Origin of the sequence: Streptomyces sp. NPDC032472 (assembly GCF_040636955.1) — a bacterium.
In the GTDB taxonomy this organism is placed as follows: domain Bacteria; phylum Actinomycetota; class Actinomycetes; order Streptomycetales; family Streptomycetaceae; genus Streptomyces.
Genome location: NZ_JBEZVK010000044.1, coordinates 1,498 through 58,187, shown reverse-complemented (window position 1 = coordinate 58,187; position 56,690 = coordinate 1,498). Strand labels below are relative to the sequence as shown.

The 56,690-nt window shown below is 72.8% G+C and carries 47 protein-coding genes (1 of these 47 running past the window's edge); 26 read left to right on the top strand and 21 right to left on the bottom strand.

Going from position 1 to position 56,690, the window contains the following annotated elements; translation table 11 throughout:
- Positions 1 to 9,538, bottom strand: part of the annotated coding region (locus AB0F11_RS26405; protein ID WP_362178466.1) for an SDR family NAD(P)-dependent oxidoreductase (this coding region is incomplete at its 3' end). The annotated region extends 2,961 nt beyond the left edge of the window; 9,538 of its 12,499 annotated nt are in view.
- A 226-nt stretch (positions 9,539 to 9,764) separates the two neighbouring features.
- Between AB0F11_RS26405 and AB0F11_RS26400 the strand changes: the two genes are divergently transcribed.
- Positions 9,765 to 10,160 carry a nuclear transport factor 2 family protein gene (locus AB0F11_RS26400; protein ID WP_362178464.1) on the top strand — a complete coding sequence of 132 codons (396 nt, stop codon included), beginning with the start codon at positions 9,765 to 9,767 and terminating at the stop codon, positions 10,158 to 10,160.
- Between the two features lie 134 nt (positions 10,161 to 10,294).
- Positions 10,295 to 11,785: an aldehyde dehydrogenase family protein gene (locus tag AB0F11_RS26395; protein WP_362178462.1), complete on the top strand. Its 1,491-nt coding sequence runs from the start codon at positions 10,295 to 10,297 to the stop codon at positions 11,783 to 11,785.
- Positions 11,786 to 11,901: 116 nt separating this feature from the next.
- Here AB0F11_RS26395 and AB0F11_RS26390 read toward each other — a convergent pair whose 3' ends face one another.
- Complete coding sequence (locus tag AB0F11_RS26390; protein WP_362178459.1) at positions 11,902 to 13,155, bottom strand: cytochrome P450; 1,254 nt, start codon at positions 13,153 to 13,155, stop codon at positions 11,902 to 11,904.
- A 243-nt stretch (positions 13,156 to 13,398) separates the two neighbouring features.
- Here AB0F11_RS26390 and AB0F11_RS26385 point away from each other — a divergent pair, with 243 nt between their 5' ends.
- The 3 genes from AB0F11_RS26385 (at position 13,399) to AB0F11_RS26375 (ending at position 17,071) form a co-directional block, all read left to right on the top strand.
- The gene (locus AB0F11_RS26385) at positions 13,399 to 14,166 is read left to right on the top strand and encodes an SDR family oxidoreductase (RefSeq protein WP_362178457.1); all 768 of its coding nucleotides are present in this window, start codon (positions 13,399 to 13,401) and stop codon (positions 14,164 to 14,166) included.
- Positions 14,167 to 14,343: 177 nt separating this feature from the next.
- Positions 14,344 to 15,528, top strand: coding sequence for an acyl-CoA dehydrogenase family protein (locus AB0F11_RS26380; protein WP_362178454.1), 1,185 nt, complete (start codon positions 14,344 to 14,346; stop codon positions 15,526 to 15,528).
- Between the two features lie 58 nt (positions 15,529 to 15,586).
- A complete protein-coding gene (locus AB0F11_RS26375) occupies positions 15,587 to 17,071 on the top strand; it encodes an NAD(P)/FAD-dependent oxidoreductase (RefSeq protein ID WP_362178452.1) in 1,485 nt (494 codons plus the stop codon).
- A gap of 72 nt (positions 17,072 to 17,143) precedes the next feature.
- Here the strand turns inward: AB0F11_RS26375 and AB0F11_RS26370 are convergent, their stop codons facing one another.
- Positions 17,144 to 17,665 carry a flavin reductase family protein gene (locus tag AB0F11_RS26370; RefSeq protein WP_362178449.1) on the bottom strand — a complete coding sequence of 174 codons (522 nt, stop codon included), beginning with the start codon at positions 17,663 to 17,665 and terminating at the stop codon, positions 17,144 to 17,146.
- Between the two features lie 216 nt (positions 17,666 to 17,881).
- Here AB0F11_RS26370 and AB0F11_RS26365 point away from each other — a divergent pair, with 216 nt between their 5' ends.
- A complete protein-coding gene (locus AB0F11_RS26365; protein ID WP_362178446.1) occupies positions 17,882 to 19,471 on the top strand; it encodes an aminotransferase class III-fold pyridoxal phosphate-dependent enzyme in 1,590 nt (529 codons plus the stop codon).
- A 134-nt stretch (positions 19,472 to 19,605) separates the two neighbouring features.
- The gene (locus AB0F11_RS26360) at positions 19,606 to 19,962 is read left to right on the top strand and encodes a helix-turn-helix domain-containing protein (RefSeq protein WP_362178445.1); all 357 of its coding nucleotides are present in this window, start codon (positions 19,606 to 19,608) and stop codon (positions 19,960 to 19,962) included.
- Positions 19,963 to 20,071: 109 nt separating this feature from the next.
- Here AB0F11_RS26360 and AB0F11_RS26355 read toward each other — a convergent pair whose 3' ends face one another.
- Entirely contained in the window at positions 20,072 to 22,495 is a 2,424-nt protein-coding gene (locus AB0F11_RS26355; protein ID WP_362178442.1) for a BTAD domain-containing putative transcriptional regulator, read from the bottom strand.
- Positions 22,496 to 23,054: 559 nt separating this feature from the next.
- On the opposite strand from AB0F11_RS26355, the gene AB0F11_RS26350 reads away from it, so the two are divergent.
- The 4 genes from AB0F11_RS26350 to AB0F11_RS26335 all read left to right on the top strand — a co-directional run bounded on the left by AB0F11_RS26350 (position 23,055) and on the right by AB0F11_RS26335 (position 27,024).
- A complete protein-coding gene (locus AB0F11_RS26350; RefSeq protein ID WP_362178439.1) occupies positions 23,055 to 23,459 on the top strand; it encodes a nuclear transport factor 2 family protein in 405 nt (134 codons plus the stop codon).
- Positions 23,460 to 23,550: 91 nt separating this feature from the next.
- Positions 23,551 to 25,338, top strand: a complete 1,788-nt coding sequence (locus tag AB0F11_RS26345) for a fatty acyl-AMP ligase (protein WP_362178436.1) — start codon at positions 23,551 to 23,553, stop codon at positions 25,336 to 25,338.
- Complete coding sequence (locus AB0F11_RS26340; RefSeq protein WP_362178433.1) at positions 25,338 to 26,339, top strand: beta-ketoacyl-ACP synthase III; 1,002 nt, start codon at positions 25,338 to 25,340, stop codon at positions 26,337 to 26,339. The genes AB0F11_RS26345 and AB0F11_RS26340 overlap by 1 nt, the downstream gene beginning before the upstream one ends.
- 10 nt (positions 26,340 to 26,349) lie before the next feature.
- Complete coding sequence (locus tag AB0F11_RS26335; protein ID WP_362178430.1) at positions 26,350 to 27,024, top strand: 4'-phosphopantetheinyl transferase superfamily protein; 675 nt, start codon at positions 26,350 to 26,352, stop codon at positions 27,022 to 27,024.
- A 74-nt stretch (positions 27,025 to 27,098) separates the two neighbouring features.
- Here AB0F11_RS26335 and AB0F11_RS26330 read toward each other — a convergent pair whose 3' ends face one another.
- The 9 genes from AB0F11_RS26330 to AB0F11_RS26290 form a co-directional block, all read right to left on the bottom strand.
- Positions 27,099 to 27,569 (bottom strand): VOC family protein, encoded by a 471-nt coding sequence (locus tag AB0F11_RS26330; RefSeq protein ID WP_362178427.1) that lies wholly within the window; start codon positions 27,567 to 27,569, stop codon positions 27,099 to 27,101.
- 46 nt (positions 27,570 to 27,615) lie between these two features.
- Positions 27,616 to 28,701 carry a histidinol-phosphate transaminase gene (locus AB0F11_RS26325; RefSeq protein WP_362178424.1) on the bottom strand — a complete coding sequence of 362 codons (1,086 nt, stop codon included), beginning with the start codon at positions 28,699 to 28,701 and terminating at the stop codon, positions 27,616 to 27,618.
- Positions 28,698 to 29,078 (bottom strand): cupin domain-containing protein, encoded by a 381-nt coding sequence (locus AB0F11_RS26320; RefSeq protein ID WP_362178422.1) that lies wholly within the window; start codon positions 29,076 to 29,078, stop codon positions 28,698 to 28,700. The genes AB0F11_RS26325 and AB0F11_RS26320 overlap by 4 nt, the downstream gene beginning before the upstream one ends.
- Positions 29,075 to 30,112 carry a class I SAM-dependent methyltransferase gene (locus AB0F11_RS26315; protein WP_362178419.1) on the bottom strand — a complete coding sequence of 346 codons (1,038 nt, stop codon included), beginning with the start codon at positions 30,110 to 30,112 and terminating at the stop codon, positions 29,075 to 29,077. Before AB0F11_RS26315 ends, AB0F11_RS26320 begins: the two co-directional genes overlap by 4 nt.
- A gap of 82 nt (positions 30,113 to 30,194) precedes the next feature.
- On the bottom strand, positions 30,195 to 31,412 hold the full coding sequence (locus AB0F11_RS26310) for an FAD-binding oxidoreductase (RefSeq protein ID WP_362178417.1): 1,218 nt from the start codon (positions 31,410 to 31,412) through the stop codon (positions 30,195 to 30,197).
- Complete coding sequence (locus AB0F11_RS26305) at positions 31,315 to 32,280, bottom strand: hypothetical protein (protein WP_362178414.1); 966 nt, start codon at positions 32,278 to 32,280, stop codon at positions 31,315 to 31,317. The genes AB0F11_RS26310 and AB0F11_RS26305 overlap by 98 nt, the downstream gene beginning before the upstream one ends.
- 270 nt (positions 32,281 to 32,550) lie before the next feature.
- Complete coding sequence (locus tag AB0F11_RS26300) at positions 32,551 to 33,660, bottom strand: FAD-binding oxidoreductase (protein WP_362178411.1); 1,110 nt, start codon at positions 33,658 to 33,660, stop codon at positions 32,551 to 32,553.
- Between the two features lie 192 nt (positions 33,661 to 33,852).
- A complete protein-coding gene (locus tag AB0F11_RS26295; protein ID WP_362178409.1) occupies positions 33,853 to 34,197 on the bottom strand; it encodes a VOC family protein in 345 nt (114 codons plus the stop codon).
- Positions 34,194 to 34,364, bottom strand: coding sequence for a ribbon-helix-helix domain-containing protein (locus AB0F11_RS26290; protein WP_361907015.1), 171 nt, complete (start codon positions 34,362 to 34,364; stop codon positions 34,194 to 34,196). The genes AB0F11_RS26295 and AB0F11_RS26290 overlap by 4 nt, the downstream gene beginning before the upstream one ends.
- Before the next feature lie 80 nt (positions 34,365 to 34,444).
- Here AB0F11_RS26290 and AB0F11_RS26285 point away from each other — a divergent pair, with 80 nt between their 5' ends.
- Positions 34,445 to 36,046, top strand: coding sequence for an MFS transporter (locus AB0F11_RS26285; protein ID WP_362178406.1), 1,602 nt, complete (start codon positions 34,445 to 34,447; stop codon positions 36,044 to 36,046).
- A gap of 67 nt (positions 36,047 to 36,113) precedes the next feature.
- Here the strand turns inward: AB0F11_RS26285 and AB0F11_RS26280 are convergent, their stop codons facing one another.
- Positions 36,114 to 36,608, bottom strand: a complete 495-nt coding sequence (locus tag AB0F11_RS26280) for a hypothetical protein (protein WP_362178404.1) — start codon at positions 36,606 to 36,608, stop codon at positions 36,114 to 36,116.
- The gene (locus AB0F11_RS26275; protein WP_362178402.1) at positions 36,605 to 39,079 is read right to left on the bottom strand and encodes a molybdopterin-dependent oxidoreductase; all 2,475 of its coding nucleotides are present in this window, start codon (positions 39,077 to 39,079) and stop codon (positions 36,605 to 36,607) included. The genes AB0F11_RS26280 and AB0F11_RS26275 overlap by 4 nt, the downstream gene beginning before the upstream one ends.
- Positions 39,080 to 39,246: 167 nt before the next feature.
- On the opposite strand from AB0F11_RS26275, the gene AB0F11_RS26270 reads away from it, so the two are divergent.
- From AB0F11_RS26270 to AB0F11_RS26260, 3 genes are all read left to right on the top strand, one after another.
- Positions 39,247 to 39,795 (top strand): hemerythrin domain-containing protein, encoded by a 549-nt coding sequence (locus AB0F11_RS26270; RefSeq protein ID WP_362178399.1) that lies wholly within the window; start codon positions 39,247 to 39,249, stop codon positions 39,793 to 39,795.
- 65 nt (positions 39,796 to 39,860) lie between these two features.
- Positions 39,861 to 40,907, top strand: coding sequence for an SDR family oxidoreductase (locus AB0F11_RS26265; RefSeq protein WP_362178396.1), 1,047 nt, complete (start codon positions 39,861 to 39,863; stop codon positions 40,905 to 40,907).
- 359 nt (positions 40,908 to 41,266) lie between these two features.
- Entirely contained in the window at positions 41,267 to 43,702 is a 2,436-nt protein-coding gene (locus AB0F11_RS26260; RefSeq protein WP_362178393.1) for a SpoIIE family protein phosphatase, read from the top strand.
- A gap of 8 nt (positions 43,703 to 43,710) precedes the next feature.
- Here the strand turns inward: AB0F11_RS26260 and AB0F11_RS26255 are convergent, their stop codons facing one another.
- Both AB0F11_RS26255 and AB0F11_RS26250 read right to left on the bottom strand, forming a co-directional pair.
- Positions 43,711 to 44,790, bottom strand: coding sequence for an SRPBCC family protein (locus AB0F11_RS26255; protein WP_362178391.1), 1,080 nt, complete (start codon positions 44,788 to 44,790; stop codon positions 43,711 to 43,713).
- 4 nt (positions 44,791 to 44,794) lie between these two features.
- On the bottom strand, positions 44,795 to 45,964 hold the full coding sequence (locus AB0F11_RS26250; protein ID WP_362178390.1) for a histone protein: 1,170 nt from the start codon (positions 45,962 to 45,964) through the stop codon (positions 44,795 to 44,797).
- Between the two features lie 181 nt (positions 45,965 to 46,145).
- Between AB0F11_RS26250 and AB0F11_RS26245 the strand changes: the two genes are divergently transcribed.
- From AB0F11_RS26245 to AB0F11_RS26205, 9 genes are all read left to right on the top strand, one after another.
- Complete coding sequence (locus AB0F11_RS26245; RefSeq protein WP_362178387.1) at positions 46,146 to 46,517, top strand: gas vesicle protein; 372 nt, start codon at positions 46,146 to 46,148, stop codon at positions 46,515 to 46,517.
- Between the two features lie 32 nt (positions 46,518 to 46,549).
- On the top strand, positions 46,550 to 47,029 hold the full coding sequence (gene gvpJ / locus AB0F11_RS26240) for a gas vesicle protein GvpJ (protein ID WP_362178384.1): 480 nt from the start codon (positions 46,550 to 46,552) through the stop codon (positions 47,027 to 47,029).
- A gap of 3 nt (positions 47,030 to 47,032) precedes the next feature.
- A complete protein-coding gene (locus AB0F11_RS26235; protein ID WP_362178382.1) occupies positions 47,033 to 47,749 on the top strand; it encodes a GvpL/GvpF family gas vesicle protein in 717 nt (238 codons plus the stop codon).
- Positions 47,750 to 47,809: 60 nt separating this feature from the next.
- Positions 47,810 to 48,058 (top strand): gas vesicle protein GvpG, encoded by a 249-nt coding sequence (locus tag AB0F11_RS26230; RefSeq protein ID WP_362178379.1) that lies wholly within the window; start codon positions 47,810 to 47,812, stop codon positions 48,056 to 48,058.
- Positions 48,059 to 48,086: 28 nt separating this feature from the next.
- A complete protein-coding gene (locus AB0F11_RS26225; protein ID WP_362178376.1) occupies positions 48,087 to 48,548 on the top strand; it encodes a gas vesicle protein in 462 nt (153 codons plus the stop codon).
- Positions 48,545 to 49,333: a GvpL/GvpF family gas vesicle protein gene (locus AB0F11_RS26220; RefSeq protein WP_362178374.1), complete on the top strand. Its 789-nt coding sequence runs from the start codon at positions 48,545 to 48,547 to the stop codon at positions 49,331 to 49,333. The genes AB0F11_RS26225 and AB0F11_RS26220 overlap by 4 nt, the downstream gene beginning before the upstream one ends.
- Positions 49,330 to 49,548, top strand: a complete 219-nt coding sequence (locus AB0F11_RS26215) for a gas vesicle protein (protein WP_362178372.1) — start codon at positions 49,330 to 49,332, stop codon at positions 49,546 to 49,548. Before AB0F11_RS26220 ends, AB0F11_RS26215 begins: the two co-directional genes overlap by 4 nt.
- The gene (locus tag AB0F11_RS26210) at positions 49,538 to 49,927 is read left to right on the top strand and encodes a gas vesicle protein K (protein ID WP_362178369.1); all 390 of its coding nucleotides are present in this window, start codon (positions 49,538 to 49,540) and stop codon (positions 49,925 to 49,927) included. Before AB0F11_RS26215 ends, AB0F11_RS26210 begins: the two co-directional genes overlap by 11 nt.
- A 192-nt stretch (positions 49,928 to 50,119) precedes the next feature.
- Positions 50,120 to 51,220, top strand: a complete 1,101-nt coding sequence (locus tag AB0F11_RS26205) for a serine hydrolase domain-containing protein (protein ID WP_362178368.1) — start codon at positions 50,120 to 50,122, stop codon at positions 51,218 to 51,220.
- A gap of 14 nt (positions 51,221 to 51,234) precedes the next feature.
- Here AB0F11_RS26205 and AB0F11_RS26200 read toward each other — a convergent pair whose 3' ends face one another.
- Together AB0F11_RS26200 and AB0F11_RS26195 are read right to left on the bottom strand one after the other, a co-directional pair.
- Positions 51,235 to 52,245: an NAD(P)-dependent alcohol dehydrogenase gene (locus AB0F11_RS26200; protein WP_362178366.1), complete on the bottom strand. Its 1,011-nt coding sequence runs from the start codon at positions 52,243 to 52,245 to the stop codon at positions 51,235 to 51,237.
- 5 nt (positions 52,246 to 52,250) lie between these two features.
- Positions 52,251 to 52,616 (bottom strand): nuclear transport factor 2 family protein, encoded by a 366-nt coding sequence (locus tag AB0F11_RS26195; RefSeq protein WP_362178364.1) that lies wholly within the window; start codon positions 52,614 to 52,616, stop codon positions 52,251 to 52,253.
- Positions 52,617 to 52,705: 89 nt separating this feature from the next.
- On the opposite strand from AB0F11_RS26195, the gene AB0F11_RS26190 reads away from it, so the two are divergent.
- Positions 52,706 to 53,284, top strand: a complete 579-nt coding sequence (locus AB0F11_RS26190) for a TetR/AcrR family transcriptional regulator (protein ID WP_362178361.1) — start codon at positions 52,706 to 52,708, stop codon at positions 53,282 to 53,284.
- An 88-nt stretch (positions 53,285 to 53,372) separates the two neighbouring features.
- Here AB0F11_RS26190 and AB0F11_RS26185 read toward each other — a convergent pair whose 3' ends face one another.
- Both AB0F11_RS26185 and lpdA read right to left on the bottom strand, forming a co-directional pair.
- Positions 53,373 to 54,251, bottom strand: coding sequence for an SDR family NAD(P)-dependent oxidoreductase (locus AB0F11_RS26185; RefSeq protein WP_362178359.1), 879 nt, complete (start codon positions 54,249 to 54,251; stop codon positions 53,373 to 53,375).
- Positions 54,252 to 54,340: 89 nt separating this feature from the next.
- Positions 54,341 to 55,744, bottom strand: a complete 1,404-nt coding sequence (lpdA, locus tag AB0F11_RS26180) for a dihydrolipoyl dehydrogenase (protein ID WP_362178357.1) — start codon at positions 55,742 to 55,744, stop codon at positions 54,341 to 54,343.
- 463 nt (positions 55,745 to 56,207) lie between these two features.
- On the opposite strand from lpdA, the gene AB0F11_RS26175 reads away from it, so the two are divergent.
- The gene (locus tag AB0F11_RS26175; RefSeq protein WP_362178355.1) at positions 56,208 to 56,573 is read left to right on the top strand and encodes a hypothetical protein; all 366 of its coding nucleotides are present in this window, start codon (positions 56,208 to 56,210) and stop codon (positions 56,571 to 56,573) included.
- Positions 56,574 to 56,690: the final 117 nt, after the last annotated feature.

Sequence of the window (56,690 nt, the reverse complement as noted above, 5' to 3'; positions counted from 1 at the left end):
GGTCCGCCTGCGGCCATTCCCGCGGCTCGGCCAGCAGCCGTACGCCACCGGCGTCCCAGTCGATGTGCGGCGACGGCTCCTCGGCATGCAGGGTCCGCGGCATCACACCGCGCCGCATCGCCTCGACCATCTTGATGACACCGCCGACACCGGCGGCGGCCTGCGCATGCCCGATGTTCGACTTCAGCGAACCCAGCCACAGCGGCCGCTCTTCCGGCCGCTCCCTGCCGTACGTGGCCAGCAGCGCGTGCGCCTCGATCGGGTCGCCCAGGGTCGTGCCCGTGCCGTGCGCCTCGACGGCGTCGACGTCCGCGGCCGCCAGCCCCGCGTGGGCGAGGGCCTGGCGGATCACCCGCTCCTGCGAGGGACCGTTGGGCGCGGTCAGGCCGTTGGAGGCGCCGTCCTGGTTCACGGCCGAGCCGCGCAGCACCGCCAGTACCCGGTGCCCGTTGCGCCGGGCGTCCGAGAGCCGCTCCACCAGCAGCAGACCCACGCCCTCCGACCAGCCCGTGCCGTCCGCCTGCGCCGAGAAGGACTTGCACCGGCCGTCGACGGACAGACCGCGCTGGCGGGAGAACTCCACGAACACGTTCGGCCCGGACATGACGGTCACGCCGCCCGCGAGGGCGAGGTCGCATTCGCCCTGCCGCAGCGCGTTCGCCGCCAGGTGCAGGGCGACCAGGGACGAGGAGCACGCCGTGTCGACGGTCACCGCCGGGCCTTCCAGCCCGTACGTGTAGGCCAGGCGGCCCGAGACGACACTGGAGAGGTTGCCCGCGAGCAGGAAGCCCTCGAACTCGCCGGGGATCTTGGCCAGTCGGGAGGCGTAGTCGTCGTACATGGCCCCGGTGAAGACTCCGGTGTCGGAGCCGCGCAGGGTGGCGGGGTCGATGCCGGCGTTCTCGAAGGCCTCCCAGGCGGTCTGCAGCAGCAGGCGCTGCTGCGGGTCGGTCGCGACCGCCTCGCGCGGCGACATCCCGAAGAACTCGGGGTCGAACTCGTCGGCGTCGTAAAGGAATCCGCCACGCCGCGTGTACGAGGTACCGGTGCGCTCCGGATCCGGGTCGTACAGGGACTCCAGCTCCCAGCCCCGGTTCTCCGGGAAGTCACCCACCGCGTCCACGCCGTCCGCGACGAGCCGCCACAGGTCCTCCGGCGAGGCCACACCACCCGGGTAACGGCACGCCATGCCCACGATCGCGATCGGCTCGTCCGCGGCCACGGCGTCCGGCCTGCGCACCGCGGCGGGGGCCGGACCCGCGAGCTGCCCGAGCAGGTGGCCGGCGAGAGCGGCGGGCGAGGGGTGGTCGAAGACGGCCGTGGCGGGCAGCCGCAGCCCGGTGCGGGCGGTCAGGCGGTTGCGCAGTTCGACTCCGCCGAGGGAGTCCAGGCCGATGTCCTTGAACGCCCGCTCGGGCGCGACCTCGGCCCCGCCGGCGTGCCCGAGCACCTCGGCGGCCACGGCGCGGACCAGGTCCAAGGCGGCGGCCTGCCGTTCCTCGGCGGGCAGTTCGGCCATGCGCTGCGCCCAGGCGGGGTCGGTGCCGGCCGAGCCTTCGCGCGCCGTGACGGTCCGTCGGGCGGGGGACGCGGAGGCGCCGACTGCGGGACCGGCGAGGCCGCGCAGGACCGCGGGCGGCGCAGCCGTGGCGGTGCGCAGGGCGGCCGGGTCGAGCAGCGCCGGGACGAGCAGCGCCTCGCTCCCCTCGGCCAGGGCGCGGTCGAACAGCGCGAGGCCGCGGTCGGGCGCCAGGGGTGCGAAGCCGGCGCGGGCCCAGCGGGCGAGGTCGGCCGGGCCGAGGGAGCCGCCCATGCCGTGGGTGGCGTCCCACAGGCCCCAGGCGAGGGAGACGGCGGGCAGGCCCCGGGCGCGGCGGTGCGCGGCCAAGGCGTCGAGTCCGGCGTTGGCGGCGGCGTAGTTGGCCTGGCCGGGGGTGCCGATGATGCCGGAGACGGAGGAGAACAGGACGAAGGCGGCCACCGGGTGGTCGCGGGTGAGCTCGTGGAGGTGCCAGGCGGCGTCCGTCTTCGGCTGCATCACGGTGCGCAGCCGGTCCTGGTCGAGGGTCTCCACGGTCGCGTCGTCGAGCACGCCGGCGGTGTGGACGACGGCGGTCAGCGGGTGCTCGGCGGGGACGTGCGCCAGCAGGGAGGCGAGGGCTTCGCGGTCGGCGGCGTCGGCGGAGACGACGGCCACCTCGGCGCCCAGGGCGGTCAGTTCGGCGGCGAGTTCGCGGGCGCCGGGCGCGTCGGGTCCGCGCCGGCTCGCCAGCAGCAGGCGGCGTACGCCGTGGGCGGTGACCAGGTGGCGGGCGAACAGTGCGCCGAGCCCTCCGGTGCCGCCGGTGACGAGGACGGTCCCGTCGGGGTCGAGGCGCGCCGGGGCCCCGGCGGCGACGTCGGACGCGGCGGCGCGGACCAGGCGCGGCACGTGGAGCCGGCCTCCGCGGACGGCGACCTGCGGTTCGCCGAGGGCGAGTGCGGCCGTCAGGGCGGCGTCGTCGGCCGGGTCGTCCAGGTCGACCAGGGTGACCCGGCCGGGGTGCTCGGACTGCACCGACCGGATCAGGCCCCACACGGGTGCGGCGGACAGGCCGGGGACGTCCTCGCCGGGCAGGACGGCGACGGCGCGCGTGGTGGCCACGGCGAGGCGGACCTCGGCGAGCCGCTCGTCGGCCAGCCACGTCTGCACCAGCTGCAGGGTTCGTACGGTGTCCTCCGCCGTCGGCCCGGCGGCGGTGTCCGGGTCGGGCGCGGCGATCCGTACGACGGCGGCCTCGACACCCGCCGCGGCCACGGCCTCCGCAGCGGTGGGGTCGGCCGGCTCGGACCAGGTGACCGCCGTCTGCGGGGCGTCGACGGCGGGCCAGTGCAGCACGTACAGCGGGTCCTGCGCTGCGGCGGCCGTCCGGGCGAAGGCGTCCCGGGCGACCGGGCGCAGGGCCAGCGAGGCGACGGCCGCTACGGGTTCGCCGGCGGTGTCGGCGAGGGTGAGCGCGGCGGTGCCGGACGGCGCGTCCACGGCGATGCGCACCCGCAGGGCGGTGGCCCCGACGGCGTGTACGGCCAGGCCGGTCCAGGCGAAGGGCAGCCGGATCGCAGCCGGGTCGGTGCCGTCCGCAGCGTGCAGGACGAGGGGGTGGAGGGCGGCGTCGAAGAGGGCCGGGTGGAGGGCGAAGGAGGCGGCGGCCGGGTGCTGGTCCTCGGGGAGGCGTACCTCCGCGTACAGGTCGCCGTCGGCGCCGCGCCACAGGGCGTGCAGGCAACGGAAGGCCGGCCCGTACTCGTATCCGGCGGCGGCCAACCGGTCGTAGACGTCGGTGAGGGGCTCGGGGCGGGCGCCCGCGGGCGGCCAGGCGCGCAGGGAGCCGTCCGCGCTGCCGTCCGCGGCGGCGGGCGGGGCCGTCGGGGCGAAGGAGCCCGAGGCGTGCCGGGTCCACTCCTGCGGTGCCCCGTCGCCGGTTTCGGGCCGGGCGTGGAGGGCGAAGGGGCGCGCGCCGGAGGCGTCCGGCGCCCCGACCGTGACCTGCACCTGGGCGGCCCGGCGGCCGGTCAGGGCGAGGGGTGCCTCCAGGGTCAGCTCCGCCACGTACGGCGTCCCCGTACGGTCCGCGGCCGCGACGGCCAGCTCCAGGAAGGCGGTGGCGGGCAGGACCACGGTGCCCGCGATGGCGTGCCCGGCCAGCCAGGGCTGGTCGGCCAGGGACAGCCGGCCGGTGAGCACGGACTCCTCGCGTCCGGCCACGTCGAGCGCGGCGCCGAGCAGCGGGTGCCCGGAGGCGTCCAGGCCGAGGCGGCGCGGGTCGCCGTCGGGGCGGGGCGCCAGCCAGTAGTGGGTGCGCTGGAAGGCGTACGTCGGCAGCTCGACGGCGGCGGCGCCGGGGAAGAAGGCGGCGGGGTCGAGCCGGCCGCCGGCCGCGTAGGCGGTGGCGGCGCCTAGGACGAGGGTGTCCGCCTCGGGGCGGCCCTGGCGCAGCAGCGGGACGGCGGTGGCGGGCCGGTCGGTGAGGCAGCGGGCGGCGAGGGCGGTCAGGACGGCGTCGGGGCCGCATTCGACGAACACGGTGGCGCCGTCGTCGTGCAGGGCGGCCACGGCGTCGGCGAAGCGCACCGCCTCGCGGATCTGCCGGGTCCAGTGGTCCGGCGAGCGCAGCTCCTCCTCTGCGGCGGGCCTGCCGGTCAGCGTGGACACCAGCGGGATGCGCGGCGTGTGGTAGGTGAGGGCGGCGGCGGTCTCCCGGAACTCGGCCAGCACCTCGTCCATGTGCGGGGAGTGGAAGGCGTGGTTGACGGTGAGCCGGCGGTGCCGCCGGCCGCGGGCCGCCCACTCGGCGGCGAGGGCCTCCACGGCGTCGGCGTCGCCGGAGACGACCACGGCGTCCGGGGCGTTGACCGCGGCGATGGCGACCTCCCCCGCGCGGCCGTCCGCCAGCGCGGCCGCCATCTCCTCCTCGCCCGCCTCGACGGCGACCATGGCCCCGCCGGACCGGGCGGCCTGCATCAGCCGGCCGCGGGCGGCGACCAGCCGGGCCGCGTCGGCCGCCGACCACAGGCCCGCGACGTGCGCGGCGGCCAGCTCGCCGATCGAGTGGCCGGCGACGGCGTCCGCGGTCATGCCGTGGTGCTCCAGGAGCCGGTACAGGCCGACCTCGAAGGCGAACAGGGCGGGCTGGGCGTAGACGGTCCGGTGCAGCAGGGCGGCGTCCCGGTCGCCCTCGTCGGCGAACATCACCGCGCGCAGCGGACGTTCGAGGTACGGGTCCAGCTCGGCGCAGATCGCGTCGAGGGCGCGGGCGAAGACGGGGAACGCCGCGTACAGCTCGCGTCCCATGCCGGGGCGCTGCGCGCCCTGCCCGGTGAAGAGCACGGCCGTGCGTCCGGCGAGGGCGGCGCTGCCGCGCACGAGGGCCGGGTGGTCCGCGCCGGACGCGAGGGCGTCGAGCCCGGCCAGCAGGTCGTCGGTGCCGGTGCCGGTGATGACGGCCCGCTCCTCGAAAGCGGTACGGGTGGTGGCCAGGGAGAAGCCGAGATCGGCCGGGGACGGGGCGGCGACGCCCACCCGCTCGCGCAGGTGCTCGCGCAGCCGCTGCGCCTGGGCGCGCAGCGCTGCGGCGTCACGGCCGGAGAGCACCCACGGAACGGGCGGCTGCGGGGCGTCGGACACCGGCGGGACCGGGTCGGGGGCGGCTGCGGGATCGACGGCGGCGGGGTCGAGGGCCGGGTCGGGGTCGAGGGCCGGGTCGGGGTCGCCCTGCTCGATGACGACGTGCGCGTTGGTGCCGCTGATGCCGAAGGAGGAGACGGCAGCGCGGCGCGGGTGGCCGGTACGGGGCCACGGCCGGGCCTCGGTGAGCAGTTCGGCGGCGCCGGAGGACCAGTCGACGTGCGGGGTGGGGGTGTCCACGTGCAGGGTGCGCGGCAGCACGCCGTGGCGCATCGCCTGCACCATCTTCATCAGCCCGGCCACGCCGGCGGCGGCCTGGGTGTGCCCGATGTTCGACTTCAGCGAGCCGAGGAACACCGGTTCGGCGCCGTCCCGGCCCTGCCCGTACGTGGCGAGGAGCGCCTCGGCCTCGATCGGGTCGCCGAGCTTGGTGCCGGTGCCGTGGGCCTCGACCGCGTCGACGTCCGCGGCGGACAGCCCGGCGTCGGCGAGGGCCTGGCGGATCACCCGCTCCTGCGCCGGACCGTTGGGCGCTGTCAGACCGTTCGAGGCGCCGTCCTGGTTGACGGCGGTCCCGCGGATGACGCCGAGGACGCGGTGGCCGTGGCGGCGGGCGTCCGACAGCCGCTCCACCAGGAGCAGTCCGACGCCCTCGGCCCACGAGGTGCCGTCGGCGGCCGCCGCGAAGGACTTGCTGCGGCCGTCGGCGGCCAGGCCGCGCTGGCGGGAGAACTCCACGAACATGCCGGGCGCGGACATCACGGCCGCGCCGCCGGCCAGCGCCAGCGAGGACTCCCCCGTGCGCAGCGAGCGCACCGCCATGTGCAGTGCCACCAGGGACGAGGAGCAGGCCGTGTCGACGGTGACCGCTGGTCCGGTCAGGCCAAGCTGGTAGGCGATGCGGCCGGACATCACGCTGGCGGTGCTGCCGGTCAGGACGTGTCCCTCCACCCCGTGGCCGGTCTCGTCCATGCGGGGGCCGTAGTCGAGGGCGGTGCCGCCGACGAACACGCCGGTGCGGCTGCCGCGCAGGGACCGCGGGTCGAGGCCCGCGCGTTCGACCGCTTCCCAGGCGGTCTCCAGCAGCAGCCGCTGCTGCGGGTCCATGCCGAGGGCCTCGCGCGGCGAGATGCCGAAGAACGCCGCGTCGAACTCGCCCGCGTCGTGGAGGAATCCGCCGCGGTCCACGGAGCTGCCGCCGGGGCGGTCGGGGTCGGGGTGGTACAAATCCGGGTCCCAGCCGCGGTCGGTGGGGAACGCGGAGATGGCGTCCACGCCGTCGGCGACGAGCTGCCAGAGGTCCTCCGGGGAGCCGACGCCGCCCGGGTAGCGGCAGGCCATGCCGACGATCGCGATGGGTTCGGCGTCGTCGCCCGCGGCTGCGGCGGCGGTCCCCTCGCTGTCATCGGAGCCGGACGCCGTGCCCCACAGCCGTTCCAGGAGGTGGTCGACGACCGCCCCGGGGGTGGGCCGGTCGAACAGCAGCCCGGTGGGCAGGGCCAGTCCGGTCGCGGCGGACAGGGCGCCGCGCAGCTCGACCGCCATCAGCGAGTCGAAGCCGAGGTCCTTGAAGGTGGCGTCGAGGTCGAGCCGGTGGTCCGGCTCGTGCCCGAGGACCGCGGCGACGTGCGCGCGCACGGTGTCGGTCAGCGCCCGCCGGCGCTCGCCCTCGGGCAGCCCGGCCAAGCGCTGCGGAGCCCCGGCCGGTGCCGCGTCCGCCTCGGCCGCACCCTCCCGTACGGCGGCGGGAGCGGGGCCCGGCAGTGCGGCCGGGCGGTTGAGGGAGCCGTCGAACCAGTGCGGGGTGCGCTGGAAGGCGTACGTGGGCAGGTCCACTCGGTGCGCGCCGGTGCCCTCGTACGCGGCCGTGAAGTCGACCCGGCCACCGCGGACGAAGACGGTGGCGAGCGCGGCCGCCAGCGTCGCCGGCTCGGGGCGGCCCGCCCTGAGGGCCGGGACGGAGACCGCCGCGTCCGGGTCGCGCAGCGAGGCGTCGACCATGGCCGCGCACACGCCGTCGGGGCCGAGTTCGAGGTAGGTGGTGACGCCCTCGGCCTCCAGGGTCCGGGCCGCGTCCAGGAACCGCACCGGGCGCCGCACCTGCTCCACCCAGTAGTCGGGCGAGGCCACTTCGCCGGGGGCCGTGACGGCTCCGGTGACGGTGGAGACGAACGGCAGCAGCGGCTCGTGGAACTCCAGTGCCGCGACCTCCTCGCGGAACCGCGCGAGCATCGGCTCCATCAGCGGGGAGTGGAAGGCGTGCGAGACCTTCAGCCGCTTGGTCCGCCGGCCGCGCGCGGCCAGCTCGGCGACGACCTCCTCGACGGCCTGAGCGGTGCCGGAGACCACCACGGCGGTGGGGCCGTTGACGGCGGCGAGGCCCACCTCGTACTCCCGGCCGGCCAGCAGCGGGACGACCTCCTCCTCGGTGGCCTCCACGGCGGCCATGGCGCCGCCGACGGGCAGCTCCTGCATCAGCCGGCCGCGGGCCGCGACCAGCCGGGCGGCGTCGGACAGCGAGAGCACGCCCGCCACGTGGGCCGCGGCGATCTCGCCCACGGAGTGACCGGCGACGGCGTCGGGGCGCACGCCCCACGACTCCGCCAGCCGGTACAGGGCCACCTCGACGGCGAACAGGGCGGGCTGGGTGAAGCCGGTCTCGTCCAGCCCCTCCCCCGAGTCGATGACCTCGCGCAGCGGGCGGGTGAGCAGCGGGTCCAGTTCGGCGCAGACCGCGTCGAACGCGGCGGCGAAGGCCGGGTGGGCGGCGTACAGCTCCCGGCCCATGGCGGCGCGCTGGCTGCCCTGGCCGGTGAAGACGACGCCGAGGCGGCCGGGGCGGGCCCGGCCGGTCACCACGCGGGGCGAGGGCTGCCCGTCGGCGAGGGCCAGCAGGCCCTGGAGCAGTCCGGTCCGGTCCGCGGCGAGGACGACGGCGCGGTCGGTGAAGGCCGTCCGGGTCGCGGCCAGGGACCAGCCGAGGGAGTGGGGCTCCGGCGCGTCCGGGCGGGAGGCGGCCTCGTACAGGCGCGCGGCCTGGGCGCGCAGGGCCTCCTCGCCGCGCCCGGAGACCACCCACGGCAGGACGGGGGCGGGCGCCGTGACCGCCGCGGACCCCGCGGGTACGGACGCCCCGGCGGCGCCGGTCCGCGGTGCCTCGGCCACCACGACGTGGCAGTTGGTGCCGCCCATGCCGAAGGAACTGACGCCCGCGACGAGCCGGCGGTCGGGGTGCGGCCACGGCGCGGCCTCGCGCGGCACCGACAGGCCCAGTGCGGCCAGCGGGATCGCGGGGTTGGGGGTGGTGAAGTTCCGGCTGGGCGGCACCAGCCGCCGTTCCAGGCCGAGGAGGGCCTTCAGCAGGCCCACCATGCCGGCGGCGCCCTCCAGGTGGCCGACGTTGGTCTTGGCCGAGCCGATCAGCAGCGGGTCGCCCTCCTCCCGCCCGGCGCCGAGCACTGCGCCGAGGGCGGCGGCCTCGATCGGGTCGCCGACCGGGGTGCCGGTGCCGTGGGCCTCCACGTACTGCACGGTGCGCGGGTCCACCCCGGCCCGCGCGTACGCCTCGCGGATCACCTGCTCCTGGGCGGCGGCGCTGGGCACGGTGAGGCCCGGGGTCGCGCCGTCGTTGTTGACGGCGCTGCCGAGGATGACGCCGTGGATCCGGTCGCCGTCGGCGAGGGCCTGCTGAAGCGGCTTGAGGACGACCACGCCGGCGCCCTCACCGGGGACGAACCCGTTGGCGCGGGCGTCGAAGGCGAAGCTCTCGCCGTCCGAGGACAGCGCCCCGAAGCGCTCCTCGGTCAGGAGGTGCTCGGGAAGCACGTTGAGGTTCACGCCGGCCGCGATCGCGGTGTCCGCCTCGCCGCTGCGCAGGCTCTCGCAGGCCAGGTGCACGGCGACGAGCGACGAGGACTGGGCGGTGTCGACGGTCAGGCTCGGTCCGCGCAGGTCCAGGGTGTAGCTGACGCGGTTGGCGATGATCCCGCGGTTCAGGCCGGTCATCGTGTGCGGGGTGATGGCCTCGGTGCCCTGCCGGTAGAGCAGGTTGGCGTAGTCGTCGCGCAGCGCGCCGACGAACACGGCCGTACGGCTGCCGCGCAGGGTGTCGGGCACGATGCCCGCGTCCTCGAGCGCCTCCCAGGCGAGTTCGAGGACGACGCGCTGCTGCGGGTCCATGGCGGACGCCTCGCGCGGGGAGATCCCGAAAAATTCGGCGTCGAATTCACCGATGCCTTCGAGGAATCCGCCGCGGCGGCCGTGCATTCCCTCGGTGAGGGCGCTCGCGCCGTTTCGGAGCAGCTCCCAGAAGTCGTCCGGGCCGGATGCCATCGGAAGTCGGCACGACCACCCGACGACAGCGATTTCGTTCATTCCCGACTCCCTGGAGACACCGGCCCGCCGGCCTTGCACAAAAGGTGGTCTTCAGTCTGCCGAAAGGCGTCCCCCGCCCGGTAACGCACCGGTAATCCGCAGGTGCGGGCTCGAAAGGTGAGCAGGGCATGGGCCGTCGATGAGAAGGCGGTGACGGTGGGCCGTTACGTTCGGGCCGCGCTCACATACCGGCTCCTAGACCACAGAGAGTGAGAGCGATCGCGCTATGTCCAGCACCAGCACCATCGAAGAACTGGCCCGCACCGCGGAAGAGCACGGCAACCTCTACGTCGAGAGGTTCAACGCCGGCGACGTCGAGGCCCTGAGGATCATGTACACCGAGGACGCCGTCTCGGTGTGGGAGCCGGGCAACCCGCTGTCCGGAAAGGCCCGCGAGGAGGCACTGGTCGAGTTCCTCGCGCAGAAGCCGCGGATGACCGCGACCCTGCGCGAGAAGCACGTCACCGGAAACACCGCCCTGCTGGTGGTGGATTGGTCCATCGACATTCCGACCGACGAGGGCGAGGAACACCTCGAAGGAACGGGCCTCGACGTGCTGCGGCTCGGCGCGGACGGCGCCTGGCGATTCGCCATAGACAATCCGTACGGCTCCGGAAGCTGACACTTCCCACGACTGGATGGCCATGGCACGGACCGCTGTTCCCGTGCCATGGCCATCCTGCTGTACACCCCGGCGCCCCACCCCTTCCGCGCGCCCGTCCGCAATTACCGCTTTACCGCAACCAGGAGGAAGCCATGAATTCGCCCGTTCCCGGGCTGTCGTCGAGGGCCGCGGAATTCGTGCGGCGTACGCACGGGCTCTTCATCGGCGGCGCCTTCGTCCCCGCCGCCGACGGCAGGACGTTCCCGACGTACGACCCGTCGACCGGGGCGCACCTCGCGGACGCCCCGTACGCGGGCCCCGCCGACGTGGACGCGGCGGTGGCCGCGGCCCGCTCCGCCCTCGACGGGCCCTGGGGCGCGCTGCCCGCCCTCGGCCGGAGCCGGCTGCTGGTGCGCCTGGCCGAACTCCTGGAGGAGCACGCGGCCGAGCTCGCCGAGATCGAGGCGCTCGACGGCGGCAAGCCCGTCGCGATGAACGAGGCCATGGACCTGCCCGCCGCGATCGAACACTTCCGCTACTACGCCGGCTGGCCCACGAAGATCGAGGGGGAGACGATCCCCGTCCACCTGCCCGACACCCTGTGCTACACGCGCAAGGAGCCGGTCGGCGTGTGCGCCCAGATCATCCCGTGGAACTATCCGCTGATGATGGCCGCGTGGAAGCTGGCCCCCGCCCTCGCCGCGGGCTGCACGGTGGTGCTCAAGCCCGCCGAGCAGACCCCGCTGTCCGCCCTGCGCCTGGCGGAGCTGGTACGGGAGGCGGGCTTCCCGCCGGGCACCGTCAACGTGCTCACGGGGGACGGGGAGACGGGCCGCGCCCTCGTCCGGCACGAGGGCGTCGCCAAGATCGCCTTCACCGGGTCCACTCAGGTGGGCCGGGAGATCGCCGCCGGGGCCGGCGAGCGGCTCCAGCGGGTGACCCTGGAGCTGGGCGGCAAGAGCCCGAACATCGTGCTCGCGGACGCCGACATCGACGCGGCGGTGGAAGGGGCTTTCAGCGGGATCTACTTCAACAGCGGGCAGACCTGCATCGCCGCCTCCCGGCTCTACGTGCACCGCAGCCGCTACGAGGAGGTCGTCGGGCGGCTGGCCGGGGCGGCGCAGAAGGCCGAGGTCGGGCCGGCACTGGACCGCGCCACCCGCTTCGGCCCGCTGGTGTCGGCCGAGCAGTACGAGCGGGTCCGCGGGTACCTCCTGGGCGGTCTCGCGGCCGGCGCCACCCTGCGCGCCGGGGAGGTGCCGCCCGCCGCACCCGACGGCGGGTTCTTCGTCCGGCCGGCGCTGTTCACCGACGTCACGCCCGGGATGCGGATCGTGCGGGAGGAGATCTTCGGCCCGGTGCTCGTCGCCGCGCCGTTCGACGACGTCGAGGAGGCCGTGGCCCTCGCCAACGACACGCCGTACGGGCTCGCCGCCGGGGTGTGGACCCGCAGCCTCGGGCAGGCGCACACCCTGGCCGCGCGGCTGCGGGCCGGGATGGTGTACCTGAACTCCTGGGCCTCCGGCGACCCGGGCGCTCCGTTCGGCGGGGTCAAGGCCTCCGGGATCGGGCGGGAGATGGGCCGCGCCAATCTGGACGCCTACCTGGAGACCAAGACGGTCTGGACGTCCCTGGCCTTCTGAGGCACAGGGGGCGGTCGACCCCCGGAGCATGGAGAACGCCCCCGGCAGCCGCACCTGCCGGGGGCGTTCCTCGTGGCGCGGGCGCGACAGGGGGCGCGCCCGCGCGGCCAGATGGATCAGACGGCGGCCTTGGACCGCGTGAACACGGGCAGCGACCGGTGACCGTTGGAGACGAACGACTCCAACGGACGCAACTCCTCGGCCGGTTCGGCGAGCGCCAGGTCCGGGAAGCGCTCGAACAGCGCGGGCAGGGCCACCATCGCCTCCAGCCGGGCGAGCGGCGCGCCGACGCAGAAGTGCACGCCGTGGCCGAAGGAGAGGTGGTCGCCGCGGGTCGGCCGGGTGATGTCGAAGGTGTCCGCGTCCTGCCCGTGGACCTTGGGGTCGCGGCCGACGGCGGCGAAGTTGACGAGGATCGCGTCGCCCTTGGCGATGCTCACGCCGTCCAGCTCGATGTCCTCGACGGCGTACCGCAGCGGCAGGCTGCCGAGCGGCGAGTGGGCCCGCAGGGTCTCCTCGACGACGTCCTCCCAGCCGGCGCGGCCGGTGCGCACCAGTTCCAGCTGCTCCGGGTGGGTGAGCAGGGCGCAGACGGCCTGGTCCAGCAGGTTCACCGTGGTCTCGTGGCCCGCGGTGTACATGAGGAAGAGGGTGTCGATCAGCTCGACCTCCGACAGGCCCGCGCCGCCGTCCTGGTCGTCGCGGGCGGCGATCAGGTCGCTGGCGAGGTCGTCCCCGGGGTTCGCCCGCTTGTCCGCGACGAACTCCGCCGCGAGGCCGTACAGGGCGAGCTGGTTGGCCCGCGCCTCCTCCTCCGAGGCCGTGGTCTGGAAGATGGCGGCCATCATGTCCATGAGCTTCGCGCGCACGTCCTCGGGGATGCCGAGCAGCTCGGAGATGACCTGGGTGGGCAGCGGGTAGGCGAACTCGGCCCTCAGGTCCAGGGGCCGGTCCCCGGGCTCGGCGGCGATGCGGTCGAGCAGCCCGGCGGTGATCGCCTCGATGCGGGGGCGCAGGACGGCCGTGCGGCGGGCGGTGAAGGCCTTGGCGACGAGCTTGCGCAGCCGGGTGTGCTCGGCACCGTACGCGGTGATCATGTTGCGGTCCTGGACCCAGATGGACAGGGGCCAGCTCCGCGCGAGTTCGCCCTCGCCGTTCTCCCAGGCGGGCCAGTGCCGGTAGGCGTCGCGCGAGACCCGAGGGTCGGTGAGCAGCTGCTTGACGAGGGCCTGGTCGGTCACCGACCAGGCGGGCACGCCGCCGGGCAGCTCCACGCGGGCCGCCGGCCCCCTGCTGCGCAGGGCGGCGGCCTCCGCGTGGATGTCACGCCCCGTGGGATCGATGGCGAACGGGCAGGTTTCTATGGTCACGGTCGTCTCCCATGGCGCAGGCATGTCCCGAACCGGACTGGCGGTGCGGTGAACAGCAGGTTAGGAAGGTCCCGTAATCCGCCGCTCATGCCGCGGTCTTCGCCGTGCCCCACTTACCTTGAGGTAACCACTGACCTGAATGTTCGTACTTGTGACCACGCCCTTCATGGGTGACGCTGTGACGGCGACCGGAAGGCGTGCTTCGGCTGATGGCTTTCCGTGCGGACCAGTTGAGAGGAATTCATGAGCACGTACGCGGGCAAGAAAGCGGTTATCACCGGCGGCACCATCGGAATGGGGCTTGCCACGGCCAAGGCCCTGGTCGAGGCCGGGGGTGAAGCACTTGTCACGGGGCGGAACGAGAAGAACCTGGCTGCCGCCCAGGCCGAACTCGGCGCCAAGGGACACGTCGTACGCTCCGACACGGGGCTCCTGAGCGACATCGACGCCCTCGGCGGGATCGTCGAGGAGAAGCTGGGGCAGATCGACTTACTGTTCGTCAACGCCGGCTTCGCGCAGCCCGGCCCGTTCGGGCACGTGACCGAGGAGTTGTTCGACACCACGTTCAACGTGAACGTGAAGGGTGCGTTCTTCACGGCCCAGCGGCTCGCCCCGCTGGTCAAGGACGGTGGCGCGATCGTCTTCACCACCTCGATCGCCAATGACTCGGGCAACCCGGGCATGGGCCCGTACGCCGGTTCCAAGGCCGCGGTGCGGGCCTTCACCAAGGTGATCGCGGCCGAGCTGCTGCCCCGGAACATCCGGGTCAACGCGGTCAGCCCCGGGTTCATCCACACCCCGACCGCCGGCATCACCGGGGCCAGCCCCGAGATGCTCCAGGCGTTCGAGAAGATCGGTGACGAGATCACCCCGATGCGCCGCCACGGTTCGGCCGAGGAGATCGCGCGCGCCGTGCTGTTCCTCGCCTTCGACGCCACTTTCACCACCGGTGAGGAACTGAACGTCGACGGCGGTCTCGGCCAGCGCATCAACCGGCCGCAGGGCCTGTAGTTTTCGCCGGAGGGCGGATCACGAGAACGACGGGTGTGCCCGGACGAATTCCCTTTCGTCCGGGCACATTCTTTTTCCGTTCCGGCCGAGAACGGCCGGTTACCGCGCCATGACTGCAATGCGCCCTCCCTCTGCCAGGCTGCCGGTGTTGCCCCCTGACGAAACGAGGAGACGGCGATGGCGACGCATGCAGTCGAGGCGGCATCCCTGGTGGATGCGGTGCGGGAGATCCTCCCGAAGCTCAAGGAGAACGGATTCGAGGCGGAGGAACGGCGCTGGATCCCGGACGAGAACCTGGAACTCCTGGAAAAGGCCGGGGTCTTCCGCATGGCCACCCCGAAGGCCTTCGGCGGCCTGGAGTTCTCCCTCGCCGACCAGGCCGCGGTCCTGGCCGAGATCGCCCGCGGTGACGTGTCCACCAGCTGGATCGCGAGCGTCTGGGTGTCCAGCGCCTGGATGATCACGCTGTTCCCGGAGGAGATCCAGAAGGAGGTCTTCGCCACCCCCGACGTGCGGATATCCGGCGGGTTCACCCCCTCGGGCGTCCTGACCCCGGCCGAGGGCGGCTTCGTCCTCAACGGCTCCTGGAAGTTCAACTCCGGCTGCCGCGGTGCCCAGTGGAACGTGGCGACCTCGCTCGTCCGGCACGAGGACGGCAGGGTGGAGGAGGCCATCGCGATGGTCCCCATGGCCGACTTCACCATCGAGGACGACTGGCACACCTCGTCCGTCGCCGCGACCGGCAGCTGCACCTCGACGGCCACCGACGTGTTCGTGCCCGCCCACCGGGTCGTCCCGACCGACCCCGCAGCGTTCGAGGCCGCCCTCGCGGAGCTCCCCGCGGACTGGCAGCCCACGGGCCGGGAGTACGGCCTGTACAGCTACATCATCTCCCAGGGCGTCGCCACCCTGGTGGGGGCCGCCCGCGGCGCACTGGACGCCTTCCTCGACCGGCTCCCCGGACGGGGCATCACGTACACCTCCTGGACCGACCAGAAGCAGCACCCGCTCACCCAGATCCAGGTGGCCACGGCCGACGCGAAGATCTCCGCCGCCGAGGCCCTGATGGACCGGACGTACGAGACGCTGCAGCGGCGCGCCGACGCCGGCGAGCAGCCCACCCTGGAGGAGAAGGCGGCGGTCCGCGGCCACAGCGCCTACGCGGTGCAGCTGGCCAAGGAGGCCGTGGACATCCTCTACAACGCCAGCGGCGCCACCGCCATCCAGCGCCGGGTGCCCATCCAGCGCTTCCACCGCGACATCCAGGGCCTCGCCCTGCACGGCATGATCCTGCTCTCCTCCAGCCTGGAGGTCCACGGCCGCGTCCTGCTCGGTCTCGACCCCGACACCCCGCTGCTCTGAGCCCGCAACGCCCCTGCGGCGTTCCGGACCGCAGGGGTGCATCACCGAAGGAAGCAACGTGAAGATAGAGAGACGTCCGTCCACCGCCCCCGCCGGGCGGGGGCTGCCGCGCCGCACCCTGCTCAAGGCAGGCGGCCTCACCGCCCTGACCGTCGCGGCGGCGGCCGCGACCGCGAGCGCACCGGCCTTCGCGGACACCCCCGAGGGACCCGACGCGATCGAGGGGACCTACGACGTCATCGTCATCGGCGCCGGCTACGCCGGCGTCACCGCCGCCCGCGAGCTGCGGGCGAAGGGGCTGCGCCCGCTGATCCTCGAAGCACGGGGCCGCATCGGGGGCCGTACCTGGACCTCCACGTTCCAGGGCCAGCAGGTGGAGCTGGGCGCCCAGTGGATCGGCCCGACCCAGCCGCTGGTCCACGACGAGCTGACGCGCTACGGCATCACCACCTACTCCGGCACGCCGCCGACCCGCTACATCATGCCGTCGGGCACCGGCTTCCAGGCGTTCCCGCCCGAGGAGGTGGACTCCCGGTACACCACCTTGATGAACCAGCTCTTCGAGGGGGCCCAGGAGCTCTTCCCGCACCCCACCGATCCGCTGTACCGCGCGGACCTGCTGGCCACCGCCGACCGGCTCACACTGCGCGACCGGCTGAACCAGCTGCGGCTGTCGCCGCAGGACGAGAGCTGGATCAGCGGGACGACCGCGGGCTACTCGGGCGGGGCGAGCACCATCGGGGCGTACACCGCCCTGGCGCAGTGGTGGTCCCTGGCCGGCAACAACGTGGCGGGCTACGAGGCCGTGATGTCCCAGCGCATCACGGGCGGCATGACCGCGCTGCTGAGCGCCATGCTGGCGGACTCGCGTGCGGTGCTCCGTCTGAACGCCCCGGTGGCCGCGGTGGCCGACGACGGCACCCGGGTACGGGTGACCCTCAAGTCGGGCCAGGTGTACCGGGCCCCGGCGGCGGTGGTCGCCGTACCAGTGAACGTGTGGAAGACGATCGCCTTCACGCCCGGCCTGCCCACCGTGCACCAGCAGGCCACGACCCAGGGCGTCGGCGTCCCCTACAGCAACAAGCTGTGGATGCACGTCACCGGGCTGCCCGACCGGGTGGCGGCGCGCGGCGCCGAGGGCAGCCCCTTCACCACGCTGCTCTCGCAGAACCCCCTGACCGAGGGGCAGCTCATGGTCGGGTTCAACAGCCAGCCGCCACTTGACGGCACGAACACCGCCGCGGTCCGGGACGCCGTCCGCACGATGGTGCCCGAGGCGAACGTGGTGAGCGTCCTGGCCCAGGACTGGGGCAAGGACCCGTACTCGCTGGGCGGCTGGGCGCTGCGGCGGCCCGGGCAGCTCACCACGCAGCTGCCGGCGATCCAGCAGCCGCGCGGCCGGGTGTCGTTCGCGAGCGGTGACATCGCGACCGGATGGGTCGGCTTCGTGGAGGGCGCCATCGAGTCGGGGCTGCGTGCCGCGCAGCAGGCGGCCAAGGCGGTGGGCAGCGGCGGCCGGTCGGGGCTGTCGTCGGCGGCCTGAGCGACGGCACGAGGAAGCCGGCGCCCCTGCACAGGGGGGCGCCGGCTTTCGTGTGACCGCCGGTCGGTGGTGTCAGTGCACGGCGGTGGCGCCCGCGTGGAAGGCGCCGTCGAAGAAGAGCAGGCCCTGCCGGGCGGGGCCCCGCGTCGCGTGCAGGACCGAGCCGATGAAGATGGAGTGGTCGCCGGAGTCGTAGGAATCGGCCAGTTCGCACTCCAGCCAGGCCAGGGCCCCCGAGAGGAGGGGCGCTCCGGTGTACGGGCCCGGCCGCCAGTCGACGCCCGCGAACTGCGAGGGGCCGAGCGGGCGTTCCTTGTCGGCGAAATAGCGGGCCAGCTCCTCCTGGCCCGCTCCCATGATGGAGACGGCGAACCGCCGTTCGTTCGTGATCGCCTTGTGCATGACCGCGCTGTGGGCCACGCAGCACAGGATCTGCGGGGGCGCCAGGGACACCGAGCTGAAGGCGTTGGCGGTCATGCCGTGTACGTGCTCCCCGCCCACCGTGAGGGTGATGACACCGGTGGTGAACCGGGCCATGGCCCCCCGCAGGGCCGCAGCGGCCCCCTGGTACGTGGGGGCCTCCTGATCGGACATGTATTCTCCCGTCGTTCGCGAGTCCGCGGCCGGCGTCTTCGCCCGAGAATGAACAAAAGTCCCCGCCAACGTATCTGCGCACCACAGCACTTCCTCCATTCGCAGGTCATCCCCCGCTAACCTCCGTACGGCCGGGCCGTATTTACCGCGGCGTGACCGCGCATTGGCACCCTGGGACCGCAGTGTCGGACACTCAAGAGGAAATAGGGGGCCGCCATGGGCGCACCTTCGGCCGAGAACGAACTCGCGGAACCGCAGATGCTCCAGTTCCTGTCGTTCCTGGGAATCGACGTCGAGTACGTACGCGGCGAGGGCAACACGCTCCATTTCCGCGACGACAGCGGCCGGGAGATCCCCGTCCTCGACTACGCCGGGGGGTACGGCGCCCTGATCCTGGGCCACAACCACCCCGGGATCGTGACCGCCGCACGGGAGTTCCTCGACTCGGGTACGCCGGTGCTGGCGCAGGCCGCCCGGCAGACGGCGGCGAGCGGGCTGGCCTCCGCCCTGAACCGCATCGTCCAGCGCGAGGTCGGGGACGGGGAGCCCTACTACGCGGTGTTCTCCAACAGCGGTGCCGAGTCGGTGGAAGTCGCGCTGAAGCACGCCGTGTTCGAGCGCGGCATGAAGATCGCCGCCCTGGAGGCGGAGATCGCCGTGCACCTGGAGGAGGCCCGCGTCGCGGTGGAGGCGGGCCGCGCCGGCGTGGCGGACGGGGCCGCGCGCGCGGCCGGCCTCGCCGGCTCCGGCGGGCGCGGGGCGCAGGCGTACGGGGAACTGGTGGCGCACGTACGGCGGCACAATGCGGAGCAGGCCGCCCGGCCGCCCGTGTTCCTGACGCTGGAGGGCGGGTTCCACGGAAAGCTGGCGGGCAGCGTCCAGCTGACGCACAACGCCTCGTTCCGGCTGCCGTTCGCGTCCATGGCCGCGCAGGCCCGCTTCCTTCCCTTCGACCAGCCGCCGGCCGTGGCCAAGCTGATGGGCGAGGAGCGGGCGCACGTCCTGGACGTGGCCGTCGAGGACGGCGAGGTGCGCCTCGTCGAGCGGCCCTTCCCGGTCTTCGCCGCGTTCGTCCTGGAGGTCATCCAGGGCGAGGGCGGGATCCGGGTGGTCACCGAGGAGATGGCGCAGGCCATCCGGGAGGCCTGCGGCGCCGCCGACTGCCCCGTGGTCGTGGACGAGATCCAGAGCGGCATGGGCCGTACCGGCGCCTTCTTCGCCAGCTCCCTCATCGGGCTGAAGGCCGACTACTACACCCTGGCCAAGGGGCTGGGCGGCGGGATCGCCAAGGCCGCGGTGACCCTGATCCGCGAGGGCCGGTACCGCCCGGACTTCGAGCTGGTGCACAGCTCCACCTTCGCCAAGGACGCCTTCTCCAACACGATCGCCCTGAAGACGCTGGAGCTGGTCGAGGCGGGCGACGGCGAGGTGTACCGCCTGGCCCGGACCTGGGGCGAGCGGCTGCTCGGGCTGTTCGCCGCGCTGCGCGAGGAGTTCCCGGACGTGGTGAAGGACGTACGCGGCAAGGGCCTGATGCTGGGGCTGGAGTTCCACGACCAGTCGGGCTCGGCGGCCGGCGGGATCCGGGACGCGGCCGCCGGCGGCATCCTCGGCTACGTCGTCTCCGGCTACCTGCTGCGCACGCACCGCATCCGCACGTTCCCGACGGCGAGCGCGGTCAACACCCTCCGCTTCGAGCCGTCGGTCCTCCTCACCGACGCCGAGGTGGACCGGCTGGAGCAGGCGCTGCGGGCGCTGTGTTCCGTTCTGCGCGACCAGAACGAGCAGGCCCTGTTCGCTCGGTGAAACGGCTTGATTTCGGCGGAAGTTGACGGCTCGAAATATCCCGTGAACGCCCGCGTGGGCAATGCGCTTTGTTACGCTGGCGACTCTGGTGGCACCCGTATGTGTACGGGACACTCGGGGAGGGTGAGAAGAAAATGAGCGTAAGGGCACGGCCGGTCTTCTGCGGCCTCGATGCCGCGATGGAAGTCATCAGCGGCAAGTGGAAGGTCCTCATTCTCTGGGCCCTGCGCCATCAGTCGCACCGGTTCGGCGCTTTGAAACGGCTCGTCCCCGGAGTCAGCGAGAAGGTGCTGATCCAGCAGCTGCGCGAGCTGGAGGCCGACGGGATCGTCCTGCGCACGATGCACGACGACACCCGGCTGCGCGTGGTCTACTCGCTGACCCCCAGCGGCGAGGAGCTGTTCGAGGCGCTCGAACCCCTCGGCGCCTGGGGCCGGGAGCACCTGCCCCGGAGGGAGGAACTCCCGGCCGAGGCGGCCGCCGGGGCCTGAGGCCCCGCGCCCTGCCCGCGCCCTGCGGGGCTCATCCGCAGGGCCGTGCCCACGCGGGCAAGACGGCGGAGGCCCGGTCGGTCGATCCGACCGGGCCTCCGCGTTCTCCTCAGCCGGCCGTCCGGCAGGGCCTCCCGGCCACGCGGACGTACCGCGGCCGGTGGATGGAGAGCACCGAGCGCAGATAGCTGCGCCGCTCGTCCTGCCGGTCGCCGAGGCCGATCCGCAGCGCCCTGCGGAACCACTTCCCGCCGTCCTTCGCCTCCGCCTTCGGGTCGTCCGGCAGCAGGCAGTCGAGCAGCTCGTCCACCGCGGCGTCCGACAGCGGGTCGAGGGTGAGCGTGGTGACGTGGCGCTTTCCGCCTCCCCACTCCGGGCGCAGCTGCAGCAACTCCGGGCGGGCCGTGGCCACCACGAGCAGCGGGACGCCGGAGAAGTCCGCCAGCCCGGCGACGAAGTCCAGCACCGCCCCGTCGGCCTGGTGCAGGTCGTCCACGAGCAGGAGGAGCGGCCGTTCGAGCGCGGTGGTCTCCAGGAACCGGCGCCAGGGCTCCAGCTCCTCGGGTACGCCCGCCGCGTCGGGATCGGTGTACTGGCCGAGGCATTCCAGCAGCCGGGCCGCGCGCTGTTCGTCGTCGACCAGCCGGTCCACGGCGAGGGTCACCTTGTCCCGGGCCACCGCGGGCGGGTCCGCCGGGTCGACCTGGCACAGCGCATGCACCAGCTGCCGCTGCATCTCGAAGACACCGCCGGCGGGGGCCGAGCCGGGCCCGCGGGACAGGCTCAGGCGGGCGACGTACGCGCGGGCGCCGACGGTGCGCCCGAACTCGGCGAGGAAGCGCGTCTTGCCGATGCCGGGGTCGCCGAGGACCGTGACCACGTGGGGTGTCGCCCGGTACCGGGCCCGCTCCAGCAGTCCGGTCAGCACCGACAGCTCGGACTCCCGTTCCACCGTGGGCATCCTGAGGCTGCCGACGTACTCCCGGCGGATGCCCTGGACCGTCCAGTGCCTCCCGCCGTCGCCGTCGGTCGGGTTGCGGTAGCCGATCATCGCCTCGGTGGCCGTGCGCGTGGCGTCGCAGGCGCGGATCTCGCCGGCCTGGGCGCGGGAGAGCAGCGAGTCGCAGCTGTTGAGGAGTTTGCCGTTGATGGACGAGGGCTGCTCGCGGTCGTCGGGCCGGTAGCGCAGCACGGCCTCGCCGGTGGCGACCGCGGCCCGGAAGGACAGGGCGTCGCGGAGGGCGGGCGGCGCGGCGGGCAGGACGGCGGAGCGCAGGCCGTCCTGGGTCGCGAGGGCGGCGAGCACCGCCCGTTCGGCGTGTTCGGCGCCTTCCTCGCCGGTGTCGAAGAGCGCCATCAGGATCGATCCGATGGCCGCGGTGACCCGGCCGCCGAAGTACTCGATGTTCTGGTGGATCCACCGGGAGGCGCCTTCCAGCAGCTCGTCGACGACCTCGGCGTCGCCCTCCACGCCGCTGGTGTCGAACTGGGTCCGCATCAACAGGACGCTGACCTTCCGGCGGGTGGCCGCCTCCCGGTCCGGCCCGGGCCGCGGGCGCGTCGGCCGCGCGCCCTCCTGCGCCGGAACCGCCTCCGCGGCGGCCGCGGGCTCACGGCCGGGTACGGGCACGGGTGCTGGTGCGGGTACGGGTACGGCCACCGGCAGCGGCACCGGTACGGGCGCAGGGGCGGCAGGGGCGGGGGCGGGGGCGGGCCGGGGTGCCGTGGCCGGGACCACCGCGGCGGCCGGCTCGGGCAGGCGGTGCACGGGGGCGTCGGGCCGGTGGGCTTCGCCGCCGGGCGCGTTCAGCCGGGGATCGTGGTTCAGGATGCCCTGCTGGAGCGCCTGGAGCTCCCGGCCGGGCTCCAGGCCCAGCTCCTCCACCAGCACCGACCGCACCCTGCTGTACACGCCCAGCGCGTCCGCCTGGCGGCCGCTGCGGTACAGGGCCAGCATGAGCTGGCCGCTGGAGCGCTCCCGCAGGGCGGTGTCCTCGACCATCGCCTCCAGCTCGCCGAGCACCGCGTGGTGGCGGCCGAGGGCGAGCTCGGCGTCGAAGTAGTCCTCCATGGCACCCAGCCGGGCGTTCTGGACGGCGGAGAGCTCGGGCCAGGCGATGCCCGCTTCGACCAGGTCCGCCAGGACCGGGCCCCGCCATAAGTCCAGCGCCTGCCGTAACAGGACGGCGGCGTCCTGCGCCCTGCCCGCGGCGAGGGCCTCACGGCCGCGCTCTGCCATGGCCTGGAAGCGGTAGAGGTCGACGTCTGCGGGGTCGACGGTGAGCTTGTAGCCGGGCGGCTGGGTCACCAGCGGGCTCGGCCCTCCCTCCGGACCGGACGGGGTGAGGGCCCGGCGCAGCCCCCAGACGGCGTTCTGCAGGATCTTGCGCGCCGACATCGGCGCATCGTCGACGGCCCACAGGGCCTCCAGCAGTTGGCTGGTGGACACCACCCGGTTCGCCTGCAGGAGCAGGTAGCCGAGCGTTGCCCGCTGCTTGGTGCCTCCCAGGCCGAGAGGACAGCCCTCATCCAAAGCCTCCAGAGGACCCAGGACGCGAAATTGCACAGCTCCCCCTATTCGCTCACACGACACGTTGACCGACAGCCCTCGGAGTAAAGGAGAGAACGACTCACCGATTCCGCCGCGCACTTCCCCGTTGAATGTGCGGCAAACGGACCGGACATGCCCGGTCCCACCGGAGTCCTTTCGGCCATCCGTGGCGACTTCCGGCCGATCTCCGCCATGCCGGCCGACGCCGCACCGTCGGCGCGGTGCCCGCCCCCCGCATGGCCAGACACTCCTTCCCCACCAGTAACACAACTTGACCATAAGCCAGTTGCCGACCTAGAGGTAAGTGCTGACTTGAAGGTAACCACTTACCGCGAGGTAAGCGTCCAGGGGATTGCGGCCGGGGGCTGCGGGCGAGGCATGGATCCCTCCCCATCGCCGGGTAACCGGCAGCTCACCGCCCTTCCGGGCGCCGTGGTTACCCCACCGTGACCGGCTCCGGACCGCATTCGACCAAGCTGCTGCACGCCGCAATTCTGCCAACCGGCACGTGCCCGCGGAGAGATGGGGAGCAGAAAATTCCATGAGCAATCTCATAGACTTCGAGATTTCCGAGGATCCGGACAAGCTCAACGAGCTGTTCGTCCGCATCTTCAACTCGGGCGACGGAGCGCTGTACGACTCCATGTACACCGATGACGCGGTCTCCAACATCTCCGGAGCCCCCCTGTCGGGCCCGGAGCGCACCGCGTTCTTCAAGGAGTTCCTCGCCTCCGGACCGAGGATCGACTCCAAGGTGCTGCAGACGTACACGACCGGCGACACCTCGCTGCTGATCGTGGACTACAAGCTCGACGTCCCGACCCCCGACGGCCAGACGGTGCACATGCACGGCACCTGCACCGACGTGCTGATCCGCAACGAGAACGGCGAGTGGCGCCTGGCCGTCGACCGTCCGGTCCCGGAAGGGGAGCCGGAAGCCGCCTAGGCAGGCCCCGCCGCCGACCGCCTGCCGCTGCGCGCGGGTCGGCCTTCCCGCGCGCAGCGGCACCCCGACCGGCCGACAAGGAGATCTGACCGTGAGCACCACCGGACCGCATCCCCACACGGACGTCACCACACTTCCCGACGCCCTGCGGCTGCGCAGCGAAAAGCAGCCCGACGAAACCGCCTACGTCTTCCTGCGCAACGGCGAGGAACCGCACGAGACGCTCACCTACCGGGCGCTGCACGAGGATGCCGGCCGCCGGGCCGCGGCGTTCGCGGCCGCCGGACTCTCCGGCCGCAGCGCCGTCCTGCTCTACCCCTCGGGCCTGGAGTTCGTACGGACCCTCCTCGGGTGCATGTACGGACGCGTGGCCGGCGCCCCGGTGCAGGTGCCCCGGCGCCGGGAGGAGGTCGAGCGGCTGCGCCGCATCGCCGACGACGCGGGCACCTCGACCGTGCTGACCACCGCCGAGGCCGCCCGCGAGCTGCGGGAGCGGTTCGGTGACCTGCCCGACCTGGCCGGGCTCACCCTGCTGGCCACGGACACCGCCGTGTACGAGCCGGCCGCGCAGCCGCCGGCGCCGCCGGGCCCCGGGGACATCGCGCTGCTCCAGTACACCTCCGGCTCGACCGGCGACCCCAAGGGGGTCGTGGTCAGCCACGCCAACTTCCTGGCCAACGTGGTGGAGACGGACGAGCTGTGGCCGTGCGAGCCGGACGGCACGGTCGTGAACTGGCTGCCCCTCTTCCACGACATGGGCATGCTCTTCGGGGTCGTGCTCCCCCTGTGGGCCGGCATCCCCTCGTACCTGATGGCCCCGGAGTCGTTCATCCGCCGCCCGGCCCGCTGGCTGGAGGCCATCGCCCGGTTCGGCGGCACCCACGCGGCGGCGCCCAGCTTCGCCTACGAGCTGTGCGCGCGGGCCGCCGCAGAGGGCAGGACCGGCGCCGTCGGCGACCTGTCGCGCTGGCGGGTGGCCGCCAACGGCGCCGAGCCGGTGCGCTGGTCCACGATCCGGTCCTTCACCGACGCCTTCGCACCGTACGGCTTCGACCCGCGCGCCATGTGCCCCGGCTACGGCCTGGCGGAGAACACCCTCAAGGCCACGGGCAGCCGCCAGGACCGCGAGCCCTCCGTGCTCTGGCTGTCCGCCGAGGGCCTGCGCGAGGGCCGCGCACAGCCCGTCGGCGAGCGGGCCGAGGGAGCCGTGCCCCTGGTCGGCAGCGGAGGCACGGTCGGCCGCACCCGGGTCCGGATCGTGGACCCGGCCACCCGGCGGGGCCTGCCCGAGGGGCGCGTCGGCGAGATCTGGGTCGACGGGCCCTGTGTGGCGGGGGGTTACCTCGGCCGCCGGGAGGCGAGCGAGGAGACGTTCCGGGCCCGGGTCGCGGGCGAGGACGGCCCTGCCGGCAGCACCCACCTGCGCACCGGCGACCTCGGCTTCCTGTACGGCGGCGAGCTGTACGTCACCGGTCGGCTGAAGGACGTCATCATCCGCAAGGGCCGCAACCACTACCCGCAGGACATCGAGCTGTCCGCCGAGCGCGCCGTGCCGGGCCTGCACCCCAACTGCGCGGCCGCCTTCTCCAGCGACGACGGCGGGCGCGAGCGGCTCGTGGTGGTCGTCGAGACCGACGGCCGGCTGCTGAACTCCCTCGGCGCCGACGCCCTGCTGCGCCGCGTGCACGAGGCGGTACGCGAGGGGCAGCGGATCACTCCGGACGAGGTCCTCGTCGTACGGCGCGGGACGCTGCCGAAGACCTCCAGCGGCAAGGTGCAGCGCCGGGCCTGCAAGCGGCGCTACGAGAACGGCGAGCTGGAGCCCGCCACCGTGGCGGCGGGCACGGCCGCCGCGACCGTCGCCGCCGGGGAGGCGTGATGGGCCGCCTCCGCACGCCCCGGCGCAGCCCCGGCTCCCGCATCCTCGGCATCGGCACGTACCGGCCGACGCGGGTGGTGGACAACGCGGAGGTCTGCGCGCGCATCGACTCCAGCGACGAGTGGATCCGCCGCCGGTCCGGCATCGTCACCCGGCGCTTCGCCGGCCCCGGGGAGACGGTCATCACCATGGCGGCCGAGGCGGCCCGCAAGGCGATGGCCCAGTCCGGCACCCATCCCGGCGACGTCGGCATGGTGCTGCTGGCCACGATGTCCTTCCTGGAACAGGCCCCGGCCGCGGCGCCCCGCGTCGCGCACCTGCTGGGCGCCCGCTCCGCCGGCAGCCTGGACGTCTCGGCCGCCTGCTCGGGCTTCTGCTACGCGCTGGGCCTGGCCGACGCGCTGGTCCGCTCCGGGGACGCCCGCACCGTCGTGGTGGTCGGCTCGGAGAGGATGAGCGACATCGTCGACCCCGAGGACCGCGGCACCGCGTTCCTGTTCGGCGACGGCGCGGGGGCGGTCGTGGTCGGTCCGTCCGAGACGCCCGGCATCGGCCCGGTGGTGTGGGGCTCCGACGGGGAACGCCACCACATGATCGCCCATGACCGGACCTGGCCGGCGGACCGCGACGCCCCGCACGATCCGTGGCCGGCGCTGCGGATGAGCGGTCCGGAGGTGTTCCGCTGGGCGACCCGCGTGGTCCCGGAGATCTCCCGGCAGGCCCTCGACAAGGCGGGGCTGGACGTCGCCGACCTGGACGCCTTCGTTCCGCACCAGGCCAACGCCCGGATCGTCGACGCCGCCGCGAGGTCCCTCGGCCTCGCCCCGCACACCGCCGTGGCCAAGGACGTCGTCACCGCCGGCAACACCTCCGCCGCGTCCGTCCCGCTCGCGCTCGATGCGCTGCTGTCCCAGGGCCCGGTGCCCAGTGGCGGGCTCGCCCTGCTCGTCGGCTTCGGTGCGGGCCTGGCGCACGCGGCCCAGGTGGTGGCGCTGCCGTGACGGGGCCCGAATGCTGAGTCGGCTGCTGCCCGCGGCGGTCGCCGTCGTGGCCTGCCGCTGGGACCCGCCGGAGGCACAGCTGTATCCGGAGGAGGCCGCGGTGGTCCGGCACGCCGTGGACAAGCGGCGCAGGGAGTTCACCACGGTCCGGCACTGCGCCCGCCGGGCGCTGGGCCGGCTGGGGCTGCCCCACGGCCCCGTGCTGCCCGACCGGCACGGCGCGCCGCGCTGGCCATCCGCCGTGGTCGGCAGCCTCACCCACTGCGAGGGGTACCGGGCCGCCGCGCTCGCCCGCGCGAGCGAGCTCGCGATGCTCGGCATCGACGTGGAACCGCACGAGCCGCTCCCCGCGGGAGTGCTCGACGCCATCGCCCGGCCCGCCGAGCGGAGCTGGATCCGCTCGGCGCCGCCGGGCACGCACTGGGACCGGCTGCTGTTCAGCGCGAAGGAGGCCGTGTACAAGGCGTGGTACCCGCGCTTCGGTGAGCAGCTGGAGTTCACGCAGGCCGAGCTGCGCCTCGATCCGGCCGGCACCTTCACGGCCCGGCTGCTGACCCGTCCGGCGGATCCGACTGCCGCCCGGGGCGTGCCGGATCCCCTGACGGGCCGCTGGCTGACCGGGGGCGGGCTGGTCTTCACCGCGCTCGCGGTCCCGAGCCCGGGGCCGGCGCCGCTGCGGCCCTGACGCCGGACGCCCAGCACGGGCGCCCCGCACCCCCGGGCGGGAGGGCGGGGCGTCCGCGTCGGCGGGCGTCCGCCTCAGGCGCCGACCGCTTTGCGCATGTGCTCGGCGGCGCGCCGCTCGAAGTCGTCCGGGTGGACGTCCTCGATGTGGGTGGCGATCGTCCAGCGGTGGCCGAACGGGTCGAGCACCTGGCCCGTGCGGTCGCCGAAGAAGTGGTCCTGGACCTCGCGCTGCTGCGTGGCCCCGGCCTTCAGGGCGCGGGCGAAGACGGCGTCGACGTCCTCGACGAACAGGTACAGGGTGACCGGGGTGCCGCCGACGGCGTGGGGGCCGAGCAGGCCGGCCTCCCGCAGCTCGTCGGAGAGCATCACGATCGTGCTGCCGATCCGTATCTGCGCGTGCATGATCTTGCCGTTGGGTGCGGTGGACCGGGCGAGCTCCTCGGCCCCGAACGCCTCGGTGTAGAAGGCGATCGCCTCGCTCGCCCCGTCCACGGCCAGGTAGGCCGTCAGCTCGGCGTATCCGTCGGGAATCGGTTGGACCATTCTTTGACCTCCGTGTTGTTCGGTGACCCCGGTAACCTCGGGGAATTCAGGGACTGCGGGGACTCGACGGCCGGGCGGCGGTGAGCCTGTCGAGTGCGTCGAGGAAGCGCTGCAGCTCCCGCTCCGTGCCGAGCGAGACGCGCAGGTGGCCGGGGAAACCGAACATGCCGGTGTCCCGCACGAGGATGCCGTGCTCCTTGGCGAGGAGGTCCTGCGCAGTGGCCGAGTCCTCGACCCGGACCGCGACGAAGTTGGTCTCCGAGGGCACGTACCGGTATCCGCGCCGCTCCAGTTCGGCGTGGAACCAGTGCCGCCGCTGCGCGGTGCTCTCCCGGATCTGGCGCAGGAACCCCTGGTCGGCAAGTGCGGCCAGGGCTCCGGCCTGGGCGACGCGGTTGACGCTGAAGGGCAGGACGTTCAGCGTGCGGCGGACCTCCGCGATCAGATCGGCCCGGCCGACGGCGTACCCGATGCGCAGCGCGGCCAGCCCGTACGCCTTGGAGAACGTGCGCAGCGCGAGGACCGGCGCGCCCCGGTCGAGGAAGTCCCTCGTCTGGGGCAGGCCCGGGTCGCCGAACTCCTGGTACGCCTCGTCGAACACCAGCGGTACCCCGCCGGCGTCCGCCGCGGCGACCAGCCGCGCGAAGTCCTCCCGGGCCAGTGCGGTCCCGGACGGGTTGTGCGGGTTGCACACGTATCCGATGCCGTGTTCCGGGAGCCTGTCCGCGAAGTCCGCGACGTCGACGGCGCCGTCGCGCAGCGGCCGTGCGACCGACCCGCGGCCGATGCGTTCGAGGACCTCCGGATAGCCGGGGAAGGTGCCCTCGCTGACCAGGCCGGGGCGTGCGAGGTCCCCGAGGCTCAGTGCGGTGGCCAGCACCAGCTCGTCGCTGCCGTTGGCCACCGCGATCTGGTCCTCGCCGACGCCCCAGTGCGCGGCGAGCGCCGCCACGAGGGTCTCCCGCTGCGGCGCCGGGTAGCGGTGCACCCGTTCCAGCGCCGTCGTCGCCGCCGCCACTGCCGCGGGGCTGGCGCCGTACGGGCTCTCGCTCAGGTGCAGTCGCACCATCGTGTCGGCGTCCGGGAAGCTGGTGTTGTAGACCTTCGGCTGCGGCCGTACGGGTGCGGTCACAGCCGGGATCCCAGCAGGACGCCGAAGCAGTAACTGCCCACCACCGCTTCCTTGGTGAGGAAGAAGTGCTCGCTACCGGCCGGGATGCGCATCACGGCGGGCGAGGTCAGCTCGTGGAGGACCCCGTCCAGGTGGACCTCGATACGGGCCTGCCCGGGCTCCGGCGAGATCAGGAAGTAGATCTCGTCGACCTCGTGGGTGTGGGGCGCGGCGACCGGCTTGTCGACGAGCGTGCTGAGCTCGCCGCCCGCGATCTGCACCGGCATGCCGCCGAACATCTCCGCCGTGAGGTAGAAGGGCGCCGGCTGGTGGTGCCCCGCCACCGAGAGCGGGATGGGCAGCGCGGAGACGATCTCCGCGGTGGTCGTCCCGCTCACGCCGCCTCCAGCACGAAGAGGTAGGTGTGCGGGGCGCCGAAGGGAACCGCGCTGCGCAGGTGCATGCCGCCCTTGGCGAAGAGCTCCTCGTAGGCCTCGCGGGTGTAGATGGGCACGCCCATGAGGGCGTGGGCCAGTTCGAAGCCGCTGGAGAAGATCGGCAGGGTGTCCTCGCCGCTCCTCGGCCTGACGGTGGTGTCGCCCAGCAGGAACGTGTTGGCCTTGGGGAAGGCCTCGCGCAGCCGGGGGATCACCTGGTCGCGGCGCTCGGGGTCGACGAGGAGGTCGTGCAGGAACATGAAGCTCATGACGACGTCGGCCTCGTCGGCGCCCTCGACGCGGTGGTCGTTGAACAGGATGTCGAGCACGTCCGCGCACACCGGCTCGACGGTGCCGCGCAGGCCGTACCGCTCGACGGTCTCGGCCCCGAGCTCGGTGGCGGACTTGCTGATGTCGATGCCGATGCCACGGCTTCCGGGGCGCGCCTTCACCAGGCGGGAGACCCGCTCGCTGACGCCGGCCCCGAGGTCGACGAGGGTGGTGAAGTCGAGCCGGGAGATCTCCTGGTCCAGGAGGTGCCGCATGAGCGCGGAGTCCGCCTGGGCCGAGCCGAGCGCCACCATGCCCTCGTCGCGGTGGAGGTCCGCGCCGAACCGGCGCTCCCCGCGGGCGACGGCGGCGGCGTTCGCGAAGACGTCGTGGTAGCCGCCGACGCCCCAGGTGAAGAAGCCGATCGCCTGGCGGACCTCCTCCCCGGTGCGGGTCGCGCGGACGCGGTCTCCGCTCACGGCCAGGTATCCGAAGGATTCCGCGGCGCGGACCAGGGCGTGGACGACGGCGTGGTCCAGGTGGTGTTCACGGCAGAACGAGGGCACCTCCAAGGAGCCTTCGTCCTCCAGTCTGCGCAGCAGCCCGAGGCGCTCCAGTGCGTGCAGGACGTGCGCGCAGACGAATCCGTTGAAGGCGGTGTCGGGGTTGAGCGGGGTCGGCGCCTCGCCCTGCCACGGGGCGGTCAGCGTGTGTACCGGCGACAATGGTCTACTCCTCTCAGGAATGCGGCGGGCGGGGCGGTGGGGGCTCCGCCCGCCGCGAGCAGGACCGGGTCGGAAGGCCGGGTCAGAAGGCCTCGAGCCGGGCCAGGTTGGTGGCCAGGGAGTACGGGGTGAGGTCGACGCCCGGCGACTTGCCGAGGTGGAGGTCCCGGACGATCTGGCCGGCGAGGGGCGCCTGGGCCAGGCCGTGACCGGTGAATCCGGCGGCGAAGAGGATGCGCTCGTGCTTGCCGCTGCCCTTGCCGATGATGGCCGACTTCGTGGGCGTGACGTCCAGGGTGCCGGTCCAGGCGCTGTGCAGCGTGAGCCCTTCGAGCTGGGGGTACCACTTCGGCAGCTCGTCGACGGCGGCCTGGTACCAGATGTCCCGCAGGCCGTCCTGCTTCGAGATGCGCTCCAGGCCGACGAGGACCGCCTTGCCCATGCCCATCGTCTTCAGCCCGGACACCGGGTGGAAGGTGAACGGCAGGTTGTGGATGTCGCGGTCGGTGCGGACCGGGTCGGAGTGCAGCAGCTCGGCGAACTGCCCCCATACCGGCAGGTCCAGGCCGGCCAGCTTGGCGACGTCGCCGCTGAACGGGCCGGCCGCGATGACGATGGACTCCGCGGTGAAGTCGCCCGCCGTGGTGGTGACCACGCCGCTGTCGGCGTCGATGCCGGTCACGGAGACCTGGGAGTACAGGCGCGCGCCGTGCCGCTCCGCGGCCTCGGCGTACCCGCGGACGATCGCCTCCGGCTTGATGCGGTACGTCGCCGGGTTCCAGACCGCGGCCTCGATCGTGTCGGGGTCCAGCCAGGGGTTGAGCTCGACGGCCCGCGCGGCCGTGATCATCTCCACGGCGGCTCCGGCCTCGCGGTGGTCCGCGAGGTCGGCCTCCAGCTCGGCCGCCTGCTGCGGGCTGGTGAGGATCGTCAGCAGCCCCAGGTCCTGCAGCCCGACGTCGACGCCCGTGTCCGCGGCGAACTGCCGGAATTCCGCGAGGCTGCGCGTGGCCAGCTCGGAGTCGTGGGGCTTGCGGGGGAAATAGGTACGGAAGGCGCGGGCGGTCTGGGAGGTGGTCCGGGAACCGAACTGGTTCTTCTCCACGAGGACGACGTCGACGCCCGCCTTGGCAGCGTGGTAGGCGATGGAGGTGCCGATCACCCCTCCGCCGATGACCAGCATTTCCGCCGTGTTCTTCTGCTCAGACATGCGCGCCCCTCGTGATGGTCGGACGGTAGGTCCAGTTGTCTCCTTCGATGTCCCACGGGAACAGCTGGAGGTTCCAGGCACCGAGGGCATTGACGTACGTCGCCATCTGCGCCATCAGCGCGACGAAATCCTCGCGCGTGGTGATGACGTCGAATGCGGCGACGACTTCCCTGGTGATGTCCCAAAGGGTGTTCATTCCGCAGTAGCCGAGGAATTCGGTCGGCTTGACGAGGAGGATCCGGGCCAGCTCGATCAGCGAGGACAGCGGCATGTCGATGTTGCGGCCGGCCCGCACCAGGGCGGTGTAGTTCACGTAGCCCAGCGGCCGGGTCTCGCCGTTCACGGCGACCAGCGTCGTCAGGACCGAGTTCTTCGTCCCGGCCCCGGAGGTGCCGCGGGACTTGCCCTCGTGGATGTCGAGCAGCTCGTCGGTCGGGTCGACCAGCACCCGCTCGGTCTCCGCGGCGATCCGCTCGATCAGGTCGCGCAGCTTGTCGGAGCCGACGTCGACCCGCCGTACGCCGTGGCCGGCCGGCCCGTCGACCCGCCGGACGTGGGCGATCACCGGCTCGCCGTTGCCGTACACCGACTCCCAGATCATCTGGCCGATCTTCGGCAGCGAGTCCACGTCCTCGGGGACGACGCGGCCGATCGGCGAGGTCGGCATCGGCTCGGTCAGCTCGCCGTACTTGATCGTCAGGTGCTGCACGGCGGAGAGGAACACCGTGCCGTTGGGCTGGATCTTGCGGTCCACCTTGTAGTCCGGCACCGCGTGCAGCAGATCGTGCGCCGGCGGGACGTGGTACATGCAGTCGCCCGCCACGAGCGCGTGGCCCTGAAGGGTCCGGTACGGCAGTGATGCCCACAGCGGCTCGACCAGATCCGAGTTGCGTCCCTCGTCGAGAGTGATACGAACCTTGGCGCCGATCGGCTCCCAGGCGATCTCAATTTGTCGCATTGTGCTCCTAGCTCCTTCTAATCGGCCCTGTCGCTGACGAGAGCGGGGAGTTGGATACCACCAACGGGCAGGATGCCGTCGCAAATCGAATATAAGAACGGCGACTTTCGGTCGGCCGATCGGACCGGGTTTTCTGTCATCTCGGAAATTGTTTGTCATTTTCCGGCGCGCGAGACACTCCAGGAATGCAAAATTCCGGTGCCCGCGCGGCGGACACCGGAATTCAAGGGGTGTGGACGAATGGAAAGAAGGGCGAATAAAGGCCGGTCGTCAGGCCCCGTTGTGTGCGAGCGAGAACGGCGTGAGGTCGACGCCGGGATGGCGGCCGAGGTGGAGGTCGCGGACGATCCGGCCGGCGGCGGGCGCCTGGCCGAGCTCGTGGCCGCTGAACCCGGTGGCGAAGAGGATCCGTTCGTTCGGACCGTCCGCCCGGCCGATGAGCGCCGTCTTGGAGGGGGTGACCTCCAGGGTCCCGGTCCAGGCGCTGTGCAGTGTCACGTCGCGCAGGCGCGGGTAGCGCTGCGCCACTTCATCGGCGGCCTCCTCGTGCCAGACCGCCCGCAGGCCGGGATCGTCGCCGAAGCGTTCGAGCCCCACCAGGAACGAGGGGCCCATGGCCATCGTCTTCAGGCCGGCCGCGGGGTGGAAGGTGAACGGCGCCGTGACGTCGCCGCCGTCGTCGCCGACCGGGTCGGTACGGAACAGTTCGGCGAACTGGTCGCGCAGCGGAAGCTTCAGCCCGGTCAGCTCGGCGATGTCGCCGCTGCCCTGCGCGTCCGCGATGACGACCGCCTCGGCGGTGAACTCGCCCGCGGTGGTGGCGACACGGCCGGACGCGGCGTCCAGTGCCGTCACGCGGGCCCCGGTGACCGTGCGCACGCCGTGCTTCCGCGCGCCCTCGGTATAGCCGCGCAGGACCTCGTCCGCCCTGAGGTGCATCATCTGCGGACACCAGATACCCGCCTCGATGCCCGCCGGATCCAGCCAGGGGTTGCGCGCGGCGACCTGTGCGGCGGTCAGCAGCTCCAGCTCCACCCCGGCGTCGCGCTGGGCGGGCAGCTCCGCCTCCAGCTCGGCGGCCTGCTCGGCCGTGGCGGCCACGACGAGCATTCCGGTCTGTGTGAGCCCGAGATCGGCGCCCAGGGTGCTGCCGAAGGCACGGAAGTCGGCCAGGCTGCGCGCCACCAGCTCGGAGTCGTGGACCTGGCCGGGAAAATACGTACGAAATGCGCCGGCAGTCTGTGTCGCGGTCCCTGCGGACCCTTCCCGTTCCAGCCGGACGACGTCGACACCCGCCTCCGCGGCGTGGTAAGCGATGGACGCGGCGACCACCCCGGTGCCGATGACCAGTAATCCTGTGCCGTTCTTCTGCTCGGACATGCAAATCTCCCGTGATGTGGCCGACGGACCGAATCATGGGGAGGGGGTCGGGAACCGGTCAAAGAACGCCGGCGCCCCTGTGTCAGGTTCACGACCGCTTCCCCAACCGCGAGTTGACAGAAAGTCCGCCCCCTCGTCGGCCGGTGCGACGAAGGGGCGGACCATGGGGACATGAGGGCAGCTGCCTCCTGCTTACTTCTTGATCGGCGCCTGCAGGCTCCAGACCCGCCCGTCGGGGTCGCGCACCTTCATCTCCTGCGTTCCGTAGTGGGTTTCCTCGAACGGCGTGACCACCTCGACGGACGGGTCGGCGAGGAACTCGCCGGCGTCCGCGACCTTGAGCACCACCTGGACCTCGGGCTTCTGGTCCTCGGGGATTTCGGCGAGCAGGAGGTAGGGCCCGTCACCGTTGCGGAGCATTCCCGAGCCTTCGGGAGTCGAGAACTCGACGTTGTACCCCAGCGTCTGGAAGAACTTGGCCGCCTTTCCCCAGTTGTGGGTCTCGAGGTAGACGCCTTCGATGCCTTCGGTGGTCATGCCTGCTTTCCCTTCGGAGGTTCCTGTTCGGATGCGTCGAGGTACGTGCGCAACGCCTCGGCGACCAGGGCCGAGAGCGACTGCTCGTTCTCGATGGCATGGTGCTTGATCTGCCGGATGAGCTCCACCGGCAAGTAGACGTTGAACTGTTTCACTTCTGCACGCATGCTAGCATGCTAGCACTTCTGACGCCCATTCACCTATGGGTGCGGACAAGAGAGTTACGAGCCGAGGAGGGCTCCGAACGATGAAACGCCAATGGTGGACGCTGCTGGTGGTGTGTGCTGCGACGTTCATGCTGCTGCTCGACGTCACGATCGTCGCGGTCGCACTGCCGGACATCCAGCACTCGCTGGACGCGAGCTTCAGCGGTCTGCAATGGACAACGGACGCGTACGCGTTAACTCTGGCGGCCCTCCTGCTCACCTCCGGCTCCCTGGCCGACCTGTACGGCCGGCGGCGCCTGTTCGTCATCGGCCTGACGGTCTTCACGGCCGGATCGCTGCTGTGCGGCGTCGCCCAGGACCAGCTGACGCTGATCCTGTCGCGCGCGGTGCAGGGCGTCGGCGGCGCCATCCTCTTCGCCACCTCCCTCGCGCTGCTCGCCGGCGCCTTCCAGGGCAGGGAGCGGGGCGCGGCCTTCGGCATCTGGGGCGCCGTCGCGGGTGTCGCGACCGCGCTCGGCCCGGTGCTGGGCGGCGTGATCACCAGCGGGATCAGCTGGCGCGGCATCTTCCTGGTGAACCTGCCGATCGGCATCGCCGCGCTCGTCATCACGCTGCGCCTGGTGGACGAGTCCCGTCCGCCGCGCGCCTCCAAGGTCGACTGGCTGGGCATCGTGCCCCTCACGGCGGGCCTGTTCAGCCTCGTGTACGCCCTGATCCGGGCGAGCGACACGGCATGGGACGAGCGGGGCGTGCTGATCTGCTTCGCGCTGGCCGCGGTGTTCCTGATCGCCTTCGTGGTGGTCGAATCGCGGGTGTCCGAGCCGATGTTCGACCTGTCGCTGCTGCGGACCCCGACCTTCCTCGGCGGCTCCATCGCGGCGTTCGCGATGAACGCCTCGCTGTTCGCGATGTTCATCTACCTCGTGCTGTACCTCCAGAACGACCTCGGCTACAGCGCAATGGGCACCGGCGCCCGCCTCCTGGTCAGCTCCGGGGCCACGCTCGTCGCCGCCATGGTGGCCGGCCGGGTGATGAGCCGGATCCCGACCCGGTGGCTGATCGGCCCGGGTCTCGTCGTGGTGGGCGTCGGCCTGCTGCTGATGACGGGCGTCTCCGCCGATTCGGACTGGACCCACCTCATCCCGGGCTTCATCGTCACGGGCATCGGCGCCGGCATGGTCAACCCGCCGCTGGCCTCGACCGCCATCGGTGTGGTCCCCGTGTGGCGGGCCGGCATGGCCTCCGGCGTGAACCAGACCTTCCGCCAGGTGGGCATCGCCGTCGGCATCGCCCTGTACGGCTCGATCTTCACGGCCTCCCTGCACGAATCCCTGCGCGAGCGGCTCTCGGCCATCCCCTCCCTCCAGGGGCAGACCGACACGATCGCGGACTCCATCCGCATGGGCGCCCCGGACCAGGCGATCGCCTCCGCTCCGGCGGAGCTGCGCGGCCAGGTGGAGCACGCCATCCACACCGGCTTCGCGACGTCCCTGAACGACCTGCTGTACGCCAGCGGCATCATCGCGCTGGTCGGCGGCGTCCTGGCCTTCGCCCTGATCCGCGCCAAGGACTTCGTCCCCCAGGGCGGCCCGGGCGGCCCGGGCGGTCCGGGCGGCGGTCCGGGCGGCCCCGGGGGCCGTCCGCAGCCGCAGGGCGCCGGGGCTCCGCAGCCGCAGGCGTAGGCAACCGGCAACCGGCACTGCACACGACACGGCCCGTGGTGTCGCGTGCAGTGCCGGGCTCTTGGGGTCAGAGGCTGCTCAGCACCTGCGGGGACAGGTTCTTGATCATGGTGTTGGCCCACTTCATCTGCCGGATCGTCTGCGGGTGGCAGGCCGTGCACGCCTCGAGGAGGCGTTGGTCGCGGGTGGCCTGCGCCGCCTGGGCGAGCATCTCCCAGTGCAGCGAGTTCCATACGGCTGCGAGGTGCAGGCGGCCCAGGTCGCGCAGCAGCACCAGCCCGTCCGGCAGGTCCGGGGGGTCGGAGCCGCCCCCGGCGACACCGGCACCCGCCTCCCCCGCGGTCGGGCCGGTCGTGCCGGTCGTGCCGTCACCGTCCGTGCCGTACTGCGGGCCGAGGGCGGCGAGCCGGTCGCTGTGCTCCCGGGACCAGCGGGCGAGGTCGAGAGCCACGTGGTGGACCTCCACCTCGGAGCCGTGGCGTTCCGCCGCGGCCCGCAGCGCCCGCTCGAGATTCTCCTCGCCGCGGTGGAGCTCCCCCAGGGTGAGCGCGATCGCGTTCATGACGGCTCCTCGGTCGCGCGGGCCTCGGGCCCGCCGGTGGTGGCCGGGATCCCGTCCGGGTCGGCGGGCGCCGAGGCCGTGGTGGTGGGTGCCGGAGCCGGGGTGCCGTCGCCGCGCTCGACGAGGGCGACCCGTGCGGCGGCGGTCTTGAAGAGGGGCTGCTTGGAGACCGGGTCCCAGTCGGTGACGGTGGTCTCGTTGGCGGCCCGGCCGGCGCGCCCCTCGCCGGGACCGCGGCCCCGAGGCGTGTCCCAGTAGCCGTAGTGGAACGGCAGGAAGACCAGCCCGTCGCGGATCGCGGTGATCCGCAGCCGGGCCAGGACCCCGCCGCGCGCGGTGGCCACCTCGATCAGGTCGCCCTCGTGCAGGCCGTGCGCGGCGGCCTCGGCGGGGCTGAGCTCCGCCCACACCTCCGGCGCCGCCGCGTTGAGCTGCGGCACCCGGCCGGTCTTGGTCCGGGTGTGGAAGTGGTAGAGGGTACGGCCCGTGGTGAGCTGCAGCGGGAACTCGCCGTCCGGCTCCTCGTGCGGCGGCACGTAGGCGGCGGCCTTGATGACCGCCTTCCCCTCGGGGTTGAGCGCCCGGTACTCCTCCTCCTCGACCGCCGCGCCGGTCAGCAGGTCCTTGCCGTACGTCTCGCAGTCGTCGGGGGCGGCCCAGCTGATGCCGTCGGTGTACAGCCGCTCGGTGCCCTCGGGCGCTGCCTCGGTACAGGGCCACTGGATGCCTCCGGAGCCGCGCAGCCGCTCGTACGTGATGCCGGTGTAGTCGCAGGGGCGTCCGGCACTGCACCGCTGCCAGGCCTCGAAGGCCTCCTGCGCGGTCCCCCAGGTGACGAGCGGTCCGCCGTCGCGGTCGCGGAAGTCCATGCGGCGGGCGTAGTCGAGGAAGATGTCCAGATCGGCGCGGGCGAGGCCGGGCGGCTCCACCGCCTTCTCGGACAGGTGGACGGTGCGGTCGGCGTTGGTGAACGTGCCGGTCTTCTCGCCCCACGTGGCGGCGGGCAGCACCACGTCCGCGTACTGCGCCGTCTCGGTCGCGAACAGGTCCTGCACCACGGTGAAGAGGCCCTCCTGCCCGAGGATGGAGCGGATGCGGCCGAGGTCGGGCAGCGAGACCGCCGGGTTGGTGCCGCTGATCCACAGCATCTTGACCGAGCCCTGCTCCGCGTAGCGGAAGATCTGCATGGCGTGGGTGGGCGGCCCGTAGTGCGGGATGGTCTCGGGGGTGACGTTCCAGATCCGCGCCAGCTCCTGGACGTGCGCGTCGTTCTGCCAGTTGCGGAAGCCCGGCAGGTCGCCGTCGGCGCCGGTCTCGCGGGTGTTCTGGGCGGTGGGCTGGCCGTTCATCTGCAGGACGCCGCAGCCGGGGCGGCCCAGCATGCCGCGCACCAGGTGCAGGTTGTTGACCTGGACGGCGGCCGCGGTGGCCTGGTGGGACTGGTAGACGCCCTGGAGCACGGTGGACAGCAGCCGGTCGGCGCCGCCGAGGAGTTCGGCGGCCTCTGCGATCGCGGCGGCGGGCACGTCGCAGATCCCGGCCGCCCACTGCGGTGTGCAGTCCGCCACCTGCTGCTCCAGCCGGTCGAAGCCGACGGTGTGGGCCTCCAGGTAGGCGCGGTCGATCCGGCCGTGGCGGAGGATCTCGTGCAGCAGGGCGTTGAGCAGCGCCAGGTTGGTGCCCGTACGGGGGGCCAGGTGCACGTCGGCGGCCCGGGCCACGGGCGTGGGCCGGGGGTCGACGCAGAGCAGGCGCGGCGGATCGGGTCCGGCCAGCCGGTCGAGCACCCGCATCCACAGCACGGGCTGGGTCTCGGCCATGTTGTGCCCGAAGAGGGCGAGCGTGTCGGCGTGGTCGACGTCCGTGTACGAGCCGGGCTGGCCGTCGCAGCCGAAGGTCTCCTTGAGCGCCTCGGCGGCGGTGGCCGTGCACAGGCGGGTGTTGCCGTCGAGGTGGTGGGTGCCGATGCCGGCCCGGGCCAGCACGGCGAGCGTGTAGTACTCCTCGAGGAAGAGCTGCCCGCTGGTGTAGAAGCCGATCGAGCCCGGGCCGTCCTCCTCCAGCAGGGACTCGGTGCGGTCGGCGACGGCGTCGAGGGCGGTGTCCCAGGAGCACTCCTGCAGGCGGCCGTCCCGGCGGATCAGCGGTGTGCGCAGCCGGTCCTCGGAATGGTTGGCCTGCCAGCCGAAGAGGTCCTTGGGACCGAGGCGGCCGCGGTTGACCCGGTCGCCGGTGCGGCCGCGGACCCCCACGATGCGGCCGTCGCGCACGGCGATGTCCATGGCGTCGCCGTTGGAGTGCAGCAGGGACGCGGAGGGCACCCACGCGTCGACGTCCCCGGGCAGGGTGCCGGGGGCGAGGTGCCCGTCCGTACGGGCGGGCCAGGGGGCGCCGCGCCGGTAGGGCGTGCGGCTGCCCCAGGGGTGTGCGATCCGGTCGGCCCGGTCGGCGCGCTCTACAGGTGCTCCCATCGCCCTTGCTCCTTTCGCCGGGACGGAACCGGTCACCCGCGCCTTCCCGGTTCCCCGCGCGGGACACGTGCGCGGCGCATGCATGTCCGGCGCCCCGGCGGGCAGCCGCACGACAGCAGGACCGGTACGACCAGTACCAGGCCGATCGAGGGCAGCAGGAGCGAGCCATGTCCACCGACGCCATCGTGATGTTGAGGGACGACCACAAGCAGATCCGCAAGCTCATCCGCGCCTACCGGGCGGCGGAGAGCGGCAGGGCCGACGGGCAGCGCGACGCCGCCGGGACCCGCCACACGGCCGCCGACCCGGCCGCAAAGGCCGAGGCGGTCGACGAGCTCCTGCACCTGCTCAGCGTCCACACGCACATCGAGGACGAGGTCATGTACCCCCGTGTGCGCCAGCTGGTCCCGCAGACCGGCAACACCGTGCTGGAGTTCCACGAGGAGCACCACGTCGCGGACGTCCTGGCGTGCGAGCTGGAGGGCATGGACCCGGCCGACGAGGCCTTCGACGCCAAGGCAAAGGTGCTGATGGAAGCCGTGGAGCGGCACATGGAGGTCGAGGAGGGCGCCTGGTTCCCCGAGGTGCGCCGGTCCGTGGGCCGCAAGGAGCTCCAGGCCATCGGCGCGCGCATGGCGGAGGCTCGGGAGCAGGCTCCGCAGCGACCGCAGCGATCGCTGCTGAAGAAGCTCGCCCACGCGCTCACCCCCGTGTGAGCGCCGGCCACGCCAAGGACTCGAGAAGACGCTGATGACACACGGCGGATACGGAGGACGCGACGATGGGACGCAGGCAGGGGCGGCAGGGGCACGGATCCAGGCCCCAGACCGTGGTGATCACCGGAGCCAGCGCGGGCGTCGGACGCGCCACGGCCCGCGCCTTCGCCGCGCGCGGGGCCCGGGTGGCCCTGATCGCCCGCGGCCGCGCGGGGCTGGAGGCGGCGGCGCGGGAGGTGGCCGAGGCGGGCGGCACGCCGCTGGTGGTGCCCGCCGACGTCTCCGACCACACCCAGGTCGACGCGGCCGCGGACGAGGTGGAGGCTGCCTTCGGGCCCGTCGACGTCTGGGTCAACGCCGCCTTCGCCACCGTCTTCGCGCCGTTCGAGGAGATCCGCCCCGAGGAGTTCCGCCGGGTGACGGAGGTGACGTACCTGGGGTACGTGCACGGGACGCGGGCCGCCCTGGCCCGGATGCTGCCCCGGGACTCGGGGGCGATCGTGCAGGTCGGCTCCGCCCTGGCCGAACGGGCGATCCCCCTGCAGTCGCCGTACTGCGGCGCCAAGCACGCCGTCCACGGGTTCACCTCCGCCGTCCGCACCGAGCTCCTGCACCGCGGCAGCCGGGTGCGCATCACGGTGGTCCAGCTGCCGGCCGTCAACACCCCGCAGTTCTCGTGGGGGCTCTCGCGGCTGCCGCGGCGGCCGCAGCCCGTGCCGCCGATCTACCAGCCGGAGGTGGCCGCCCGCGCCGTCGTCCACGCGGCCGACCACCCCGGACGCCGCGAGTACTGCGTGGGCGGCGCGACCCTGGTGACGGTGCTCGCCAACCGGGTCGCCCCCGGCCTGCTGGACCGGTACCTCGCACGCACCGGGTACGACTCCCAGCAGACCGGCGAGCCCGACATCGAGCCGCGCCCCCACAACCTGTGGCGCCCGCTCGACGGGGACGACGGCCGGGACTTCGGTGCCCACGGGCGCTTCGACGACCGCTCCCACCCGCGCTCCCCCGAGGCCTGGGCGGCGCGGCGCCCGCGGGCGCTGTGGGCCGCCCCGGCCGCGGCGCTGGCCGTGACCCTGGTGTACCGGCGCAGGAGCGCACGCCGCCGGTGATCAATCGGGGGGCTCCGGTACCGGCTCCTCCGGATCCCGTCCGCGCGACCGTACGGGCCCGTCCGGAGGATCCTCGGGCGCGGGAGCGTCCTCGGGCTGGGGGTCACGGGGGACGGGGTCCGGCCCGGAGGGCGTCCGGTCGGGGCCGTCGGGGGGCGGTTGCGTCGGCTGCGTCGTCATCACTGCGCTCACCTCCATGACTCGGGCTGCGACGTCCGTGACTCGGGCGGTCACGCCCACCCACGGCCGTCGGGCGGGCCGTGGTGTCGGTCCGTACTGCCCCGCGCCTTTCCCACGATGCCGGGATCATGCCTGGCACGACGCCTGCCTGAACGGTCCCGGAGTGGGATCCTCAAAGCATGGAGAGCGACCCCGTACTCCCCGAGTTTCACGGTGACGGCGCCACGCCCGAGGTGCTGGCCCTGGCCAAGGTCGTCGCCAGGCTGCGGGCCGAGGTCGTGGAGCTGGAGGCCGTGGCCTCGATGACGGGCGTCGTCGAACGGGCCAAGGGCGCCGTCATGGTCGAGGCGGGTGTCTCCGCCGACGCGGCGTACGAGCTGCTGTGCGCCCGCGCCGACAAGGGACGGCGCACGCTCATGGAGGAGTGCTGGATCACCCTGGGCAGGACCGGCCGGGGCGGCGTGTTCTCGCACCTCCACCTGCACCGCGGGGGACCGGCGGACGAATCCGGCCCCACCGCGGCCCCCGCGTCCGGCCCGTCGACGTTCGGCTCCAGCCGGTACGTGGCGAGCTCGGAGGGCGACGGGGGACGCTCCACGCTCCTGGCCCGGCTCGCCGAACACCTCACCGGCACGCGTACACCCCACGACGTGGCCGAGCTCCTGCGCACGGTCCTCGGCGAGCCCGAGGGCGTGGACGCCGTCATGATCTACACCGAGACGGCCACGGGCCGGCTGGAACTGGTCGGCCACGCCGGCATCGAGGACGCCCTCGCCGAGCAGTGGAGCCACATCCCGCCGCTCAGCGGCGTCGCGGCGATGGAGGCGCTCGCCGAGGGACGCGCGGTGTGGCTGGAGAACGCCGCGGAGGACGCCGTCCGGTACCTGCTGATAGGAGACCCGCCCGAGCGGTGGCCTTCGCGCGCCTGGATCCCGGTCCCCGGCCGGGCCCGGGTCGTCGTCGGCTTCTTGCGCAACCGGGAGGCCCCCTTCGAACCCCGGAGCCGGACCCTGCTGCGGCGGGCCGTCCGGATGTGCGCCGGGCCGCTCCGGGCCCTCCCCGGCGCCGCCCCGGACGCCCCCGAGGAGGACGTGGACCGGATCCAGCGGATCTTCGACGCCCTGTCCGGGCCGGCCATCCTGCTCAGCCCCCTGCGGACCGAGGCGGGGACGGTCGAGGACTACCGGATCGACGCGGCCGCCCCGGAGTCGGTGGACGTGGCCGGGCGGCGGGGCAGGGAGCTCGTGGGGCGCCGGGTCCTGGAGACCTACCCGACCGTGGCGGGCAGCGCCCTGTGGGACGGCTACCTGGAGACGCTGCTGACAGGAGCCGTCTACGAGGGGCTCCCCTTCACCTACCACGAGGTGCTCGCCGGCGTCCCGCACGAGTCGTCCTACTCCGTACGGGCGTCCCGGCTCGGCGACCGCCTGGTGGTGTCCTGGATCCGCCACGACACCAGCGAGCGCGAGGCCCACAGGCTGGCCGACATGCAGCGCCTGGGCAACCTCGGCTGGGCCAGCTGGAACCTGGCCGGCAATACCGTCCTCTGGTCGGAGCAGGTGTACGCCATCTTCGGCCGTGACCCGGCCGAGGGCCCCATGCCCCTCGAGGAGCTGCCCCGGCACCTGGTGCCGGAGGACGTCCTGCCGGTGGCGGCGGCGCTCCGGCAGCTGCTCGGCGACGGCACCGCCATCGACCAGCAGTTCCGCATCGCCACCGCCCAGGGGATCCGCCACCTGCGGTTCGTCGCGGAGGCGCAGACGGACGCCGACAGGACCCCGGTCGAGGCCCACGGCTTCTTCCAGGACCTCACCGCACAGCGGGACGCCGAGATCGCCCTGCGCGAGAGCGAACGCGTCAACCTCGTCCAGCGCGGCATGCTCCAGGCGGAACGCACCCTCGCCGCCCGGCTCCAGGAAACCCTGCTGCCGATCCCCGAGCAGTCCCTGGAACTCGCCGGGCTGCGCGTGGACGTCGCGTACGTGCCCGCCGACCGCGGGGTCAACGTCGGCGGCGACTGGTACAGCGCCATCGAGCTCCCCGACGGGGCGGCCCTCTTCGTCGTCGGCGACGTCGCCGGCCACGGCCTCGCGGCCGTCGGCACCATGGCCCAGCTCCGGTTCACCACGAAGGGCATGACCGTCACCGGATCTGCCCTGCCCGACGTCCTCAGCCGCCTCAACGCCCTGCTCCTGCACAGCACCCCGGACGTGCACGGAGCCACCGCCACCATGGTCATGGGCCGCTACCGGCCCGACGACCACCGGCTGACCTGGGTCAGGGCGGGGCACCTACCGCCGCTGCTGATCCGGGACGGGCGGGCGGAGTTCCTCGGGCAGCCGGAGGGCGGGCTCCTCGGAGCCGCCTTCGAGACCAGGTACGGGCAGGCCGAGATCGAACTCCTGCCGGGTGACCACCTGCTGCTCTACACCGACGGCCTCGTGGAGGTCCCGGGCGAGGACATCGACGAAGGGCTCGCCCGGCTCGCCGCGACCACCCTGCGGCTGGTGTGCAACGGCCGCCACGAAGACCTCGCCCCGACCCTGGCCGCGATGCGGCCGCAGCACCGCGACGACATCTGCGTCCTGGACATCCACGTACCCGACGCATCCTGAGAGGCCGGTCAGCGGCGCCGCCGCCGGGGGCGCCGCTCCTCCTCGTCCTCGGCCTCCTCCTCGTACTCCTCGTCTTCGGGCTCGTACTCCTCTTCGGGTTCTTCGGCTTCCTCGGCTTCCTCGGATTCTTCGGCTTCTTCCGGTTCTTCCTCTTCGTCTTCGTACTCCTCGTCCTCCTCGTCCTCGGGGTACTCCTGCCCGTCCTGCTCGTCCTGTTCCTCGTAGTCCTCCGGCTCCTCCGGTGCCTCGTCGGAGGACTCCTCCTGCTCGATGGCCTCGTCGTGGGTCCGTACGACCTCGCCGTCCCGTATCTCGCCGCGCCAGCCCTCCGGCTCCTCGTCGCCCGACAGGGTCACGTAGCGCACGAAGTGCTTGAGGTCCAGGCGCATCCGACGGCCCTGCGCACGCCAGAGGTTTCCCGTCTTCTCGAACAGACCGGAGGGGTAGTACTCGACGACCAGGAGCACGCGGGTGAGAGACGGGGCGAGCTCGTGGAAGCTGACGCATCCGCGCGTGGTTCCCTTGGCGCCCTCGGAGGTCCACACGATCCGGTCGTCGGGGATCTGCTCCTGGACCGTCGCCTTCCAACTACGGGTGGAGGGGCCCACCTTGACCTTCCAGTCGCTGGTGGTGTCGTCACCCTGGGAAACGCTGCGCACGCCCTTGGCGAAGGAGCCGAACTCCTCGTACTGGGTCCAGTGGTCGTAGGCGGTACGCAGGGGGACGCCGATGTCGACGGACTCCGCGATGTGCGTGGGCTTGGATCCGCTCTTGCGGCCTCTGCCCCCGCCGCCGCCCAGCAGGCCGCCGCCGAGGTCCTTGACCTTGTCCTTCAGGCCGCCGAGCGTACCGCCGACCGCAGCCTTGAGAGGTGAGTCGCCCTTGAGGAGCCGGCCGCCGATGTCGGCCAGCGAGCCGCCGTTCTCGGCGACGTCGGAGAGCTGGTCGGTGAAGTCGCCGAGCTTGTCGGAGGCCTTGTCCGCAAGTTGGTCGGCCTGGGCGGAGAGGTAGCCGCCAAGTTCTTCGAGCAGCTGGTCCATTGCGGACCCTTGGCCGCGCGAGCGGGCTCGGTGGGTGGTGGTGGCCATGGCGCTACCTCCGCGTCGTCGACTTGCGGGCCGACGTCTTCTTCGCCGGCGTGGCGGTCTTCTTGGCGCTGCTGCCGGTGCGCGCCGGCCTGCGCGAGGCGGTCTTCTTCGCCGGGGCCCTCTTGGACGGGGCCCTCTTGGCGGGGGCCCGCTTGGCCGGCGCCTGCTTGGCGGGCGCCCTCTTGGCGGGGGCCCGCTTGGCCGTCGTCTTCTTCGCTGCCGACTTCGGGGCCGCCGTCTTCGCAGCTGCCGTCTTCTTCGCCGCCGGCTTCGGGGCGGCCGCCTTCTTCGCCGGTGCTCCCGTGGACGCCGTCGTCTTCTTCGCCGCCGTCTTCTTCGCCGTCGTCTTCGTGGCTGCTGTCTTCTTGGCCGGCGTCTTCTCGGCCGACGCCTTCCGCGGAGCGGTCTTCTTCGCCGAAGCGGTCTTCTTCGCCGGTGCGCGGCTCGCCTGGGAGTCCGCCTTCTTGGCGGGCGCGGCCCGGCTGCGGGAAGCGGCCTTCTCGGCCGGCTTGTTGCGGGGTGCGGGCTTCCCGGCCGAGGGGGCGCCGCGGCGGGAGCGGGGCGCTGCCCGTGCCCGGCGGGGCTGCTCTTCCTCGGGCTCCTCGGCTTCCTCGGGCTCCACCTCGGACTCCGGCCCTTCGCCCTCTTCTTCCTCTCCCTCCTCTTCCCCCTCTTCCTCTTCCTCTTCGCCCCGCTCGTCGTCCTCGTCCTCGTACTCCTCGTCGCCCTGGTCCTCGTCCTCGTACTCCTCCTCGTAGGGCTCCTCCTCCCCCTCGGCCTCGTCCTCGTAGGGCTGGTCCTCGTAGGCCTCCTCCTCGTCTTCCTCGTACTCGTCCTGCAGCTCCTCCTCCTTCCTCGGCCCGCGGGTGAGTTCGAGCGTGCGCTGGTGGAGGGTGTCGGCCAGGTCGGAGAGCTGGCGGTTGGCCGCTGCGGTCAGGGCCTTGCGGCCCGCCTGGAGGGCCTCGCCGCGCACCTGCTCACCGAGTTCGGCGACCTGCGGCATCTCGGCGAGTTTGCGCAGTCCCTGGGTCATGAGCTGGCCCGGTTCGAGGCCGAACCTGCGGCCTGCGATGTAGGTGGCCAGCGACAAGGCCATGCGGCCCTTTTTCGCTCGGCCCAGTAGGTAGCCCCCAGTGATGGCGGCGGCCAAGGCGATCTTGCTCGTGTCCTCCATCAGCCTGGTCCTTTCCGAAGGCGGTGGACAGTCGGGCCGTGACCCGAGCGGTCCCTAGAGGCCTGCTCACGCCGCCGCGCAATATGCACGGATATGCGAAGAAAGTTCCACCTCCGGGGTGTGACGGGCGTAGGCGCGGGGAGAGGCCTTAAGCCAGGGAGTTTCGGTTCCGAGGGAGCAGATGGCCTTGCCGCAACCCGCACGGCGCCGGCGCAGTCCGGCGCAGGACGACGGCGAACAGCCGACCACCAGGCCCGCACGCAGGTCAGCGGCCGACCGCCGGCGGGGTGTGCCGGTGGCGTCCTCGGCCCTGCGGGCCGCCGTGGAGCAGTTGGCGGACCTGCTGGGCATGCGGCCCGAGTCGGTGTCCTCGCTGAGACCGACGGAGGAGGGCTGGGAGGCGGTGGTGGAGGTGCTCGAGCTGGCACGCATCCCCGACACCACCAGCGTCATGGGCAGCTACACGGTGACGCTGGACGATGAGGGCGAACTGGTGTCCTTCGAACGGACCCGGAGGTACAGCCGGGGCATGATCGACCGGCCGGACGGCTGACACCGGACGGGACGGCCGGGAAGGGAAGCGCCATGACGATAGTGCCGCAAGGAGCGGGCGGGAACCTCAGCCGCAGTGGTGGCGGAGGCACCAGCAGCCTTTACGACGTTCTGGAACTCATCCTCGACCGGGGACTGGTCATCGACGCCTTCGTGCGCATCTCCCTGGTCGGGATCGAGCTCATCAAGATCGACGCACGCATCGTCGTGGCCAGCGTCGACACCTACCTCCGCTTCGCCGAGGCCTGCAACCGGCTGGACCTGGAGGCGGGCCGCAAGGCCCCCGCCCAGCTGCCGGACGTCGTCGGCAAGGTGGTCGAAGGCGGCAGCAGCGGCAAGACCAAGGGCGCCCTGAGCGGCGCAATGGAGGCCGTGACGCAGTCGCTGACCGGTCGCGGCAGTGACGAGGAGGAGCCGGAGGAGGAAGAGCGCGAGCCGGAGGAGGAAGAGGAACAGCAGCCGGTCCGTCGACGGAGGTCCACCCGCCGGCCGGTGCACCGCGAGAGGGAGTGACCCATGGCCGTCTACGTCTACGCCGTCACCCTGCGCGACCACCCCTGCCGCCTGGACGGGCTCACCGGCGTCGGCTCGGACACCCCTCCCGTGCGCTCGCTGCAGACGCAGGAGCTGCAGGCGGTGGTCAGCGACATCGACGAGGAGGTCCGCCCCAAACGTCGGGACCTCGCCGCCCACCAGGCGGTCCTGGACCGGCTCCTGGAGGACGGGACCCCGCTGCCGTTGCAGTTCGGGTACACCGCCGCGGACGACGAGTCCGTACTCCGGGTCCTGGAGGAGGACTCGGCCACGTACCTCGATGCCCTGGCCGGGGTGCAGGGGTGCGTCGAGTACAACGTCAAGGCCGGGCGGGAGGAGGACCTCCTCCTGCGGGAGATCCTGGACGACTCCCCCCGGGCGCGCCTGCTCAACGAGGAGATCCGCGCCGGGGCCTCGGACCCCAGACTGTCGCTGGAGCTGGGGCAGCTGGTCGCGGCCGAGGTCGAGGTACGGCGCACGAACACCTCCACCGAGGTGATCCGGGCGCTGGCGCCCCTGGCCCGCGAGCACGTGCTCCACACGCCCACCGGCGAGGACTTCCTCAACCTTTCGCTGCTGGTGCCGCGGGACGAGGAGGACGCCTTCCTCGACGCCCACGCCGAACTGGCCCGGGACCTCGAGGCCGGTGTCCGGACCCGGGTGGCGGGACCGCTGCCCCCGTACAGCTTCGTACCGTAGGAACGGGCGCGGGAAGGCCATGGGAAGGCCATGGGAAGGCCGTAGGAAGGAGCGCAGGCCATGGGTCTGCTGGGCAAGCTGATCACCGCCCCGCTCTTCCCCGTGCGCTCCGTGGTGTGGGTGGCGCAGCGCGTGACGGAGAAGGCCGAGGCCGAGTACTACGACCCCGCCCCCGTGTGGGCCGCGCTCGCCGAGCTCGCGCGGCAGCTGTCCGACGGGGAGATCGACCAGGAGACGTTCGACCGCGAGGAGGACGCGCTGCTCGACCGCCTCCAGGAGATCGAGGAGTACCTCCACCGCAACCGGTGAGTGACGAGACCCGTCGGAGGCGAATGCCGTGTCTGATTCCCTGTCCCACAGGCTCGATGCGCGCCCCGCCATGGCGGGCTACCCGCCCGGCGGCTCCTCGGCCAGCCTCGCCGACATCCTCGAACGCGTGCTGGACAAGGGCATCGTCATCGCCGGCGACATCCGCATCAACCTGCTCGACATCGAGCTCCTGACCATCAAACTGCGCATCCTGATCGCCTCCGTCGACAAGGCGAAGGAGATGGGCATCGACTGGTGGGAGCACGATGCGTCGCTGTCCTCCGGGGCCTCCCGGCGCGAGGCGGACCGGTCGCTGGCCGCCGAGAACGAGCGTCTGCGCGCCGAACTGGAACAGCTGCGCCGGGCGACCGGGGCGGAGCCCGGTGCTCTGCCCCGCGGGGCGGAGGTGGAGCCCGAGGAGGAGCCCGAGGAGGAGGCTGTGGAGGAACCCTCCGTACGGCCCACAAAGAAGCGCAGGCCTCCGCGATGAACGACGCCCCGGCCACCCCGGCCCCCACCCTCACGTACGTCTACGCGGTCTCCGCGCCCGTGCCCGCGCTGGGAGAGGTCCTGGCGGCCCTGAAGGGCGTGGCAGGCACCCCCGTCACCCTTCTCCCGCCCTCCGGCCCCGTGTCGTTCACCGTCAGCGACGTCCCCCGCGCCGACTTCGACGAGGAGGCCCTCAAGGCACACTTCGAGGACCTCCGCTGGCTGGAGGACACCGCGCGGGCCCACCACCGTGTCATCGAGGTGCTCGCCTCGCACACCACCGTCCTGCCCCTGCGCATGGCGACCCTCTACCAGGACAGCGCGAGCGCCCTGGACGCCCTGCGGGCCCAGAGCGGGGCCTTCGCTGCGCAGCTGGCCCGGCTGAGCGGCCACGCCGAGTACGGCGTCAAGATCTACGTACGTCCGGCCGACCGGCCCGCGGCCGAGCCGGCACCGGCGGCCGCGAGCCCCGGCAAGGCGTACCTGGCCGCGCGGCGGGCCCAGCACCATGCCCACGAGGACCACTACCGGCAGGCGCAGCTGGCCACCGAACGGATCGCCGACCTGGCCCGCCGCCATACCGCGGGCCTGGTGCGCCACCCCGCCCAGAGCGGGCCGCTCGCCGCCTCCGCAACGGAGGAGAACGTCCTCAACGACGCCTACCTCGTGGCCGACCCCCAGGCCGACGCCTTCCGGGCGGCGGTCACCGGTGCGGCGCAGGACCTCCCCGGGATCCGCATCGAGGTGACCGGCCCCTGGGCCCCCTACTCCTTCGCAGCACCATGACCCCCGCCGACCGTCCCGCTGCCGTCCCACCCGGTACCGCCCTGCCCGCCCGGCAGGTGGCCCTCGTCGACCTCCTCGACCGGCTCCTGGCGGGCGGTGTGGTCATCACCGGCGACATCGTCCTCTCCATCGCCGACATCGACCTCGTACGGATCTCCCTGCGCGCCCTGATCAGCTCGGTCTCCACCGCGGACGGTGAGCACCATGGCCCCTGACATCCCGGACCTCCGCGCGATCGGCGACACGATGGCCGAAGCCCTCAGCCTGCTCCCCGCCACCCCGGCCGAGACGGCGGAGGCGACGGCCGCCCCCTCCCCCGGCCACCGCATGCGCACCAACCCCGACACCGTGGCGGAGGACCTCGTCAAACTCGTCCTGACCCTCGTGGAGCTCCTGCGCCAGCTGATCGAACGCCAGGCCCTGCGCCGCGTCGAAGCGGGCGGTCTCACCGACGCTCAGGAGGAGGAGCTCGGCGCCACCCTCCTGGCCCTCCACGACCGCATGACGGACCTTTGCGCCCAACACGGCTACACCCTCGCCGACCTCAACCTCGACCTGGGCCCCTTGGGCACCCTTCTTCCCCCCTCCACCTGAACACCGCCGCCGGGGGGGGCAGCCCCACCCGGAACGGGTGGGTGGCCGCATCGTGGCGGGTGGGCTCCTGCGCAGATGCTGGGTCCGGCGTAAGTCGCCGGATTTCCCGACGGTTCCACAGGAGTTGACGTGCGTGAGCAAAGCGGGCAGGGGTGGCGTTCTTCCGGACGGCGCGGTGGGCGGCGCAGGTTCGTGTCGGGTGCGGTCGCGGTGGCCCTCGCAGGGGTGGCGACGGTTGCTCTGGCGCCGCCGGCGGTGTCCGCCGGTGCCCGGCCGGACGGTGTCCGGCCGGCACTGGAGGCCCTGGTCCACTCCGACGGGCTGCCCGCCGCGCTGGCGAGCGTCCAGGGGCTCGACGGGCGCCTGCGCACGTACACCGCGGGGGTCGGCGACCTGGCCACCGGCTCCGAGGTGCCCGGTGACGGCCAGGTCCGCGTGGGCAGCAACACCAAGACGTTCACCGCCGTGGTCGTGCTGCAACTGGTCGGCGAGGGGAGGATCCGACTCGACGACCCGGTCGACACCCATCTGCCGGGCCTCGTACGCGGAGCGGGGATCGACGGGCGCCGCATCACCGTCCGTCAGCTCCTCCAGCAGACCAGCGGACTGCCCGACTACACCAGGGCCGACCTGCAGCCCCGGTACTACGACCCCCGCGAACTCCTCGGCTTCGCCCTCCGGTACGAGGCCGACTTCGCGCCCGGGGCGAAATGGGCGTACAGCAACACGAACTACGTGCTGGCCGGCCTGATCGTCCAGGAGGTCACCGGCCGCCCACTCGCCGAGGAGATGGACCGGCGCATCATCCGGCGCCTCGGCCTGCGCCACACATCCTTCCCCGCTCCGGGCGAGGTGACCCTCCGCGCGCCCCATCCCCACGGGTATGACCGGGATGCGGCGGACGGGCCACTGCGCGACGTCACGGACATGGATCCCTCCTGGGCCTGGGCGGCGGGCCAGATCGTCTCCACCAACTCCGACCTCAACCGGTTCTTCAGCGCGCTGATCGCCGGCCGGCTCCTTCCCGCCGCGCAGCTCGACCAGATGCGTACGACCGTCCCCGCCGGACACCCCTTCGGCTCCGGCGCCCGCTACGGGCTCGGGCTCGTCAGCACGCCGCTGTCGTGCGGCGGTGTCGCCTGGGGCCACGGCGGCAGCTTCCCCGGGTACGAGACCCGGGGCGGCGTCACCGGCGGCGGGCGCGCCGCTCATGTCGCGGTGACCGCCAGGCCGTCCGACGGGGCGGTCATGGAGCGGCTGGAGGGGGTCGTGGATGCGGCCCTGTGCCGCTGAACGGGCCTTCCGGCTCAGGTGTGGCTGATGACGACCTTGCCGAAGGCGTCGCCTGCGGCGTAGTGGCGGTAGGCGTCCGCGGCCTCGTCGAAGAGGAAGACGCGGTCGATCAGGGGGCGCAGCCCGCGGGCCTCGATGAGGGCGTTCATGGCGGTGAACTGGGCGCGGCTGCCGACGGCCACACTGCGGATGGTCGCGCCGGCGGCGAAGAGGGCGCGGGGGTCGAGGGGCGGGGCGGTCTTGCCGACGAAGCCGACGCAGGCGATGGTGCCGGCCAGGGCGATGGCGCGGACCGACTCGTGGAGGAGGCCGGCGACGTCGACGATGCGGTCGGCGCCGCGGCCGCCGGTGAGGGTGCGGACCTCGTCGGCCCAGTCGGGGGTCGCCACGTAGTCGACGACGTGGTCGGCGCCGAGCTCGCGCAGACGTGCGGCCTTGGCGGGGCTGCTGGTCGTGGCGATCACGCGGGCGCCGAGCGCCTTGGCGAACCGGAGCGCGAAGAGGGAGACGCCGCCGGAACCCTGCACCACGACGGTGTCGCCGGGGCGGACGCCGGCTCCGTCGCCGGTGAGCGCGTTCCACGCGGTGACCGCAGCGCAGGGCAGGGTCGCGGCTTCCTCGTAGGTCAGGTGTGCGGGAACGGCGACGAGTGAGTCCGCGTCCACCACGGCAAGTTCGGTGAGCATGCCGTCCAGCGAGCCGCCGCGCTGGGGAAGGTGCTCGACGGCGAACGGCCCGTCCTGCCAGGAGGGGAAGAGCGTGGCCGCGACGCGGTCACCGACGCGTACGGTGTGCACGCCCGGGCCGACTGCGACCACGTCGCCGGCGCCGTCCGAGACGGGGACGACGTCCGGCTTGACCGGCAGGACGTACGTCCCGTCGAGCACCATGAGTTCGCGGTAGCTCAGGGAGGTCGCGCGCACCGCCACCAGGGCCTGGCCGGGGCCCGGCTCGGGGGTGGCGTGCTCGCGGACGGCCAGGCCGGACAGTCCGGCCCCGCTGTGTGACAGGTGGTAGCTGCGCATCGGGGTCATACCTCCGCGGTCTTGCTGAAGCCGAGGGCCTCGACGATGAGGCCGTCGACGACCCGCATGACGTTCACGCCGCTCACCCAGTCCTGGGGGCCCTCCCCGAACCGGTAGTTCCACAGGATCGTTGCGCGGTCGCCCGCCACGATCACCTCCTGCGGCGTGAACTGCGTGCCGAGGTCCTCGACGAGCGCCGTCCACCACGCCGTACAGGCCTCGCGCCCGACGACCCGCTCGCCGGTGGGTGCGGGGCGGACGCTCTCCATGACGCAGTCCTCGGCGATCAGGTCGGCCAGGAGGCCGGCCTCGTGCTGGGTGAACGCGCGGTTGAAGCGCTCGATGACCTCGGTGGTGGTGCGGACGAGCATGACTCCTCCTCAAAAGAGATCGACCATTCGGTCTACTTCAATAGATAGACCGGTTGTTCTACTGCGTCAAGGGCTGCCACAATGCCGGCATGACCGCCTCCGCCGCCAAGCCGGGACCTCGCGAACGACTGCTGCTCGCCGCCCAGGAGCTGACCTACGCCCAGGGCGTCGGTGTCGGCGTCGACGCCCTGCTCAAGGCGGCCGGCGTCGCCCGGCGCTCGCTGTACGAGCACTTCGGGGGCAAGGACGGGCTCATCGCCGAGGTGCTGCGCCGCAGCACGGCCGAGGACGAACAGCAGTACCGTGCGACGATGGCCGCCGCGGGCGACGACCCCCGGGCCCGGCTCCTCGCGGTGGTCGACCGGCTCGGGCGCATCGCCTCCGACCCCGGCTTCCACGGCTGCCGGTACCTCGCCGCCGACCTCGCGCTCACGGACCCGGCCCACCCCGGGCACGAGGTCACCCGGACCTACCGGCGCGCCCTGCACCGCCTGTTCGCCGACGAGTTCGTCGCCCTGGGGCACGCGCGCCCGTCCTTCGCCGCCGACCAGCTGCTCATCCTCGTCGACGGGCTCCTTGCCGCCGGTGCGACCCGCCCGGACAGCAGTCCCGCCCCCGCCTCCCGCGAACTCGCCGAGCACATCATCGACTCGGGCCTTCGCGCGTGAGCCGGCCCGCCGGCCGGTGACCGGGCCGTCGCGCCCGGTCACCGTCCTGCCGCGGTCAGGCCGGGGTCAGGCCGCGGTCAGGCCGCGGTCAGGCCGCCGACTGCCCGCCGGTGGACCCCGGTGCGGCGATCGCGTGTTCCGCGGCCCGGCTGACCTGCTCCCATGCGGACCAGGTGTCCATCCGCCGCCGCGCCATGTCGAACGCGACGTCGTAGACCATGCTGCCCAACAGGAGGCGCAGCGGGGGCTCGTCGCTGTCGACGAGCTTCAGCAGGGCCTGCGCCGCGAGCTTCGGGTCGCTGTCGACCGACCCCTCGGCAAACTGCTTCTGCAGCTCCTCCCGCAGCGGCCCGTACGCCTCCAGCGGGCTGGTGCTGCTCATGGCGGTGTAGAGGTCGGTCCAGTAGCCGCCGGGCTGGATGATGCTCACCTTGACCCCGAAGCCGGCCGCCTCCATGGCGAGGGCCTCGCTGAGCCCTTCGAGCGCGAACTTGCTGGCGCTGTAGAGGCCGGTGCTCGGGAAGCCGCCCAGCGCCGCGATGCTGGAGACCTGGACCAGGTGACCGGAGCCCTGCGCGCGCAGCGTGGGCATCACCGCCTGGGCCACCCACAGCGCCCCGAAGAAGTTGAGCTCCATCTGCGCCCGGGCCTCGGCCTCGGTGAACTCCTCGACCATCCCCATCGACAGCGAGCCGGCGTTGTTGACGACGATGTCGAGCCGCCCGAAGTGCCCCACGGCCTCGGCGACGGCCGCGAACACCGCAGCGCGGTCGGTCACGTCCATGCTCAGGGGCAGGACGCGCCCGGGGTGGGCGGCGGCCAGCTCCTCCAGCGGCGCGGCGGTCCGTGCGGCGATCGCCACCCGGTCCCCCGCGGCCAGTGCCGCATCGGCGAAGGCGCGGCCGAGACCCCGGCTGGCGCCGGTGATGAACCAGACGCGGCCGGTGTTGTCGTCTGCGGTCGGCATATGTGGTACTCCCCTGTCGATAGCCGAGACGTTTCGTCTCACTGAATGGTCATACGGAGCTCCTGAACACCGCCCGGAAACGGGTCGGTTCAGAAGTTGATCATGTGACCGGCGATGCCGTGGATCGCTTCCTTCACGGCCTCGCCGAGCGTCGGGTGGGCGTGGATGTTGCGCGCCACCTCGTGCACGGTCAGGTCCCACTGCTGGGCCAGGGTCAGCTCGGGCAGCAGCTCCGTGACGTCGGGGCCGATGAGGTGGGCGCCGAGGAGTTCGCCGTGCGTGGCGTCGGCGACGATCTTCACGAAGCCGGTCGGGTCGCCCAGCCCGTGGGACTTGCCGTTGGCGGTGAACGGGAAGCTGGCGACCTTGACGTCGTAGCCCTTCTCGCGGGCCTGCTTCTCCGTCCAGCCGAAGCTGGCGATCTGCGGCTGGCAGTAGGTGGCCCGCGGGATCATCGGGTAGTCGAGCTCCATGGTCTCGGCGTCCGCGATGGTCTCGGCGGCGACGACGCCCATCGCCTCGGCGGTGTGCGCGAGCATCAGCTTCGCGGTCACGTCGCCGATGGCGTAGATGTGCGGCACGGAGGTGCGGCAGCGGCCGTCGACGTCGATCGCACCGCGCTCGGTGAGGGCGACGCCGGTGTTCTCCAGACCGTAGCCCGAGACGTTGGGCGCGAAGCCGATGGCCTGCAGCACCTTGTCGGCCTCGAGGACCCGCTGTGCGCCGTCCTTGCCGGTGACGGTGACACGGACCTGCGGGCCGGACTCGTCGATCGACTCGACCCGGGTCGAGGTGAGCACGTCGATGCCGAGCTTGCGGTACTGCTTGGCCAGTTCCTTGGAGACGTCCTCGTCCTCCAGCGGGGCGATCCGGTCCAGGAACTCGACGACGGTGACCTTCACCCCGTAGTTGTGCAGGACGTAAGCGAACTCGATCCCGATCGCGCCGGCGCCCGCGATGACGATCGACTGCGGCAGGTCGTCGGCAAGGATCTGCTCCTCGTACGTCACCACGCGCGCGCTGCGGGCGGTGCCGGGCAGCAGACGCGGGGTGGCCCCCGTGGCGATGATGCAATGGCCGAAAGTGATCGTTTGCGCGGTGCCGTCGACCTTGTTCACCTGGAGCGTGTCTGCGTCGAGGAAGGTGCCCCGGCCGTCGAACTCGGTGATCGCGTTCTTCTTCATCAGGTAGTGGACGCCCTTGACCCGGCCGTCGGCGACCCGGCGGCTGCGCCGGAACGCCTCGCCGTAGTCGAAGGAGACGGTGCCGTCGACCTTGATGCCGAAGGTCTTGGCCTCGTGCTGGAAGATGTGGGCGAGCTCGGCGTTGCGCAGCAGCGCCTTGGTCGGAATGCAGCCGACGTTCAGGCAGACGCCGCCCCAGTACTTCTCCTCGACGACCGCGACCTGCAGGCCCAGCTGGGCGGCGCGGATGGCGGCGACGTAACCGCCGGGGCCGGCCCCGAGTACGACGACATCGAAGTGCGTGTGCATGTGAATTCCTCAGAGTCGGAAGCAGGGGTGCCAGGATCCCCCGGTCCAGGGCGGAAGTTGGCCGGACGCGCCGCGAACACGCCAAACCGTCAAGGCGGTCAGGAGCCCGACGACCACCCCGACCCGGAGGGCGGCGCCGAGGTCGCCCGGACTCCGGCGTGACGCCGGCGTGACGCCGGCGCTGCGGCGAACGCGCTTCTCCTGCCGGCACACAGCCTCCCCTGAGGCCGTGGCGGGATCAACGCAAAGATCGTGCACCGATCGATAACGCGGCGGTTATCGCAGGAGCGGGTCGCAACCCGCCATCCGCGCCGAATGTCGACAACGGCCTTAAATCGCCGCTTAGTTATGCCCAAAAGGTGACTGTCTGCAGTCTGACGTGTTCGGATAGCAATGACCCGGCGCCTGGAACGGCCTGCCGACGGTCGGCGGGGATCCCAGCGTGTCCCGAAAGGAACCCCTCATGGTCCGCACCCGTTACGCCGCCGCTCTGGCCACCATGGCCTTCACCGCCCTGGCGGTCACCGCGAGCCCCGCCTCGGCCGCGCCCGGCGACACCGCCACCATGTGCTCCAGCACGCTCACCCCGGACGGCTGGGTGGACGTCCAGTGGTGGAACAGCGGCGGCTGCGGCTCCGGCTTCAACCCCAACACCAAGCAGATCAAGGACCTCCGCGGCTACCCGGTCGGGACCCAGGTCAACGCCTGCGCCTCCACCTGGGCGCCCGCCGGCTGGACCGTCGTCAGCAGCTACTACTCCGCCGGCTGCCGCTACTCCTCCGTCCCCAGCTTCAACGCCAACACCTGGACCCTGAAGCGCACCTCCTGACCCCCTCCCGCACCTGCCACCGGGCGCCGGGGGGCGGGGGCCCCCCGGGGCCCCCCCCCCCCCCACGCCACCGCCGTCCGCTATCCGACCGGTTCGCCGACGGGCTCGATCACCACG

Coding starts and splice junctions, on each gene's coding strand:
- AB0F11_RS26270 (WP_362178399.1), top strand. CDS start 39,247: ATGTCCACCGACGCCATCGTGATGTTGAGGGACGACCACAAGCAGATC.
- AB0F11_RS26230 (WP_362178379.1), top strand. CDS start 47,810: ATGGGTCTGCTGGGCAAGCTGATCACCGCCCCGCTCTTCCCCGTGCGC.
- AB0F11_RS26395 (WP_362178462.1), top strand. CDS start 10,295: ATGAATTCGCCCGTTCCCGGGCTGTCGTCGAGGGCCGCGGAATTCGTG.
- AB0F11_RS26280 (WP_362178404.1), bottom strand. CDS start 36,608: ATGAACGCGATCGCGCTCACCCTGGGGGAGCTCCACCGCGGCGAGGAG.
- AB0F11_RS26245 (WP_362178387.1), top strand. CDS start 46,146: ATGGCCTTGCCGCAACCCGCACGGCGCCGGCGCAGTCCGGCGCAGGAC.
- AB0F11_RS26305 (WP_362178414.1), bottom strand. CDS start 32,280: ATGCGACAAATTGAGATCGCCTGGGAGCCGATCGGCGCCAAGGTTCGT.
- AB0F11_RS26260 (WP_362178393.1), top strand. CDS start 41,267: ATGGAGAGCGACCCCGTACTCCCCGAGTTTCACGGTGACGGCGCCACG.
- AB0F11_RS26340 (WP_362178433.1), top strand. CDS start 25,338: ATGGGCCGCCTCCGCACGCCCCGGCGCAGCCCCGGCTCCCGCATCCTC.
- lpdA (WP_362178357.1), bottom strand. CDS start 55,744: ATGCACACGCACTTCGATGTCGTCGTACTCGGGGCCGGCCCCGGCGGT.
- AB0F11_RS26190 (WP_362178361.1), top strand. CDS start 52,706: ATGACCGCCTCCGCCGCCAAGCCGGGACCTCGCGAACGACTGCTGCTC.
- AB0F11_RS26360 (WP_362178445.1), top strand. CDS start 19,606: ATGAGCGTAAGGGCACGGCCGGTCTTCTGCGGCCTCGATGCCGCGATG.
- AB0F11_RS26200 (WP_362178366.1), bottom strand. CDS start 52,245: ATGCGCAGCTACCACCTGTCACACAGCGGGGCCGGACTGTCCGGCCTG.
- AB0F11_RS26370 (WP_362178449.1), bottom strand. CDS start 17,665: ATGTCCGATCAGGAGGCCCCCACGTACCAGGGGGCCGCTGCGGCCCTG.
- AB0F11_RS26380 (WP_362178454.1), top strand. CDS start 14,344: ATGGCGACGCATGCAGTCGAGGCGGCATCCCTGGTGGATGCGGTGCGG.
- AB0F11_RS26235 (WP_362178382.1), top strand. CDS start 47,033: ATGGCCGTCTACGTCTACGCCGTCACCCTGCGCGACCACCCCTGCCGC.
- AB0F11_RS26255 (WP_362178391.1), bottom strand. CDS start 44,790: ATGGCCACCACCACCCACCGAGCCCGCTCGCGCGGCCAAGGGTCCGCA.
- AB0F11_RS26275 (WP_362178402.1), bottom strand. CDS start 39,079: ATGGGAGCACCTGTAGAGCGCGCCGACCGGGCCGACCGGATCGCACAC.
- AB0F11_RS26285 (WP_362178406.1), top strand. CDS start 34,445: ATGAAACGCCAATGGTGGACGCTGCTGGTGGTGTGTGCTGCGACGTTC.
- AB0F11_RS26175 (WP_362178355.1), top strand. CDS start 56,208: ATGGTCCGCACCCGTTACGCCGCCGCTCTGGCCACCATGGCCTTCACC.
- AB0F11_RS26185 (WP_362178359.1), bottom strand. CDS start 54,251: ATGCCGACCGCAGACGACAACACCGGCCGCGTCTGGTTCATCACCGGC.
- AB0F11_RS26350 (WP_362178439.1), top strand. CDS start 23,055: ATGAGCAATCTCATAGACTTCGAGATTTCCGAGGATCCGGACAAGCTC.
- AB0F11_RS26310 (WP_362178417.1), bottom strand. CDS start 31,412: ATGCCCTCGGTGCCTGGAACCTCCAGCTGTTCCCGTGGGACATCGAAG.
- AB0F11_RS26300 (WP_362178411.1), bottom strand. CDS start 33,660: ATGTCCGAGCAGAAGAACGGCACAGGATTACTGGTCATCGGCACCGGG.
- AB0F11_RS26385 (WP_362178457.1), top strand. CDS start 13,399: ATGAGCACGTACGCGGGCAAGAAAGCGGTTATCACCGGCGGCACCATC.
- AB0F11_RS26220 (WP_362178374.1), top strand. CDS start 48,545: ATGAACGACGCCCCGGCCACCCCGGCCCCCACCCTCACGTACGTCTAC.
- AB0F11_RS26295 (WP_362178409.1), bottom strand. CDS start 34,197: ATGACCACCGAAGGCATCGAAGGCGTCTACCTCGAGACCCACAACTGG.
- AB0F11_RS26265 (WP_362178396.1), top strand. CDS start 39,861: ATGGGACGCAGGCAGGGGCGGCAGGGGCACGGATCCAGGCCCCAGACC.
- AB0F11_RS26250 (WP_362178390.1), bottom strand. CDS start 45,964: ATGGAGGACACGAGCAAGATCGCCTTGGCCGCCGCCATCACTGGGGGC.
- gvpJ (WP_362178384.1), top strand. CDS start 46,550: ATGACGATAGTGCCGCAAGGAGCGGGCGGGAACCTCAGCCGCAGTGGT.
- AB0F11_RS26215 (WP_362178372.1), top strand. CDS start 49,330: ATGACCCCCGCCGACCGTCCCGCTGCCGTCCCACCCGGTACCGCCCTG.
- AB0F11_RS26195 (WP_362178364.1), bottom strand. CDS start 52,616: ATGCTCGTCCGCACCACCACCGAGGTCATCGAGCGCTTCAACCGCGCG.
- AB0F11_RS26365 (WP_362178446.1), top strand. CDS start 17,882: ATGGGCGCACCTTCGGCCGAGAACGAACTCGCGGAACCGCAGATGCTC.
- AB0F11_RS26335 (WP_362178430.1), top strand. CDS start 26,350: ATGCTGAGTCGGCTGCTGCCCGCGGCGGTCGCCGTCGTGGCCTGCCGC.
- AB0F11_RS26330 (WP_362178427.1), bottom strand. CDS start 27,569: ATGGTCCAACCGATTCCCGACGGATACGCCGAGCTGACGGCCTACCTG.
- AB0F11_RS26290 (WP_361907015.1), bottom strand. CDS start 34,364: ATGCGTGCAGAAGTGAAACAGTTCAACGTCTACTTGCCGGTGGAGCTC.
- AB0F11_RS26400 (WP_362178464.1), top strand. CDS start 9,765: ATGTCCAGCACCAGCACCATCGAAGAACTGGCCCGCACCGCGGAAGAG.
- AB0F11_RS26210 (WP_362178369.1), top strand. CDS start 49,538: ATGGCCCCTGACATCCCGGACCTCCGCGCGATCGGCGACACGATGGCC.